Source organism: Leifsonia shinshuensis (genome assembly GCF_013410375.1).
GTDB classification, from domain to species: domain Bacteria; phylum Actinomycetota; class Actinomycetes; order Actinomycetales; family Microbacteriaceae; genus Leifsonia; species Leifsonia shinshuensis.
In genome coordinates this window covers 393,724-448,361 of record NZ_JACCFL010000001.1, presented here as the reverse complement: position 1 = coordinate 448,361, position 54,638 = coordinate 393,724, and the positions used below count along the sequence as shown (strand labels likewise).

60 protein-coding genes and 1 pseudogene (2 of these 61 only partly in view) are annotated in these 54,638 nt (G+C 71.5%); 23 read left to right on the top strand and 38 right to left on the bottom strand.

Going from position 1 to position 54,638, the window contains the following annotated elements:
• Nucleotides 1-2,461, bottom strand: the 5' portion of a protein-coding gene (locus tag HNR13_RS02215) for a hypothetical protein (protein ID WP_179604237.1). It extends 377 nt beyond the left edge of the window; only the first 2,461 of its 2,838 coding nucleotides appear in the window; it begins with the start codon at nt 2,459-2,461; the stop codon falls past the left edge of the window.
• A 116-nt stretch (nt 2,462-2,577) separates the two neighbouring features.
• On the opposite strand from HNR13_RS02215, the gene HNR13_RS02210 reads away from it, so the two are divergent.
• A complete protein-coding gene (locus tag HNR13_RS02210; protein ID WP_179604236.1) occupies nt 2,578-2,805 on the top strand; it encodes a hypothetical protein in 228 nt (75 codons plus the stop codon).
• Nucleotides 2,806-2,820: 15 nt separating this feature from the next.
• Here HNR13_RS02210 and HNR13_RS02205 read toward each other — a convergent pair whose 3' ends face one another.
• Together HNR13_RS02205 and HNR13_RS02200 are read right to left on the bottom strand one after the other, a co-directional pair.
• Nucleotides 2,821-3,009, bottom strand: a complete 189-nt coding sequence (locus tag HNR13_RS02205; RefSeq protein WP_179604235.1) for a hypothetical protein — start codon at nt 3,007-3,009, stop codon at nt 2,821-2,823.
• A gap of 46 nt (nt 3,010-3,055) precedes the next feature.
• Nucleotides 3,056-3,682: a TMEM175 family protein gene (locus HNR13_RS02200; RefSeq protein ID WP_179604234.1), complete on the bottom strand. Its 627-nt coding sequence runs from the start codon at nt 3,680-3,682 to the stop codon at nt 3,056-3,058.
• A gap of 9 nt (nt 3,683-3,691) precedes the next feature.
• Between HNR13_RS02200 and HNR13_RS21400 the strand changes: the two are divergent.
• Nucleotides 3,692-4,240, top strand: a pseudogene (locus tag HNR13_RS21400) (NUDIX hydrolase); the annotation flags it as partial.
• 14 nt (nt 4,241-4,254) lie between these two features.
• On the opposite strand, the gene HNR13_RS02195 reads toward HNR13_RS21400, so the two are convergent.
• From HNR13_RS02195 to HNR13_RS02185, 3 genes are read right to left on the bottom strand one after another with little or no spacing between them, the layout of a single operon-like run.
• The gene (locus HNR13_RS02195) at nt 4,255-4,830 is read right to left on the bottom strand and encodes a cysteine hydrolase family protein (RefSeq protein ID WP_343063416.1); all 576 of its coding nucleotides are present in this window, start codon (nt 4,828-4,830) and stop codon (nt 4,255-4,257) included.
• A gap of 9 nt (nt 4,831-4,839) precedes the next feature.
• Complete coding sequence (locus tag HNR13_RS02190) at nt 4,840-5,241, bottom strand: DUF6855 family protein (RefSeq protein WP_179604233.1); 402 nt, start codon at nt 5,239-5,241, stop codon at nt 4,840-4,842.
• 53 nt (nt 5,242-5,294) lie between these two features.
• Entirely contained in the window at nt 5,295-6,323 is a 1,029-nt protein-coding gene (locus HNR13_RS02185; RefSeq protein WP_179604232.1) for a serine hydrolase domain-containing protein, read from the bottom strand.
• A 169-nt stretch (nt 6,324-6,492) separates the two neighbouring features.
• On the opposite strand from HNR13_RS02185, the gene HNR13_RS02180 reads away from it, so the two are divergent.
• The 7 genes from HNR13_RS02180 to HNR13_RS02150 all read left to right on the top strand — a co-directional run bounded on the left by HNR13_RS02180 (nt 6,493) and on the right by HNR13_RS02150 (nt 14,425).
• Entirely contained in the window at nt 6,493-7,788 is a 1,296-nt protein-coding gene (locus HNR13_RS02180) for an ABC transporter substrate-binding protein (RefSeq protein WP_179604231.1), read from the top strand.
• Nucleotides 7,789-7,798: 10 nt separating this feature from the next.
• Nucleotides 7,799-8,779, top strand: a complete 981-nt coding sequence (locus tag HNR13_RS02175; RefSeq protein ID WP_343063415.1) for a carbohydrate ABC transporter permease — start codon at nt 7,799-7,801, stop codon at nt 8,777-8,779.
• A complete protein-coding gene (locus tag HNR13_RS02170) occupies nt 8,776-9,645 on the top strand; it encodes a carbohydrate ABC transporter permease (RefSeq protein WP_179604230.1) in 870 nt (289 codons plus the stop codon). Before HNR13_RS02175 ends, HNR13_RS02170 begins: the two co-directional genes overlap by 4 nt.
• Before the next feature lie 8 nt (nt 9,646-9,653).
• A complete protein-coding gene (locus tag HNR13_RS21960; RefSeq protein ID WP_179604229.1) occupies nt 9,654-11,279 on the top strand; it encodes an MGH1-like glycoside hydrolase domain-containing protein in 1,626 nt (541 codons plus the stop codon).
• 97 nt (nt 11,280-11,376) lie between these two features.
• Nucleotides 11,377-12,684 (top strand): ABC transporter substrate-binding protein, encoded by a 1,308-nt coding sequence (locus HNR13_RS02160; protein WP_179604228.1) that lies wholly within the window; start codon nt 11,377-11,379, stop codon nt 12,682-12,684.
• A gap of 2 nt (nt 12,685-12,686) precedes the next feature.
• A complete protein-coding gene (locus HNR13_RS02155; RefSeq protein ID WP_179604227.1) occupies nt 12,687-13,607 on the top strand; it encodes a carbohydrate ABC transporter permease in 921 nt (306 codons plus the stop codon).
• Nucleotides 13,604-14,425: a carbohydrate ABC transporter permease gene (locus HNR13_RS02150; protein ID WP_343063414.1), complete on the top strand. Its 822-nt coding sequence runs from the start codon at nt 13,604-13,606 to the stop codon at nt 14,423-14,425. The genes HNR13_RS02155 and HNR13_RS02150 overlap by 4 nt, the downstream gene beginning before the upstream one ends.
• Before the next feature lie 3 nt (nt 14,426-14,428).
• Here the strand turns inward: HNR13_RS02150 and HNR13_RS02145 are convergent, their stop codons facing one another.
• A complete protein-coding gene (locus HNR13_RS02145) occupies nt 14,429-15,661 on the bottom strand; it encodes an endo-1,4-beta-xylanase (protein WP_179604226.1) in 1,233 nt (410 codons plus the stop codon).
• A 133-nt stretch (nt 15,662-15,794) separates the two neighbouring features.
• Complete coding sequence (locus HNR13_RS02140; protein ID WP_179604225.1) at nt 15,795-16,454, bottom strand: GntR family transcriptional regulator; 660 nt, start codon at nt 16,452-16,454, stop codon at nt 15,795-15,797.
• 151 nt (nt 16,455-16,605) lie between these two features.
• Between HNR13_RS02140 and HNR13_RS02135 the strand changes: the two genes are divergently transcribed.
• Genes HNR13_RS02135 through HNR13_RS02115 form a run of 5 tightly spaced genes read left to right on the top strand, consistent with a single transcriptional unit; the run spans nt 16,606 to nt 23,555 of the window.
• A complete protein-coding gene (locus HNR13_RS02135) occupies nt 16,606-18,648 on the top strand; it encodes a beta-galactosidase (protein ID WP_179604224.1) in 2,043 nt (680 codons plus the stop codon).
• Nucleotides 18,645-20,021 (top strand): aminomethyl-transferring glycine dehydrogenase subunit GcvPA, encoded by a 1,377-nt coding sequence (gene gcvPA / locus HNR13_RS02130; protein WP_179604223.1) that lies wholly within the window; start codon nt 18,645-18,647, stop codon nt 20,019-20,021. The genes HNR13_RS02135 and gcvPA overlap by 4 nt, the downstream gene beginning before the upstream one ends.
• Nucleotides 20,018-21,631 carry an aminomethyl-transferring glycine dehydrogenase subunit GcvPB gene (gene gcvPB / locus HNR13_RS02125; protein ID WP_179604222.1) on the top strand — a complete coding sequence of 538 codons (1,614 nt, stop codon included), beginning with the start codon at nt 20,018-20,020 and terminating at the stop codon, nt 21,629-21,631. Before gcvPA ends, gcvPB begins: the two co-directional genes overlap by 4 nt.
• The gene (locus HNR13_RS02120) at nt 21,628-22,806 is read left to right on the top strand and encodes an NAD(+)/NADH kinase (RefSeq protein ID WP_179604221.1); all 1,179 of its coding nucleotides are present in this window, start codon (nt 21,628-21,630) and stop codon (nt 22,804-22,806) included. The genes gcvPB and HNR13_RS02120 overlap by 4 nt, the downstream gene beginning before the upstream one ends.
• Nucleotides 22,797-23,555, top strand: coding sequence for an SDR family NAD(P)-dependent oxidoreductase (locus HNR13_RS02115; RefSeq protein WP_179604220.1), 759 nt, complete (start codon nt 22,797-22,799; stop codon nt 23,553-23,555). Before HNR13_RS02120 ends, HNR13_RS02115 begins: the two co-directional genes overlap by 10 nt.
• Nucleotides 23,556-23,626: 71 nt before the next feature.
• On the opposite strand, the gene csrA is transcribed toward HNR13_RS02115, so the two are convergent.
• From csrA to fliO, 8 genes are all read right to left on the bottom strand, one after another.
• Nucleotides 23,627-23,860 (bottom strand): carbon storage regulator CsrA, encoded by a 234-nt coding sequence (gene csrA, locus HNR13_RS02110; RefSeq protein WP_179604219.1) that lies wholly within the window; start codon nt 23,858-23,860, stop codon nt 23,627-23,629.
• Between the two features lie 69 nt (nt 23,861-23,929).
• Complete coding sequence (locus tag HNR13_RS02105) at nt 23,930-24,715, bottom strand: hypothetical protein (RefSeq protein WP_179604218.1); 786 nt, start codon at nt 24,713-24,715, stop codon at nt 23,930-23,932.
• Entirely contained in the window at nt 24,693-26,741 is a 2,049-nt protein-coding gene (gene flhA / locus HNR13_RS02100; RefSeq protein ID WP_179604217.1) for a flagellar biosynthesis protein FlhA, read from the bottom strand. The genes HNR13_RS02105 and flhA overlap by 23 nt, the downstream gene beginning before the upstream one ends.
• The gene (locus tag HNR13_RS02095) at nt 26,738-27,865 is read right to left on the bottom strand and encodes an EscU/YscU/HrcU family type III secretion system export apparatus switch protein (RefSeq protein ID WP_179604216.1); all 1,128 of its coding nucleotides are present in this window, start codon (nt 27,863-27,865) and stop codon (nt 26,738-26,740) included. Before HNR13_RS02095 ends, flhA begins: the two co-directional genes overlap by 4 nt.
• The gene (locus HNR13_RS02090; protein ID WP_179604215.1) at nt 27,862-28,623 is read right to left on the bottom strand and encodes a flagellar biosynthetic protein FliR; all 762 of its coding nucleotides are present in this window, start codon (nt 28,621-28,623) and stop codon (nt 27,862-27,864) included. The genes HNR13_RS02095 and HNR13_RS02090 overlap by 4 nt, the downstream gene beginning before the upstream one ends.
• Nucleotides 28,623-28,898, bottom strand: coding sequence for a flagellar biosynthetic protein FliQ (locus tag HNR13_RS02085; RefSeq protein WP_179604214.1), 276 nt, complete (start codon nt 28,896-28,898; stop codon nt 28,623-28,625). Before HNR13_RS02085 ends, HNR13_RS02090 begins: the two co-directional genes overlap by 1 nt.
• The gene (gene fliP, locus HNR13_RS02080; protein WP_382313827.1) at nt 28,895-29,746 is read right to left on the bottom strand and encodes a flagellar type III secretion system pore protein FliP; all 852 of its coding nucleotides are present in this window, start codon (nt 29,744-29,746) and stop codon (nt 28,895-28,897) included. The genes HNR13_RS02085 and fliP overlap by 4 nt, the downstream gene beginning before the upstream one ends.
• 29 nt (nt 29,747-29,775) lie before the next feature.
• Complete coding sequence (gene fliO, locus HNR13_RS02075) at nt 29,776-30,288, bottom strand: flagellar biosynthetic protein FliO (RefSeq protein ID WP_179604213.1); 513 nt, start codon at nt 30,286-30,288, stop codon at nt 29,776-29,778.
• 137 nt (nt 30,289-30,425) lie between these two features.
• On the opposite strand from fliO, the gene HNR13_RS02070 reads away from it, so the two are divergent.
• Nucleotides 30,426-31,175 (top strand): formylglycine-generating enzyme family protein, encoded by a 750-nt coding sequence (locus HNR13_RS02070; protein WP_343063413.1) that lies wholly within the window; start codon nt 30,426-30,428, stop codon nt 31,173-31,175.
• 32 nt (nt 31,176-31,207) lie between these two features.
• Here HNR13_RS02070 and fliN read toward each other — a convergent pair whose 3' ends face one another.
• Both fliN and HNR13_RS02060 read right to left on the bottom strand, forming a co-directional pair.
• Nucleotides 31,208-31,924, bottom strand: a complete 717-nt coding sequence (gene fliN / locus HNR13_RS02065; protein WP_179604211.1) for a flagellar motor switch protein FliN — start codon at nt 31,922-31,924, stop codon at nt 31,208-31,210.
• Between the two features lie 3 nt (nt 31,925-31,927).
• A complete protein-coding gene (locus HNR13_RS02060; RefSeq protein WP_179604210.1) occupies nt 31,928-32,803 on the bottom strand; it encodes a FliM/FliN family flagellar motor switch protein in 876 nt (291 codons plus the stop codon).
• Between the two features lie 158 nt (nt 32,804-32,961).
• Here HNR13_RS02060 and HNR13_RS02055 point away from each other — a divergent pair, with 158 nt between their 5' ends.
• Genes HNR13_RS02055 through HNR13_RS02045 form a run of 3 tightly spaced genes read left to right on the top strand, consistent with a single transcriptional unit; the run spans nt 32,962 to nt 34,881 of the window.
• Complete coding sequence (locus HNR13_RS02055; protein WP_179604209.1) at nt 32,962-33,243, top strand: flagellar FlbD family protein; 282 nt, start codon at nt 32,962-32,964, stop codon at nt 33,241-33,243.
• Between the two features lie 14 nt (nt 33,244-33,257).
• Entirely contained in the window at nt 33,258-34,064 is an 807-nt protein-coding gene (locus HNR13_RS02050; RefSeq protein WP_179604208.1) for a motility protein A, read from the top strand.
• A gap of 1 nt (nt 34,065) precedes the next feature.
• Nucleotides 34,066-34,881, top strand: a complete 816-nt coding sequence (locus HNR13_RS02045; RefSeq protein ID WP_179604207.1) for a flagellar motor protein MotB — start codon at nt 34,066-34,068, stop codon at nt 34,879-34,881.
• A gap of 9 nt (nt 34,882-34,890) precedes the next feature.
• Here HNR13_RS02045 and HNR13_RS02040 read toward each other — a convergent pair whose 3' ends face one another.
• Nucleotides 34,891-35,640, bottom strand: a complete 750-nt coding sequence (locus tag HNR13_RS02040; protein ID WP_179604206.1) for an ABC transporter permease — start codon at nt 35,638-35,640, stop codon at nt 34,891-34,893.
• Nucleotides 35,641-35,823: 183 nt separating this feature from the next.
• Here HNR13_RS02040 and HNR13_RS21800 point away from each other — a divergent pair, with 183 nt between their 5' ends.
• A complete protein-coding gene (locus tag HNR13_RS21800) occupies nt 35,824-35,949 on the top strand; it encodes a hypothetical protein (protein ID WP_281369268.1) in 126 nt (41 codons plus the stop codon).
• A 25-nt stretch (nt 35,950-35,974) separates the two neighbouring features.
• On the opposite strand, the gene HNR13_RS02035 is transcribed toward HNR13_RS21800, so the two are convergent.
• On the bottom strand, nt 35,975-36,400 hold the full coding sequence (locus tag HNR13_RS02035) for an ATP-binding protein (protein ID WP_179604205.1): 426 nt from the start codon (nt 36,398-36,400) through the stop codon (nt 35,975-35,977).
• A 434-nt stretch (nt 36,401-36,834) separates the two neighbouring features.
• On the opposite strand from HNR13_RS02035, the gene HNR13_RS02030 reads away from it, so the two are divergent.
• On the top strand, nt 36,835-37,446 hold the full coding sequence (locus HNR13_RS02030) for a hypothetical protein (RefSeq protein ID WP_179604204.1): 612 nt from the start codon (nt 36,835-36,837) through the stop codon (nt 37,444-37,446).
• A complete protein-coding gene (locus HNR13_RS02025; RefSeq protein ID WP_343063412.1) occupies nt 37,416-38,072 on the top strand; it encodes an RNA polymerase sigma factor in 657 nt (218 codons plus the stop codon). Before HNR13_RS02030 ends, HNR13_RS02025 begins: the two co-directional genes overlap by 31 nt.
• Nucleotides 38,073-38,154: 82 nt before the next feature.
• Here the strand turns inward: HNR13_RS02025 and HNR13_RS02020 are convergent, their stop codons facing one another.
• The 18 genes from HNR13_RS02020 to HNR13_RS21385 all read right to left on the bottom strand — a co-directional run bounded on the left by HNR13_RS02020 (nt 38,155) and on the right by HNR13_RS21385 (nt 52,660).
• Nucleotides 38,155-39,327, bottom strand: coding sequence for a flagellar hook protein FlgE (locus HNR13_RS02020; protein ID WP_179604203.1), 1,173 nt, complete (start codon nt 39,325-39,327; stop codon nt 38,155-38,157).
• Nucleotides 39,328-39,364: 37 nt separating this feature from the next.
• Nucleotides 39,365-39,802 carry a flagellar hook capping FlgD N-terminal domain-containing protein gene (locus HNR13_RS02015; protein ID WP_179604202.1) on the bottom strand — a complete coding sequence of 146 codons (438 nt, stop codon included), beginning with the start codon at nt 39,800-39,802 and terminating at the stop codon, nt 39,365-39,367.
• 16 nt (nt 39,803-39,818) lie between these two features.
• Nucleotides 39,819-41,336: a flagellar hook-length control protein FliK gene (locus HNR13_RS21955; RefSeq protein WP_179604201.1), complete on the bottom strand. Its 1,518-nt coding sequence runs from the start codon at nt 41,334-41,336 to the stop codon at nt 39,819-39,821.
• A complete protein-coding gene (locus HNR13_RS02005) occupies nt 41,333-42,127 on the bottom strand; it encodes a C40 family peptidase (RefSeq protein ID WP_179604200.1) in 795 nt (264 codons plus the stop codon). Before HNR13_RS02005 ends, HNR13_RS21955 begins: the two co-directional genes overlap by 4 nt.
• Entirely contained in the window at nt 42,124-42,570 is a 447-nt protein-coding gene (locus HNR13_RS02000; protein ID WP_179604199.1) for a hypothetical protein, read from the bottom strand. Before HNR13_RS02000 ends, HNR13_RS02005 begins: the two co-directional genes overlap by 4 nt.
• Nucleotides 42,570-43,898, bottom strand: coding sequence for a FliI/YscN family ATPase (locus HNR13_RS01995; protein WP_179604198.1), 1,329 nt, complete (start codon nt 43,896-43,898; stop codon nt 42,570-42,572). The genes HNR13_RS02000 and HNR13_RS01995 overlap by 1 nt, the downstream gene beginning before the upstream one ends.
• Nucleotides 43,895-44,494: a FliH/SctL family protein gene (locus tag HNR13_RS01990; protein WP_179604197.1), complete on the bottom strand. Its 600-nt coding sequence runs from the start codon at nt 44,492-44,494 to the stop codon at nt 43,895-43,897. The genes HNR13_RS01995 and HNR13_RS01990 overlap by 4 nt, the downstream gene beginning before the upstream one ends.
• The gene (fliG, locus tag HNR13_RS01985) at nt 44,484-45,503 is read right to left on the bottom strand and encodes a flagellar motor switch protein FliG (protein WP_179604196.1); all 1,020 of its coding nucleotides are present in this window, start codon (nt 45,501-45,503) and stop codon (nt 44,484-44,486) included. The genes HNR13_RS01990 and fliG overlap by 11 nt, the downstream gene beginning before the upstream one ends.
• Nucleotides 45,500-47,098 (bottom strand): flagellar basal-body MS-ring/collar protein FliF, encoded by a 1,599-nt coding sequence (gene fliF, locus HNR13_RS01980; RefSeq protein WP_179604195.1) that lies wholly within the window; start codon nt 47,096-47,098, stop codon nt 45,500-45,502. Before fliF ends, fliG begins: the two co-directional genes overlap by 4 nt.
• Nucleotides 47,098-47,412 (bottom strand): flagellar hook-basal body complex protein FliE, encoded by a 315-nt coding sequence (fliE, locus tag HNR13_RS01975; RefSeq protein WP_179604194.1) that lies wholly within the window; start codon nt 47,410-47,412, stop codon nt 47,098-47,100. Before fliE ends, fliF begins: the two co-directional genes overlap by 1 nt.
• On the bottom strand, nt 47,412-47,804 hold the full coding sequence (locus HNR13_RS01970; protein ID WP_179604193.1) for a flagellar basal body rod protein FlgC: 393 nt from the start codon (nt 47,802-47,804) through the stop codon (nt 47,412-47,414). The genes fliE and HNR13_RS01970 overlap by 1 nt, the downstream gene beginning before the upstream one ends.
• A gap of 37 nt (nt 47,805-47,841) precedes the next feature.
• Nucleotides 47,842-48,183: a flagellar basal body rod protein FlgB gene (gene flgB / locus HNR13_RS01965; RefSeq protein ID WP_179604192.1), complete on the bottom strand. Its 342-nt coding sequence runs from the start codon at nt 48,181-48,183 to the stop codon at nt 47,842-47,844.
• Between the two features lie 521 nt (nt 48,184-48,704).
• A complete protein-coding gene (locus tag HNR13_RS01960; RefSeq protein WP_343063410.1) occupies nt 48,705-48,992 on the bottom strand; it encodes a hypothetical protein in 288 nt (95 codons plus the stop codon).
• Nucleotides 48,973-49,440 (bottom strand): flagellar export chaperone FliS, encoded by a 468-nt coding sequence (gene fliS / locus HNR13_RS01955; protein WP_246312698.1) that lies wholly within the window; start codon nt 49,438-49,440, stop codon nt 48,973-48,975. Before fliS ends, HNR13_RS01960 begins: the two co-directional genes overlap by 20 nt.
• A gap of 5 nt (nt 49,441-49,445) precedes the next feature.
• On the bottom strand, nt 49,446-50,849 hold the full coding sequence (gene fliD, locus HNR13_RS01950) for a flagellar filament capping protein FliD (RefSeq protein ID WP_179604190.1): 1,404 nt from the start codon (nt 50,847-50,849) through the stop codon (nt 49,446-49,448).
• 118 nt (nt 50,850-50,967) lie between these two features.
• Nucleotides 50,968-51,813, bottom strand: a complete 846-nt coding sequence (locus tag HNR13_RS01945; RefSeq protein WP_218881145.1) for a flagellin N-terminal helical domain-containing protein — start codon at nt 51,811-51,813, stop codon at nt 50,968-50,970.
• 95 nt (nt 51,814-51,908) lie between these two features.
• Nucleotides 51,909-52,424 (bottom strand): sigma-70 family RNA polymerase sigma factor, encoded by a 516-nt coding sequence (locus tag HNR13_RS01940; RefSeq protein ID WP_246312860.1) that lies wholly within the window; start codon nt 52,422-52,424, stop codon nt 51,909-51,911.
• Nucleotides 52,316-52,660, bottom strand: coding sequence for a sigma-70 family RNA polymerase sigma factor (locus HNR13_RS21385; RefSeq protein ID WP_343063409.1), 345 nt, complete (start codon nt 52,658-52,660; stop codon nt 52,316-52,318). The genes HNR13_RS01940 and HNR13_RS21385 overlap by 109 nt, the downstream gene beginning before the upstream one ends.
• Before the next feature lie 381 nt (nt 52,661-53,041).
• Here HNR13_RS21385 and flgN point away from each other — a divergent pair, with 381 nt between their 5' ends.
• Nucleotides 53,042-53,536 carry a flagellar export chaperone FlgN gene (flgN, locus tag HNR13_RS01935; protein WP_179604189.1) on the top strand — a complete coding sequence of 165 codons (495 nt, stop codon included), beginning with the start codon at nt 53,042-53,044 and terminating at the stop codon, nt 53,534-53,536.
• A 5-nt stretch (nt 53,537-53,541) separates the two neighbouring features.
• A protein-coding gene (flgK, locus tag HNR13_RS01930) for a flagellar hook-associated protein FlgK (protein ID WP_179604188.1) crosses the window boundary here: on the top strand, nt 53,542-54,638 show its 5' portion. The gene runs 328 nt beyond the window's last position; 1,097 of the gene's 1,425 nt are visible here — the first part of the coding sequence; it begins with the start codon at nt 53,542-53,544; its stop codon lies beyond the right edge, outside the window.

The window sequence follows — 54,638 nt, the reverse complement described above, 5'->3', positions numbered from 1 at the left end:
GGAAGAACCGGCCGAAGTACGCGCGCAGCTGCGTTCCGTACGTGAGCAGCCCGACGTTCTTGAGCCCGTCCGTGGTGTCGGCGCCCAGCGTGAAGATCGTCGAGACCGCGAGGACAGCGCCGAGGCTGTGCGCGCTGAACACGACCTTCCTGCGCTGCCACGTGGTCAGCGCCCGGAGCTCGTCGCGGGCGCGCTGCTCCGCGGTGCGCCGGTCCTGCACGCTGCCGGCGTCCTTCGCGATGTCGGCCTCCAGCCAGGCGACGATGCGGTCGCGGAGCTCCGGGATGACGCGCTCGGCGTAGCAGGGCGGCCCGAACGGATGCCCGGCTCGCGGGAGGAAGCACATCAGGTCCCACATCACGCCGATCGGCCGCTCCTTGGTGGTGAGCGCGTTCTCGGCGATGGTCACGACCGCGGCGACGGAGATCAGCCCGAGCGCCGGGAGCGCCAGGTCCAGCAGCGCCGGCCGGAGCGGCTGCGGCAGGGCGATCGCCACGACGATGCCGAGCGCCAGCAGGGCCGCCAGGAGCCCGAGGACGGGCTCGCCGCGGTGGAAGAGCGCGGCCGACCGGCGGGCGTTGAGCATCCGGAAGTCCAGCTTGCCCGCGGACTTCACCTGCGGCACCCGGCCGTCGCGGTAGCTGCGCAGCGGCTCGCGGAGCGCGCGGCCCCCGACGGTCTCCGGCGTGGTCAGGCGCGGCGTCGTGCGCATCCGCAGCAGGGCGACGACGAGCACGAACAGCAGGAGGACGACCGCGAGGACGGGGACCGTCCCGCCGAAGTTGCGGTACGCTACCGGCGTGGTCAGGCCACCGGGCGCCAGCGGGCAGACCGGCGTCGGGCCGCCGGTGGAGGCGAGCGCGCACTGCGTCCCGAGGACGAGGAGCGTCGAGAGCAGCATGGCGCCGCCCAGCGAGAGCAGCATGATCACCCCGGGCCCGGTCCCCCGCCAGCCCTCGTAGGCGAAGCTGCGCCGCCTCGCCATCGGCCGGAAGACGACGAGCACGGCGAGCAGCACGGCGCACAGGGCGGCGAGACCGTACGCCGCCGCGGTGAGCGGGGCGAGCCGGAGATCCTTCGGCGTCGAGACGACGGCCACCAGCAGCGACACCCCGCCCACGGCGACCACGAGGATCGAGAGCCAGCGCGGCACGCCGCGCCGCCAGCCCAGTGCGGACAGCGCGATCGCGAGCAGGACGCCGAGGATGATCGAAGGCGCGATCACGAGCCCGAGGAACGAGGGGGCCCGCTCCTCGGCCGCCGTGCCGTCCGGCAGCGCGACGGCGACCCCGACCGCGACGTACACGACGATCGCGGCCAGCAGCACCCAGCCGGCCACGGCCTCCCGCTTCCGCAGCTCGAGCCGGATCAGGGCGTGCCGGCGGGCGGTCCTGGCGGCGGGCTCGACGTCGCGCATCGCCCGCTCGGCCCGCCCGCGAACAGTGGTGTCGACGTTGCGGACGACGAGGGCGACCACGGCGATCAGCCCCGCCGCCGCGAGAACGGCCCCCAGCGTCAGCCACCACTTCGCCAGCAGCGGCGTGTGCGCCGGGTCGAGGCACTGCGGCGGGAGGTCGACGCCGGCGGGCGCGCACGACCAGAAGACGCCGTCCCAGCCGAGCAGCAGCGCCATGAGGAAGAACGCCGCAGCCGTGTGCAACAGCTCGCTGGGCAGCTTCACCCGGGTGATCCCCCAGAACCCGTCGGTCGCGAGCGGCCGGCGCGGGGTCGCGCCCTGCTCGTCCGTCACGCCGCTGAGGTCGCTCGCGGTGCGGATCTTCGCGACCGTCCCGAAGATCCCGGCCTCGTAGCGGGTGCGCGCCTGATGCGACACGAAGAAGAGGAGGAGCACGCCGGCGATCGGCACGAGGGAGAGCAGGGCGACCCGGATGCCGCGGTGGTCGAGCCCCGGCGTGGTGAAGAACGCGGTCACCCAGCCGGGCAGCGCCGGGCACAGCGCCGGACGCGCCAGGCACTGCGTCCCGATCAGGTCCAGGCTCACCGACGCCAGCGCGCAGACGTAGAGGAGGGTCAGCCCGAGCGCGAAGACCCGCAGCGAGGCGGCGCCGCGGCCGGCGTTCCACTCGCCGGTGCGCGGCTGGTCGGGGATCGTCCGCGTCCAGTAGGCCGTGTTGCACAGTCCGAACGGCAGGATGAGCAGCCAGGCCAGCTGCACGAAGAACTGGCCGACCACGACGAGCGCGCCGCCGCCGTAGCGCGCGAGCATCCCCCAGGAGTACCCCTCGCGGCGGATCACCGTCGGCGGCGTCGCCGGGTCGGTCGGGTCGACGGGGTCGACGGTCGGGACGTAGAAGCCGCCGTTCTCGTCGGCCTGATCCGGGCGCACGTCGCCCGGCGCGACGCCGAGCATCTCCGCCGGCGGCGTGTTCTTGATGCCGTGGATCCTCAGCTCGAGGACCGACGGACCGCGCTGAGCGAAGATCGAGGGCGACCGCGCCATGGCCGAAGGGTAGCGGGGGGCGTACCGGAGCGTCTACAGGGACCGGGTGCGCAGCGCGTGGAGGACCGCCCCCTCCACTCTGGTCGTGGGGCGCGCGAAAGCGTACTCTCCTGGCTATGAGCAACCCTGAAGAGCCCACCGGCGCCGCCCGCGAGAACCTCGAGGGCGGCTACACCGAGTCCGACGACGAGGGACCGCACGAGCGCACGGTCCACGGCCAGTACACCGAGACCGAGGAGAACCCCGGCCCCGAGCCCGACGTCGAGGGCACGTACACCGACGTCGAGGAGCCCGCGGAGGCGCCGGAAGGCGAGTACACCGAGGGCGACTACCGCGAGCCCTGAGCCCGGCTCAGCCGGTCAGGCGTAGCGCCTACGGGCCTTCTCGGCCTGCTTCTTCGCGTTCTTGCGCGCCTTCTTGACGTCCGGGTTGTTCCAGAACGCGGTCACCGACTCGACGATCTGGTCGTAGCGCTCCCGGCCGGCGCGGGAGCCCAGGATGTAGGCCGCGGCGATGACGAGGAGCACGAAAAAGGTCTTGGGTCGCATGCCGCGACGATAGCCCCCGGCCGGGCCGCTGGGAAGGGCCGTCCGGTCAGACGCCCGCACGCTCGCGCGGGCGGAGCATCCGGGCCAGCAGCAGGTACACCGGCCGCGACAGGAAGAGGATGAACAGCCAGAACATCCCGATGTCGGGGAGGACGATCGCGAGCACCATCGCCACCGCGAGCAGGATGATGAACGTCCAGCCGCGGAGCGGATCGGACTGCGCCCGGCCCTCGTCCGACAGCAGGCCGGGAGTCCGGACGATCAGGAGCTCCATGAACTGCATTGCCAGCGCGGTCAGGAGCAGGTCGCCGAGGTAGAGCGCGTGGACGTCCGGCCGGCCGTTCGGACTGTCGGACAGCACGTTGGCGGTGAACGGCATGAACACGATGCAGGCCAGCCACAGCATGTTGAGCCAGAGCAGGCCGCTCGTGTAACCCTCGATCCAGCCGAAGACCTGGTGGTGGACCATCCACAGCCGCGCGATGACGACGAACGAGATGGCGAACGCGAGCAGCTGCCAGAAGTTGTGCTGGAAGTAGTGGGCGATGCCCTCCTTCGCGACTTCGGAGCTCGCGTCGACGAGGGGCAGGATCAGCAGCGTGATCGCGATCGCCACCACCGCGTCCGAGAAGTTGACCAACCGGTCGAATCCCCGCGTCCGAACCTCCGCCATACGCACATCATGCCCGAGTACGCGAAAAATCGGCCGGAAACCGTCGAGTCCGTCGATAATCTGCGTACTCGGCTGTGGGGGATCGGTCAGACTGAGGGGATGCCGCACCTCAACACCGGACCGGGCGAGTACGACCTCACGACCAGCGCGCTGATCCTGCGAGAGCTCGACGGGCGCACCCATCTGCTGGTGCACCGCCACCGCAAGCGCGGGCTGCTGATGCAGCCGGGAGGCCACGTCGAGCGCACCGAGGATCCGTGGGCGGCGATCGCGCACGAGCTCCGCGAGGAGTCCGGCTACGACCTCGACCAGCTCCTGCTGCTGCAGCCGGCCCATCGCATCGAGCGGGCGGAGGGCATCGCCGTGCTGCCGGCGCCGCTGTGCGTGGACGTGCACCCGATCACCGACGACCACGCGCACACCGACATCGTCTACGCGTTCGTCGCGACCACCGACCCCGCCGGGACGCCGGGGGAGGACGAGTCGCAGGAGCTGCACTGGCTGCCCGTCGACGAGCTCGACGGGCCGGACGCCCCGGACGACCTCGCGCCCGGGCTCGCCGAGGTCGTCCGCTACGCCAGCGACGCGATGAAGTCGTCGATGCTGGTGACGGTCGCGCCGCCGCGGGCGAACACCTTCGCGGTGAGCACCTGGTGGACCTCCGGGTCGGAGTCCCAGCAGCCGTCCTCCAGCACGACGAGCCGGTAGTCCCGGTCGGCGGCGTCGCGCACGGTCGAGAGGACGACTTCGCCGGTCGAGACGCCGGCGAGCACGAGGGTGTCGACGCCGCGGGCGTCGAGCTGCTCCTGCAGGTCGGTAGTGCCGAACGCGCCGACGCGCTTCTTGCGGACGACGATCTCGCCATCGGCGGGCGCGATTCGCGGGTCGATCTGCGTCTCGGGGCGGTCGGGGTCGAGGCGCTCGCCGGCCCGGGCGAAGCGCGAACGGGCCGGGATCGTCGCGGCCTCCTCCGCGCTGATGGCGACGCGCACGTAGCCGACGGTCATGCCCGCGGCGCGCGCGGCGTCCCGCGCGCGAACCAGCCCGGCCAGGAAGGCGTCCGAGTCGGGCAGGCGCCCGAGGATGCCCGGCTGCAGGTCCATGAGCAGGAGGGCGGTCGTTGCGGGGTTCAGCGCGAGATCGTTCACATGGTTAAACTACTTCGCCCGCGCCCGGTTGTTGCGCGCGTCGTGCGTGAGCTCGATCAGCCCGAGCTGCTCCAGCAGCGGCGGGAGGTACATCCCGAACCGGCCGCGGTAGCCCTTGCGCAGCCCGTACCAACCGCCCACCGGGTTCACCGGGTCGCGGCCCCAGGCCTCGATCGTCCCGGCCACGACCGGCTTGTTCTCGTCCGCCGCGCCCAGCGGCACCCAGTCGCCCTGCTCGCGCAGCCACTGCGCGAGGTCGTCGATCGCGCTCGCCCGGTAGCTCAGCCGCGTGGAGCCGACCTGGCAGACCAGCGCGGGCGGGTCGGCCTCGTCGTCCCGGTACATCGTGTACTCCGACGTGCCCGGCGCCGTGGTCAGGCGCCACGGATCGTCCTTCGTCCCTGCGCTCATCGCTCCTCCTCTGGTCGTGCGGCTCGGCCCCCGTGCCAGAAGTCTGGACCCGCTCAGCCGCAGGCCACCAGTACCGCGTCGCTGACATCGCTGAGGTGACGGAGCGCGCGGCGGCGCTCGTCGGCGGTGTTGGTCAGGTAGGCGACGACGATGTCGCGCACCGGGTCGGCCCAGACGTTGCAGATGCTGCTGCCGTTGTGCCCGAACGTGCGCGCATCGGCCCGGGAGCCGGTCGGCCGGGCGAGCCCGATCGGACCGCCCAGCTGGAAGCCGTGCGCCCAGCGCACCGGGTGGCCCATGATCCGGTCCGGCTCGCCGTCGCTCGAGACGGCCCGGGCTGCGGCGATCGTCTCGGGGCGGAGGACGCCCTCGCCTCCGGCGAGGAGCAGCTGGTAGAACTCGGCCAGCTCCCGGCCGTTGGTGCTCACCGCGGCGGCCGGCACCGGCACCGCGCGCGTGCTCGGGCGATTGAACAGGAGGGTCCTGGCGCGCTCGGGAGCGCTCAGCGCCCGCAGCGGGACGGCCCGGCCGGCCTCCCCGGCCGGGAGGCCGAGGGTCGTCTCGGTCAGCCCGGCCGGGCGCAGCAGGTTCTCGGCGATGAACCGCTCGGCCGGCATCCCGCTGACCCGGCGGACCAGCTCGCCGAGGATGAAGCCGTAGCTCAGCACGTGGTAGCCGACCACCTCGCCCGCGGGCCAGCGCGGCCGTGCGTCCTCGGCCGCGGCGACGGACCGGCGCGGGTCGGTCATGCGCACGGTGTCGCCGAGCAGGCTGCCCGTCGAGTACGGGACGCCCGCGCGGTGCGAGAGCACGTGCCGGACGGTGATGTCGGACTTGCCGCCGCGCGCGTAGGCGGGCCAGTGCGCGGCGACGGGATCGTCGAGGCGCAGCATCCCGCGCTCGGCGAGCAGGTGCACCGCGAGCGCCACGAACGGCTTGCTCACCGAGAACGTGTAGAACAGTGCGTCGGGGTCGCAGCCGGCGCGTCGGTCGAGCACGACCTCCCCGCCGTGGATGACGGTGAGCCACGACGCGCCCCCGCGGGCGTCCACCAGGTCGAGGACGCGGCGGAAGTCGGGCATGACCGCATCATCGCGTGCGGCAGGAACGCATGCAAGGCGTGAATCCGCGGTTTCACCCGGCACTTGCATTCGTCTTCTGCCTACTGTATACAGAATACAGATCACCCAAGCACTACCCCAAAGCATCACGCACTACCCACAGCAGAGACTCTCAAGGAACGAGGTACTCATGTCTCGCGTCGACTCAACGGTGAGAAGGGCGCTGGCCATCACGGCGGCCGCCGCATTGGCACTCGGGCTCGCCGCCTGCTCCGGCAACGGCGGCTCCGGAACCAAGACCGTCGTCTGGTCCACCTGGGGAACTCCCGAGGAACTCACCCGGTACAAGGACTTCGACACCCAGTTCATGAAGCAGCACCCCGACATCAAGGTCGTGCTGCAGCCGGTCGCCGACTACGGCGACTACCACACCAAGCTGCTCGCCCAGCTGGCCTCCGGCACCGCCCCGGACGTCTTCTACATCGGCGACGACAAGATCGGGCAGTTCGTCAACTCCAAGGCGCTGCTGCCGCTCACCTCGCTGATGAACTCGTCGGCGAGCAAGACCAAGCCGGCCGACTTCGCGCAGGGCCTGTTCGGCGCCACGAAGAAGGGCGACGAGCTCTACGCGGCGCCGAACGACTCCAACCCGGACGCCCTCTGGTACGACAAGGCCGCCCTCAAGAAGGCCGGCGTGACCGAGGACCCGGCGAAGCTCGCGGCCGAGGGCAAGTGGACGACCGCCGCCTTCCTCGACATGAACGAGAAGCTGCACACGGCCGGGCTGACCGGATCGATGTTCTGGAACTACTGGTCCACCCACTACGGCTGGATCTCCTCCCAGGGCGGCAAGGCCTTCGACGCGAGCGGGAAGTTCGTCGCGAACACCGACCCGACCAGCGTCAAGGCGATGGACGTGCTGGCCAAGAACTTCCAGGACGGCACCTTCGTCGTCGCCGACACCCTGCCGACCGGCGCGGGAGCGGACTCCGTGTTCGTCACGCACAAGGCCGGCTTCTTCGTCCAGGGCCGCTACACGATCGGCACCGTCAAGGCCGCCGGCGACCCGGAGAACTACGACGTCGCCCCGTGGCCGACGCCCTCCGGCAAGGCCGCCCCGACCGGCGTCGCGGTCAGCTACCTGGCGATCAACGCCAAGACGAAGAACCAGGACGCCGCATTCACGTTCTGGACGAACTTCCTGTCGGCCGAAGGCCAGACCTTCCGCCTGAAGGGCGGCGGCAACGCTGTCCCGTCCATCAAGGGCGCCGACTCGGTCGTCCTCGACGGCTACCCGGCCCACGCGCAGACCCTGCTCGACATGCGCGACATCGGGTTCGAGGACCCGACCACCGAGGCCTCCGTGCCCGGCCTCTCCAGCGACATCAGCGACAAGATGCTGGCGCTGTACCAGGGCAAGGAGTCCACGCAGGCCACGCTCGACGACGTCGCGAAGATGATCGCCGACAAGACCGGCGGCAAGTGAGGCGACGGCCGTGAGCGCAGTGGGTCAGCAGGCCGTGGCCGAAGCAGCAGTCCTCGCCGAGGCCGGCGCCGTCCCCGCGACGCCGGGCGGGCTCCGCAAGGAGTCCGCCTGGCGGCGCCGCGACCGGCGCTGGGGCTACGTCTTCGTCGGCCCGCAGCTGCTCGGGATGGCGCTCTTCGTCGTCGTGCCGTTCGTGGCGAGCATGGTGCTCGCCTTCGCGCACTGGGACGGGCTCAATGACCTCAGCTGGGTCGGCTTCGACAACTTCAAAACGGAGCTCACCGACCCGCTGTTCGGGCGCGCCATCCTCAACACCCTCCTGATCGCGCTCATCACCGTGCCGATCGGCCTCGGCCTCGCGGTCGTCCTCGCCGTCGCGCTGGAGCGCCTCAAGACCCGGACGCTCTACCTCATCCTGTTCTTCGCGCCGGTCGTCACCTCCTCCGTGGCGGTCGCGATGATCTGGCAGCAGCTCTTCCGCAAGGACGGCGTGATCAGCGGATTCATCGCCTCCGTCTTCCACATCGCGCCGCCGGACTGGCTGGGCGACCCGCACCTGGCGCTGCTCGCGGTCTGCATCGTGACCATCTGGTCGTCGGTCGGACTCAACGTCATCATCTTCCTGGCCGGACTCCAGAACATCTCGCCCGCGGTCATCGAGGCCGCCCGGCTCGACGGCGCAGGGGCGCTCACCCTGTTCTTCCGGGTGCGGCTGCCGCTGCTGTCGCCGATCATCTTCTTCTCGACGGTCATCGCGTTCATCAGCTCGCTGCAGACCTTCGACACCGTCTTCATCCTCACGGCGAACGCCGGTCCCGACAACGCGACCCGGACGATCGTCTACCACATCTACGACCTGGGCTTCGGGAAGTTCCAGTTCGGCCCCGCGAGCGCGGCGTCCATCATCCTGCTGGTCATCACGCTGATCATCACGGGCATCCAGTTCACCGCGCAGAAGAAGTTCGTCCACTACGAGGATGGTGCAGCATGACCGCCGCAGAGCTCCGGACGCCGCGCACCGGCCGCGGCGCCGCCCGCGCCCGCAAGGCCGTCCTCCACCTCGTGCTGCTCGCCGGCGGGATCGCGATGGTGTTCCCGTTCCTGTGGATGCTGATCACGTCGTTCAAGTCGCTGCCGCAGCTGCTCAACGACCCGCTGAGCTTCTGGCCGCAGCCGTTCACGCTGCAGAACTACGTGGACGCCTGGAACGACGTGCCGTTCGGCACCGCCTACTGGAACACGATCTACATCGCCGTGCTCGTCGTCGCCGGCACGCTCGTGACCGCCGCGATGGCCGGGTACGCCTTCGCACGCATCCCCTTCCGCGGCAGCCGGGTGCTGTTCGTCGTCTTCCTGGCGACGCAGATGATCCCGATGCAGGTGACCCTGATCCCGTTCTACTTCCTGATGGCGAAACTCGGCTGGGTGGACTCGCACCTCGCCCTGATCGTGCCGGCCGCGCTCGCCAATCCGTTCGCGGTGTTCCTGATGCGCCAGTTCGTGCTGTCGCTGCCGAAGGAGCTCGAGGAGGCCGCGATCGTCGACGGCGCCGGCCGCTGGCGGATCTTCTGGAGCATCATCCTCCCCAATCTCCGGCCGGGACTCGGCGCGCTGGCGATCATCGTGGCGCTCAGCACCTGGAACAACTTCCTGCTGCCGCTGGTGATCCTCAACACGCAGGACCTGTTCACGGTTCCGCTGCTGCTGCAGAGCTTCCGCGGCCAGTTCGGCTCGGTGAACTACGGCCTCATCATGGCGGCCTCCGCGATCGCGACGATCCCGATGCTGATCGCGTTCGTGATCGGCCAGCGCCGCATCCTCAACAGCATGGCGGCGTCCGGGCTGGGCGGACGGTGAGCGGGCTCGTGGCCGATCCGCGAGCCGTCGGCGACCGCGTGGCGCCTTTCCTCGACCTGGTGTCGGCGCCGTTCACGCTGCCGGGGTCGCGGATCCTGGTGTTCCGGGAGGGGGACGCCCTCACGATCCGGCTCGCGGAGTACGAGCGCGACCTGGACGACTGCGTGCTGGTGCGGACGCTCCGGGTCCTCGACGGCGACGGGCGCGCGACTCCGGTCTCGTCCGTGCGTCCCGACCGCATCGGGTTCGGCGGCGTCACGCTCACCTTCGACGGGCCGTCCGCGGTGAGCGTCGGCGGCGACGGAGCCTGGACCGTGGAGGTCGAGCTCCCGTCGGGCGACGCGCCCCTCCTGCTCTCCTCGGCCGACGGCGCCGTGCGGATCGCCGCGGACGGCATCTCCCGCGACGGCGTCCACCACGACGCCCTCGCGACGACGGCGCGGGTCTGGGACGACTGGCTCGCCCGCACGCCGCAGGTCCGCGACGACCTGGCCGACATGACCGCGTTCTGCTGGTGGGTGCTCGGGGCGAACATCGTCTCGCTGCCGGGCCGCGGCGCCCGCGCGGTCGTGCCCTCGAAGATCGGCTACGTCGGGCTCTGGCAGTGGGACGCTTACTTCATCGCGTCCGGTCTGCGGCACGGCGGCCCCGACCTGGCGCGGGAGCAACTGGAGCTGGCCTTCGGCTTCCCGGGCGCCGACGGGCAGCTCCCCGATGTCGTGCACGACGAGGGCATCCTCGCGTCGAGCGACGACCTCCCGCCGGCCGACCGCGAGAACCTGCGCCGCGCGGGCTCGGCGATCGCCGACCCGAGCGCGCCCATCCCGCTCACGAAGCCGCCGCTCGCCGCGTGGGCGCTGCGCCGGCTCGAAGGCTACGTGGACGACCCGGCGTTCTTCGACACGGCCTGGGCGGTCGTCGCCCGCAGCCAGGACTGGTGGTTCGCCCGCTCCGACCTCGACGGCGACGGCATGCCGGAGTACGGCCACCCGTATTCGTCGGGCCTGGACGACAGCCCGGTCTTCGACGCCGAGCTGCCGGTGGCGTCGCCCGACCTCGCGGCCTACCTGATCCTGCAGGACGACCTGCTCGCGGCGCGGGCGCGCGCGGTCGGCGATGCGGACGCCGCCTCACGTCACGCCGAGCGGGCCGCCCGGACGCTCTCGCTGCTGGAGTCGATGTGGGACGAGTCGGCGGGATACTTCCGCTCGTACGGCGCCGGCTCCCCGATCGACGCCGAGACGGCCGTGTCACTGCTGCCGCTGCTCACCGGTCGCCTGCCGGGGACGTACGTGGCCGGCATCCTCGCCGCACTGGACGACCCGGCCCGGTTCGCGACCACCTGGACCGTGCCGACCGTGGCACGCCGGGAGGCCTCCTACTCGGACGAGCGGATGTGGCGCGGCCCAGTCTGGGTCAACGTCAACGCCCTCCTGGCGGAGGGGCTGGCGGTGTCCGGGCACGCCGAACGCGCGCGGGCGCTCGTCGAGGAGACGCTGCGGCTCGTCATGCACGGCGGCGGCCCGCACGAGTACTACAACCCGTCGACCGGCGCCAAGGCGCCGCGGGCGACCACCGCGTTCGGCTGGTCGGCGGCGCTCTTCGTGGATCTGGCGGTGCAAGTCAGCGGCTGAGCGCCAAGGCGCTGCCCGGCGACGCGGTCCCGTGCTCCTCCCGTTCCATCCGTTCCATTTCTCGTTCCAACACACGTTCCGACGACAAAGGAGTCCCATGAAACGCCTGCGCACCCTCGTCCCGCTGGCCGCCGCCATCCTCGCCCTCACCGGCTGTGCGATGGCCGGCTCCCCCGCCTCCGGTCCCGCGAAGCTCGACCCGAACGCCACGCCGTCCGGCACGATCACCGTCTGGTCCTGGGACGCCGCGGCGACCGCGCTCAAGCGGCTCGCGGGCGAGTACCAGCACAAGCACCCCGGCACGACGGTGAAGGTGGTCGACGTCGGCTACGACAACGCCTACGACAAGCTCTCGGTCGGCCTCCAGGCGGGCACCGGCCTGCCGGACGTCGTGACGATGGAGACCGACCACACCCCGGGCTACCTCACCCAGTTCCCGAAGGGCTTCATCGATCTCACCCCGGTGATCGGCGGCAAGAAGGCCGACTTCGACCCGTCCAAGTGGGCGGCGGCCACCGACGCCTCCGGCGCGATCAAGGCCGCGCCCTGGGACTCCGGCACGGTCGGCCTCTTCTACCGCTCCGACTACCTGCAGCAGGCCGGCGTCGACCCCGCCTCGCTCGGCACCTGGGACGACCTGGTCGGCGCGGGCGAGAAGATCAAGACGGCGACCGGCCACACGCTGGTGACCGCTGACGTCGCGACCGGCGGCCTCTTCCAGATGCTCCTCCAGCAGCAGGGCTCCGGCCTGTTCGACGCGAAGGGCCGCATCACGGTCTCCGGGCCGAAGGCGGTCGCCGCGCTCACCCTGGAGAAGGAGCTCAACGACAAGGGCCTCCTGAAGAACGTCAAGGGCTGGGACGCGCGCGTCACGAGCGCCAAGAACGGCGACTCCGCGGTCACCCCGGAGGCGGTCTGGTGGACCGCCACGCTCACCGGCGAGGCGCCGGAGCTGAGCGGGAAGTACGGCGTCACCGAGCTGCCCGCGTTCGCGAGCGGCGGCGCTCGCACCTCCAACAACGGCGGCTCCAGCCTCGCGGTGCCCGCGCAGGCGAAGAACCCGCAGCTGGCGGCCTCGTTCGTCTCGTTCGCCCTCGCCGACAGCGGCAACCAGGTGTCGATGATGAAGAAGGACGGGCTCTTCCCCGCGTACCTGCCCGCGCTCAAGGACGCCTTCTTCTCGCAGCCCGACCCGTACTTCGGCGGCCAGAAGGTCTATGCGCTGTTCGCCGAGCAGACCGCGAAGATCCCGCCGATCGCGTACACCTCCGACACCGCGAAGGCGACCGACATCGTCGGCGCCGCCGTCGCCGCGTCCGTGCTGGGCGGCAAGGATCCGGCCGCGGCGCTGAAGGACGCTGCGCAGCAGATCGCCACGGCCACCGGCCGCACGATCGCGGGCTGAGCATGGTCGCCGTCGACACGGTCGCCCGGGGTCGCACGGCACGGTCCGCCGGGTCACGGTCGCTGGGGCGCAGGCTCCAGCGACCGGGCGCCTGGTTTGCCCTGCCCGCCGCGGTCCTGTTCGCCGTCTTCTTCGCGTACCCGCTCGTGATCTCGCTGTGGCAGAGCTTCTTCAGCACGCAGGGCGGCGAACTGCGCTGGGTCGGCCTCGACCAGTACGTCCGGCTGTTCCGCGACCCGCTCGTCGCCACGAGCCTCGGGAACGCGTTCCTCATCCTGCTCGTGCAGGTGCCGCTGATGATCGGCATCGCCCTCGGGCTTGCGTACGTGCTCAACCAGACCTGGCTCCGGTTCCGCTCCGGCTTCCGGCTGCTCTACTTCCTGCCGGCCGTGACCACGCTCGTCGCGTACTCGGTGGTGTTCCGGGTGCTGCTCACCACCGACGGCGGCGCCGTCAACCAGCTGCTCGGGCTGTTCGGCGTCGCGCCGGTGGACTGGCTGGACAGCGAGCTCTGGGCGCGTGTGGCGCTCATCGCCTCGATCACCTGGCGGTGGACCGGCTACAACATGGTCATCCTGCTCGCCGGCCTGCAGAGCATCCCGGCCGAGCAGTACGAGGCGGCGCGCATGGACGGCGCCGGACGCTGGACGACCTTCGCCCGGGTGGTCGTGCCGCAGCTGCGCCCGGCGATCGTGTTCACCACGGTGACCTCGACCATCGGCGCGCTCCAGCTGTTCGACGAGAACGTCATCCTCACCGGCGGAGGGCCGAACAACGCGACCCTCACGCCCGTGCTCTACCTGTACAAGGTCGGCTTCCAGCAGTTCGACCCCGGCTACGCGTCGGCGATCGCCTGGCTGCTCGTGCTCATCACCGGTGTCATCTCGATCATCCAGTTCCGTCTTCTGAGGGAGAAGAAGTGATCCGCGCGCTGCGCCACGTCCCCGTCTACGTCCTGCTCGCCGCCGGCGCCGTCCTCAGCGTCGTGCCGTTCCTCTGGATGCTGACGGCCTCCACGCACACGACCGCCGACCTGTTCGCGCGGCCGCTGCCGATCCTCCCGGGCAGCCAGCTCTGGGCGAACCTGGCCCGGCTGCAGGAGCAGACGGGATTCGGTCAGGTGATGCTGAACAGCCTCCTGATCGCGGTGATCTACACCGTGTTCAGCTCGGCGGTGAGCGTCCTCGCCGGCTACGGGCTGGCCAAGTTCCGGTTCCGCGGCCGCGGCCTGCTGCTCGCCGTCGTGCTCGGGACCATGATGATCCCGATGCAGGTGCTGCTCGTTCCGCTCTTCCAGATGATGGCGAGCCTCGGCTGGATCGACACCTACCAGGCGGTCATCCTGCCGTTCCTCGCGAACGCGTTCGGGATCTTCCTGATGCGCCAGGCGTTCCTCGACTTCCCCGACACGATCGTGGAGGCGGCCCGCATCGACGGCGCCGGCGAACTGCGCACGTTCTACCGCGTCGTCCTCCCGATCGCGCGGCCGCAGTTGGCGGCGCTCGTGATCTACACGTTCGTCAGTCAGTGGAACGCGTTCATCTGGCCGCTGCTGATGCTCAACACGGAGGACAAGTACACGATCCCGGTCGCCCTCAACACGATGATCGGGCTGTCCCGTGTCGACTACTCGGGCCTGATGCTGGGCTCGTTGCTCGCCACCCTGCCGCTGCTGGTGATCTTCCTGCTGTTCCAGCGGCAGTTCGTATCCGGGCTGCTGGGCGGAGCGGTGAAGGGCTGAGGATCAGGATGCCGCCGGGGTGACGACGACGGCGGACTCCTCGCCGCGCCCGACCTCGAACGCCGCCCTCGCGGCGTCGGCGTCCGCCGCGACCGCGTAGCCACCCGCGACGCCCTCGACCCGGATCCGGCCGGCGTGGTCGGTTCGCACTCGCGTCGGCCACGTCCACCACTCGTCCCGGATCAGCCGGTCCAGCACGTCGTAGCCCGGCTTCGGCGAGCCGTCGGCCCGGACCAGCCCGGAGGGCGCGCCCAGCCAGGCGCCGGCGTCCGAGAAGCCCCAGTAGGTGATCGACTCGACCGCGGGATGGCCGAAGAGCGAGCGGTAGTGGCGTTCCAGGTCATCGGCCTGGCGGGCCTCCCCCTCGGGCGTCGTGGGCCACTCCTCGATCCGGTAGTCGTTGAGGTCCTCGATCTCGGGCGGCATCAGGTGGCCGGAGACGAACGTCGTCTCGGTGAGCTGCAGCGGGAGGCCGAACCGGGCGAAGCGGTCGACGATCGACAGGATCTCCTCCTCGCCGCGGTACCCCTGGTGCATGTGGGTCTGGAGGCCGATCGCGTCGATGCCCACTCCGCCGGCCAGCGCCTCCTCGATCACCTTCTCGTAGTCCGCCGAGAGGTCGAAGTCGTTGATGACGAGGGTCGCGTCGGGGTTCGCGGCATGCGCCTCCTCGAACGCCAGCCGGATCAGGTGCTGGCGGCCGCGGGCCGCGGCGAGCGGGGTGATCGCGTTCGCGCCGTTGGCGAAGACCGGCATGATGACGGTCTCGTTGATCGCGTCCCAGAGCTGGATGACATCGGCGAAGTCCGCGACGACGTCGCGCACACGCGTCCGGAGCAGCCGCTCCACCTCATCGTTCCCGCCGGCCTCCAGCAGCCAATCGGGCTGCACGGTGTGCCAGACCAGCGGATGGCCCTTCACCCGCACGCCCTGCCCGACCAGCCAGGAGGCCGTCTCGTGGAGGCGCGGCGCGCGCGTCCGGCCGCGCTCCGGCTCGAAGACGCCCCAGTAGAACGGGAGGGTCGCCTGGTTGAACAGCCGCAGCCACGGCTCCGCGCCCGCGAAACCATGCTCGACGAAGTCGAAGCCGATGTTGCCGAAGCCGAAGGCGTGCGAGCGCTGCTCGACCGTCACCTCGCGGTCGGCGAGCGGCGAGCCGTCCGGGCCGACGAGCGTGACCACCGTGCTCCCGGTGCGGTGAGCGGGCGCGGACGCGGGACTGCTGACGACCTCCATGCGCCCACGCTACCGGGGCGGCACGTACTCGCGATTCGTCACGAATCGCGAGTTTGACGACGCTAATGCCGCGATTTGTGCCGAATCAACGCTAGGCGCGACCGTGACGAATGTGGGCGCGGATGAACCGGCGTCAGCTCAGCCGCTCCCAGTCGATCCCGGCGTCCGCCAGCAGGCGGCGCATCCCGTTCGTCCAGTTCTCCGCCAGCGCGGCCTTGGCGGCCGGGACGTCGCGCTCCACGAGGTGGCGGGCGATCTGCGCGTGCTCCTCGGCCGAGCGCTCCACGAGCACATCGTCGCCCACCAGAAGGCTCTCGTAGCGGTGGATGGCGCTGCGGACCTGGGCGATCTGCTCCAGGAGCTTCCGGTTCGGGCAGGCGCTCAGCATGAGGTTGTGCCACTCGTCGTCCTTGCGGTTGACGACGGCGTGCTCGGCGAGGTCCTCCGTGAAGGCCGCGGCCAGGGCGGCGAGGCGCTGGCCGAGGGCCGCGAGCTCGTCGACCGGAGACAGGTCGAGCGCCAGGCCCTCCAGCGTGACGATGATCGGGCAGAGGTCCTCGAACTCCTGCGCGCTGAGCGGGACGAAGCGGAAGCCCTTGCCGTTCTCGCTCTCGATCTGGCCCTCGCTCTCGAGGGCGATCAGGGCCTCCCGGAGCGGCGTGCGGGACACGCCGAGCTCGGCGGCGAGCTGCACCTCGTTGATGCTCTCGCCCGGGCGGACGTCCCCGGCGCGCATGCGCGTGAGCAGCTCCTCGCGCACCTGGGAACGCAGGTTCTTGCGCTCGATCGCCATGTGACCCTCCCGGCCGGACTCGTGGTCGCCAGCTTAGGGCTTGACCCGTCGCTTCGATCCCTTTAGCGTTACTGTATACAGAATACAGTCGACACCTCGGCGACACAAGGAATCGACCACAGAAACGTCAGCACGAAGTAAGAGGAGACCGATGACGATCCCCGCGCCCCGGAGCATCCGGCTCGACGCGCTCGCCTACGGCGGCGACTACAACCCCGACCAGTGGACGGAAGACGTCTGGGCCGAGGACGTCCGTCTGATGGTGGAGGCCGGCGTCAACATCGTCACCCTCCCGGTGTTCTCCTGGCCACTGCTGGAGCCGGAGCCCGGCCGCTGGGACTTCGCGGGTCTCGACACGATCATCGACCTGCTCTGGGCGAACGGCATCGCCGTCGACCTCGCCACCGCCACCGCGACGCCCCCGGCCTGGCTCGTCCGCGAGCACCCGGAGGTACTGCCCTGGAACGCCGACGGCGTCCGGCTGGAGTTCGGGTCGCGGCAGTCGTACTGCCCGAGCTCTCCCGTGTTCCGCGCGGCCGCCCTCCGCCTCACCCGCGCGCTCGCCGAGCGCTACGGCGACCACCCGGCCCTCGCGCTCTGGCACGTCTCGAACGAGTACGGCGACCACGTCGCGCGCTGCTGGTGCCCGGAGTCGGCGCGGCACTTCCGCCGCTGGCTCCAGGCCCGCTACGGCGACATCGCCGGCCTCAACGAGGCCTGGGGCACGAGCTGCTGGGGCCAGCACTACCTCGACTTCGAGCAGATCGAGCCGCCGCGCACCGCGACCGGGCCGATCAACCCGGCGCAGGTCGTCGACTTCGAGCGGTTCTCCTCCGACGCCCTCCTCGAGCTGTTCCAGTCCGAGGTCGACGTGCTGCGGGAGGTCACGCCCGACATCGCGGTGACCACCAACTTCATGAGCCTGTTCCGCGAGCTGGACTACTGGGACTTCGCCGACGCCGAGGACCTGGTCACCGACGACGCCTATCCCGACCCCGCCGACCCGCACGCGCACGTCGGCGCCGCGCTCAACTACGGGCTGATGCGCAGCCTGAAGGACGGCCGGCCCTGGCTGCTGCTGGAGCAGGCGCCGAGCGCGGTGAGCTGGCGGGACGTCAACGTGCCCAAGGCGCCGGGCCAGCTGCGGCTCGGCAGCCTCCAGGCAGTCGCGCACGGGTCGGACGGCGTGATGTTCTTCCAGTGGCGGCAGGCGAAGTTCGGGCCGGAAAAGTTCCATTCGGCCATGCTCGGCCACCGCGGCGAGCGCAGCCGCAGCTACCGGGAGTCGAAGGCGCTCGGCGCGGAGCTGAAGAAGCTGGAGCCCGTCCGCGGCACGCGCGTGCGCTCCACGGTCGCCCTCGTCGCCGACTGGGACGCATGGTGGGGCGTGACCCAGACCGAGTCGATGCCGTCGCAGCGGCTGAACTGGCTGACCGAGGCGCGCGCCTGGCACGCCGCCGCGTTCGCCCTCGGGCAGCCGGTGGACGTCGCGCGGGCGGGCGGCCCGTTCGGATCGCACCGGGTCGTGCTCATCCCCAACCTGTACGCGGCGACCGCCGAGCAGGCGGAGGCGCTGACGGCGTTCGTCGCCGCGGGCGGCCACCTGGTGGTCGGGCCGTTCTCCGGCGTCGTCGACCACCGCGAGCAGGTGCACGACGGCGGAGCGCCCGGACCGCTGCGCGAACTCCTCGGCGTGGAGGTGGACGAGTGGTGGCCGCTCGCCGACGGCGCCCAGCGCACGGTCGAGCTCGGCGGGGTCGTCCACTCGACCCGCGTGTGGGGCGAGTGGATCGAGGCCGCTCCCGGCACGGACGTCCGCGCCCGCTTCGCCGACGGCGACCTCGCCGGCCTCCCCGCCCTCACCCGCCGCGCGCACGGCGACGGCGCCGCCTGGTACCTCGCGGCCGGGCTGGACGACGCCGGGATGCGCGCCGTCCTCTCGGACGTGTTCGCCGCCGCCGGCGTCGAGGCCCGCGAGCCCGACACCTCCCTCGAGCTCGTCACCCGCACCGACGGGACCACCGACTTCACCTTCGTGCTCAACCACGGCCGGGAGGCGCGGACCGCTCCGCGCATCCCGGGCGGCGTCGACCTGCTCACCGGCGCGGCCGCCGGCGACGGTCTGCCGCTCGACGCGTTCGGCGTCGCCGTGATCCAGCACCCGACCCGCACCGACAGCGAGAGGCAAGCATGACCCACCCCTTCGTCCATCCGTACGTGCCGAACACGGCGCCCGAGTCGCGGCAGGCCATGCTCGACGCGGTCGGCGCGGCCTCCGTGGAGGAGTTCTACGCCGACGTCCCCGCCGACCTGCGGCTCGGCCGCGACCTCGACCTCCCGGAGCCGCTGATCGCGGAGCAGGACCTCGTCCGCCACGTCGGCGGCCTGCTGCGCCGCAATCGCGCGGTGGAGCCCGGCCGCCTGTTCCTCGGCGCGGGCACCTACAACCACGCGGTGCCCGCCGTCGTCGACGAGGTCATCAACCGGAGCGAGTTCCTCACCGCGTACGCCGGCGAGCCGTACGAGGACCACGGCCGATTCCAGGCGCTGTTCCAGTACCAGTCGCTGATGGGCGAGCTGCTGAACCTCGACGTCGTGAACGTACCCACCTATGACGGTTACCAGGCGGCGGCGACCGCGCTCGCGATGGCGACGCGGATCACCGGCCGCCGCGGCATCGTGCTGGTCAGCGACGCGCACCCGGACAAGCTGTCGAAGGTGCGGGACTACCTGCTCCCGGTCGCGGACCTGACGATCGTCCCGACCGTCGACGGCGTGGCCGACGTTGCCGCTGCCGCTGCGCTGATCGGCGTGGACACCGCGGCCGTCTGGGTCGAGACGCCCAGCTTCCACGGCGCGCTGGAGACGGCGGTCCGAGAGCTCGCCGACGCCGCGCACGCGGCCGGTGCGGTGCTGGTCGCGGGGACCGACCCGATCGGGCTGGGCGTCCTCGCCTCCCCGGCCGACCACGGCGCGGACATCGTCCACGGGGACATCCAGTCGCTCGGCCTGCACCCGTGGTTCGGCGGCGCGCACGGCGGCTTCATCGCCGTCCGCGACGACACCCGGTTCGTGATGGAGATGCCGTCGCGACTCTTCGGGTTGGAGTCCACCGACGTGCCCGGCGAGTACGGCTTCGGCGATGTCGCCTACGACCGCACCTCCTTCGCCGTGCGCGAAGAGGGCAAGGAGTGGGTCGGCACCGCCGCGGCGCTGTGGGGCATCGCCGCCGGCGTGTACCTCGCGCTGATGGGGCCGCAGGGCATGGCCGAGCTCGGCGACACCCTCATGTCGCGAACGGCATATGCCCGCCAGGCGCTCACCGCGCTGCCCGGCGTGGAGGCGGCGGACGGCGCCATCCACTTCCGCGAGTTCGTGCTCGACCTGAGCGCCGCCTCCCTCACCGCGCCGGAGCTCGTGGCCGCGCTGCGCGCCCGCGGCTTCGAGCCCGGCCTCGCATTGGATGACATGCGCCTCCTGGTATGCGTCACCGAGCAGAACACCCAGACCGACATCGACGACCTCGCCGCCGCGTTCGGCGCCGCCCTGAAGGAGAACGCACGATGACGCTCCCCGTCGCCCCCAAGCCCGCTCTGCGGCGCTTCCACCAGGCCCGCTGGGACGAGCCGATCGTCTTCGAGCTGCACACGCCCGGCGAGCGCGGCGTGATCCCGTCGCGCACCGAAGACGGCGTGCGCGCCGCCGTGGGCGACGTGGTCGCCGAGCTGCCGGCCTCGCTGCGCCGCGGCTCCGCGCCCGCGCTCCCCGAACTCGGCCAGCTGCGGGTGCTCAAGCACTACCTCCGGCTCAGCCAGGAGAACCTCGGCGCCGACCTCAACGTCGACGTGGGCCAGGGCACCTGCACCATGAAGTACGCGCCGAAGGTCAACGAGGCGATCATCCGCACCCCCGACCTGACCGAGCTGCACCCGCTGCAGGACCCCGAGACCGCGCAGGGCGTGCTGGAGATCGTCTGGCGCACCGAGCGGATGCTCGCGGAGATCTCCGGGATGAGCCGCGTCTCGCTCCAGACGAGCGGCGGCTCGGAGGCGATCTGGGCGAACATCTCGATGATCCGCGCTTACCACGCCTCGCGCGGCGAGTCGGAGCAGCGTGACGAGGTGATCACCACGATCTTCTCGCACCCGTCCAACGCCGCCGCCGCGAAGATGGCCGGCTACAAGGTCATCACGATCTTCCCGGACGCCGACGGCTACCCCGACGTGGAGGCGCTGCGCGCGGCCCTCTCCGAGCGCACGGCCGCGATCATGGTCACCAACCCCGAGGACACCGGCATCTACAACCCGCGGATTCGCGAGTGGGTGGAGCTGGCGCACTCGGTCGGCGCGCTGGCCTCGTACGACCAGGCCAACGCGAACGGCATCCTCGGCATCACCCGCGCCCGCGACGCCGGCTTCGACGTGTGCCACTTCAACCTGCACAAGACGTTCGGCACGCCGCACGGCTGCGGCGGTCCCGGCTCCGGCGCCAACGCGGTGTCCGAGGCGCTGGCGCCGTTCCTGCCCGGCCCCGTAGTCGAGAAGGTCGGCGACCGGTACGTCCTCGACACGGACCGCCCGCAGTCGATCGGCTCGGTCGCGCCCTTCTACGGCGTCATCCCGAACATCGTGCGCACCTACGCCTGGCTGCGCGCGCTCGGAGCGCCCGGGCTGCGGGCGGTGGCGGAGACCGCCGTGCTGAACAACAACTACCTGATGAAGCTCGTCCTCGACATCCCCGGCGCCAGCGCTCCGTACGCGACCGGCCGGCGGCGCATCGAGCAGGTGCGCTACTCCTGGCAGGAGCTGTTCGAGGAGACCGGCATCAGCTCGGAGGAGATCGGCATCCGGGCGAGCGACTTCGGGATGCACTACTGGACCAGCCACCACCCGTACGTGGTGCCGCAGCCGTTCACGCTGGAGCCGACCGAGTCGTACTCGAAGGCCGAGCTGGAGGAGTACGCGCGCGTGCTCGCCGAGGTGGCCCGGGAGGCGCGGGAGACCCCGGAGGTCGTCCGCACCGCCCCGCACAACCAGACCGTGCACCACACGCACCACGACGACCTGGACGACCCGGAGCGCTGGGCCGTGACCTGGCGCGCGTACCGGCGCAAGCACTTCGGCGAGGGCGCGGCCGTCGAGTCGTCGGCGGTCGAGCGGGAAGCAGCGGTCGTGTGACGATCGGTCTCATCGTGAACCCGGTCGCCGGCCTCGGCGGCCCGACCGGGCTCGCCGGCAGCGACGGCGTCGCGGTGCAGCAGGAGGCGCTGCGCCGCGGCGGCCGTCGCCGTGCGGGCGACCGGGCGGTGGAGGCGCTGCGGGTGCTCGCGGCGGCGTGGCCGGACGCTGCGGTGCCGACCGCGGCGGGCCCGCTGGGGGAGGACGCGGTGCGGGAGGCCGGGCTCATGCCACAGGTGGCATATGTGCCGGCGGCAGCACCATCCCCCGTCACGACCCCGGACGACACCGCCCGCGCCGCCGCCGCCCTCGCCGCGGCCGGGGCCACCCTGATCCTGTTCGCCGGCGGCGACGGCACCGCCCGGGACGTCGCCCGCGGGCTGCCGCACTCCCCCGCCCTCCCCCTCCTCGGCATCCCCGCCGGCGTGAAGATGTACTCCGCCTGCTTCGCCGTCGGCCCCGCCGCGGCGGGCGCCGTCGCCGCGGACTGGCTCCGGTCTCCGCTCACCACCGCCGAGGCCGAGGTGCTCGACCTCGACGAAGAACTCCTGCGCGCCGGTCGCCCCGACCCGCGCCTGTTCGCGCTGGTCCCGGTCCCCGTCGCCGCGGGACGCACGCAGGCGCGCAAGGCCGCCACACCCGCGAGCGCCCGGGAGGCGGTCCGCCGCGCCGCGGCCGGCGCCGTCGACCGGATGCGTCCCGGCGTCCGCTACCTGATCGGCCCAGGCGGCACCACCGCCGAGCTGGGGCGCCTCCTCGGACTGGACACGTCGCCGCTCGGCGTGGACGTCGTCACCATCGACGCCGACCGGAACAGCCGTCTCCTCGCCCGCGACGTCACCGAGCAGCAGGCCTTCGAGGCCGTCCGGGATCACGACGCCCAGGCGATCGTCACCGTCATCGGCGGCCAGGGCTTCCTGCTCGGCCGCGGCAACCAGCAGCTGTCGGCGCGCGTCGTCGCGGCGCTGGGCGCCTCTCCGCTGCTCGTGGTCGCCACGGAGCAGAAGCTCATCGACCTCGCCGGACGGCCGCTCCTGGTCGACACCGGCGACCCGGCTCTCGACCTGCGGCTGGCCGGTCACGTCCGCGTGACCACCGGACCCGGCAGCGCGAGCCTCTACCCTGTCAGTGCCGCGTCAGCGGCCCCCACCGAAGGAGTACCCGAATGCGTCTAGCCGGCAAGTCCGCCATCGTCACCGGAGGAGCGGGCGGCATCGGCCGCGCGACCTCCCTCGCCTTCGCGGCGGAGGGCGCCCGCGTCGCCGTCGTCGACCTGCAGCAGGAGGCGGCGGAGGCCGTCGCCGCCGAGATCCGCGCGGCGGGGGGCGAGGCGATCGCGCTCGGCGCCGATGTCTCCGCCGAGGCCGACGTGGAGCGCGTGGTCGCCGCCGTCGTCGAGGCCTTCGGGGGCGTGGACGTCTCGTTCAACAACGCGGGCATCATCCGCCGCACCACCGCGGTCGAGACGACCGTCGAGGAGTGGGACCGCGTCTTCGGCGTCAACGTCCGCGGCGTCTTCCTGATGTGCAAGCACGTCGTCCCGGTGATGGCCGCGGCGGTCAAAGGCTCGATCATCAACACCGGCAGCGGCTGGGGCCTGAAGGGCGGCGGCCAGGCGATCTCCTACTGCGCTTCCAAGGGCGCGGTCGTGAACATGACCCGCGCGCTCGCGATCGACCACGGCCCGCAGGGCATCCGCGTCAACTCGATCAACCCGGGCGACGTGAACACCGGGATGCTGCGCGACGAGGCCCGCCAGCTCGGCCAGGAGACCGGCTCGTTCCTCGCGGAGGCCGCCGAGCGGCCGCTGCGCCGCATGGGCGAGCCCGCCGAGATCGCCGCAGCCGTGGTCTGGCTGGCCAGCGACGAGTCGTCCTACGTCACCGGAACCGCGCTCGTCGCCGACGGCGGAGGAATCGCCTGACCCAGCCATCCGTTCCGGAGAAGTGCACGCTCACCACCGGCGTGTCGCGTGCATTTCTCCGGAGTCGACGGTCAGAGGCCGAGGGACTTCTTGATCAGGGTCTCGGGGTCGTCGTCGGCGGTGGCGGCGGCGGCCTCCTGGTTGGCCTCGCTGACGGCCTTCACGACCTCGTCGCGCTGGATGCGGATGCCGCGCGGGGCGTCGATGCCGATGCGCACGCCGTCGCCGCGGACGTCCAGGATGGTGACGACGATGTCGTCCCCGATGAGCACGCGCTCACCGGCCTTCCTCGTCAATACCAGCATTGGACCAGCCTATCGGGGAGCGGTCCGGCCGGGCACTCCCGCGCGGGTCAGCCGGCCGAGCCACCCAGCTCAACCCGCCGGAGGGGTGTCGAGCCAGAGCAGCGGGAGGCCGAGCGCGCCGACCGCCCAGGGCGTCGCGGTGAGAGCGCCGTTGCGGGCCGCGAGGCCGTCGACGGCGAGCACCGCGTCCACCGCGCGCACCCAGACGGCGGTGTCGTCGAGCTTCCGGCTGGCGTCGACGGCGGCCCACACTTGGTCAGGGGCGATGGAGGCCAGGGCCGCGGCGAGCGCGGGCACCGCGTCGACCCGCGGCAGCTCGACCACGCCGACGATCGGGCGCTCCTGCCGGACGCCCTCGGCACGGGCGGCGAGCGCCTCGCGCCGGTCGCCGACCGGGAGCACCTCGGCGTCCACGGAGGCCGCCAGCACGCGTGCGGCGTCGGCCGCGTCGGAACCGAGCCCGACGACCAGCGTCAGGTCGCCTTTGCCGCGCAGCCGGGCGGGCGCGGCCCGGCGCAGCACACCATCCCTCGCCGTCTCCGGCGGCGTGGCGTGCGCACCCTCGCCACCGGGTGCAGCGTCGAAGGGCACATGAGCACCCTCAACGGCCTCCGGCAGCGCCGATGACGCGCCTTCCGACGGGTCGGCGGAAGGCGACGGAGTGGGCACCGCAACCGCCCCCGGGTCCGGCTCGTCCAGCCCCAGCCGCAGCCCGCTCAGATCCGGCGCGTCCACCGCGCGCACCAGGTCGTCCAGGATGGCCGCGAACGCCTGCGACGACGTCGACACCGCGGGCAGCACCTCCGCCTCCAGGTCGTCCCCGCCCAGCCACTCAGGCCGCGATCGACTCCGCACCCCTCACCACCCCGACCGTCTCGATCGCGGCGGGGACCGCGGTGACCTCCTGGTAGCTCAGCACCGCGAGCCCCGAGAGCTGACCGGCGACCAGGCGCCGGATCGCCGGCCGGAGCGCGGGCGCGCACACCAGGACGGCCGATACGTTCGCATCGTCGAGCTGCGAGGCGGTGAGCCGGATCGACGACAGCACCGCCTCCAGCCGGGCCGGGTCGAGCACGATCTGCATGCCGCTCTCCGACGGCCGCAGGCCCTCCAGCATCGACTGCTCGAGCCCGGGGTCGATCATGATGACCCGCAGCGTCCCGTTGTCGACGTGGGGCGCGACCACGGCGGGACCGAGCGCGGCACGCGCGGCCTCCACCAGCCCCTCGGGGTCGTTGGACACCTTCGCCCGCAGCGCCAGCGCCTCGAGGATGCGCGGCAGGTCGTTGATCGGCACCTGCTCGGCCAGCAGGCCCTGCAGCACCCGCTGCACCTCCGCCAGCGACAGCAGGTTCGGGATCAGCTCCTCCACCGCCGGCGCGTTCACCTGCTTGACGCCCTCGGTCAGCTGCCGCACGTCCTCCCGGGTCAGCAGCCGTGCCGCGTTGTTGGTGATGATCGACGACAGGTGCGTGATGAGGACGGACACCCGGTCGATGACCGTCGCGCCGCCGAGCTCCGCGCTGTGCCGCATCTCGGACGGGATCCACTTGGCCGGGAGGCCGAACACCGGCTCCACGGTGGGCGTGCCCGGCAGGTTGTCGAGCGCGTCGCCGAGCGCCAGCACGCGGCCGCCCGGCGCCTGGCCGCGGCCGGACTCCACGCCGGCGATCTTGATGACGTAGGTGGAGGGCGGCAGGTCGGCGCTGTCCCTGGTCCGCACGGGTGGCACGATCAGGCCGAGCTCGAGCGCGATCTTGCGGCGCAGCGCCCGCACCCGGGCGAGCAGGTCGTCCGAGGCGCCGCTCACGATGTCGACCAGGTCCGGCGCCAGGGTGATCTCCAGCGCGTGGATGCGCATGGCGTCGATCAGGTCCTCCGTGGTCTCGGTCTTGGCCGCGTTCTGGACCGCCGCCTGGGCGGCCTTCGCCTTCTTCTCCGCCGCCTGGGAGGTCTTGATCCGCTGCGCCGCCAGCACCAGGAGCCCGCCGACGAGCACGAACGGGATGGGCGGCATCCCGGGGATGAGCGCCATGACGATGGCCGCGCAGCCCGCGATGGTCAGCGCGTTGCGCGACTGGCTGAGCTGGCTGCCCGCGGTCGTGCCCATCTCGGTCTCGGCGTTCGACCGGGTGACGATCATACCGGTGGAGACCGCCATCAGCAGCGCGGGGATCTGCGTGACGAGGCCGTCGCCGATGGTCAGCAGCGTGTAGGAGTTGACCGCGTCGCCGAGCTGCATGCCGCGCTGGATCATGCCGATCGCGATGCCGCCGACCACGTTGATGACGATGATGAGGATGCCGGCGATCGCGTCGCCCTTCACGAACTTGCTCGCGCCGTCCATCGCGCCGTAGAAGTCGGCTTCGGCGGACACCTCGGCGCGGCGGGTGCGGGCCTGCTCCTCGGTGATGAGCCCCGCGTTGAGGTCGGCGTCGATCGCCATCTGCTTGCCCGGCATGGCGTCTAGCGTGAAGCGCGCGCCGACCTCCGCGACGCGCTCGGCGCCCTTCGTCACCACGATGAACTGGATGACGATGAGGATGAGGAACACCACCGCGCCGATGATGATCGAGCCGCCGACCGCGACGTGGCCGAACGCCTGGATCACCTGGCCGGCGTAGCCGTCGCCGAGCACCAGCCGGGTCGACGCGACGTTCAGGCCGAGCCGGAACAGCGTCGCGACGAGCAGCAGCGACGGGAACACCGAGAAGTCCAACGGCTTCTTGACGAACATCGTGGTCAGCAGGATGACCAGCGCAAGCATGATGTTGACGATGATGAGCGTGTCGAGGAGCCAGGCGGGCACCGGCACCACGAGCAGCATGATGATGCCGACGACGCCGATCGGCACCGCGACCTTGCTCGCTGTGGACTTCATCGGAGACCTCCTGCGGTTGCGGGCGTGGCGAAGTGCGCGGGGACGGGCGACGGATCCGGCAGCGTGTGGACGCCGGCGGCGGCGCCGCGCGCCTTGAGGGACATGACGAACGCCAGGACGCGCGCGACGGCGTTGTAGAGCTCGACGGGGATCTCGTCGCCGAGCTTGCACGCGGAGTGCAGGGCGCGCGCGAGCGGGATGTCCTTGACCACGGGCACGCGCTCCTCCTCGGCCTTCTCGCGGATCTTCAGCGCGATCGCGCCGGCGCCGGTCGCGACGACGCGCGGGGCGGACTTGCCGGGCTCGTATTTGATCGCGACGGCGATGTGGGTCGGGTTGACCAGCACGACGTCCGCGCCGCCGATCGCGGCGATCATGCGGTTGCGGCTCATCGCGAGCTGGCGGGAGCGCCGCTGCGACCGGATCAGCGGATCGCCGTCGGAGTTCTTGTGCTCGTCGCGCACCTCGCGCTTGGTCATCCGGGTGTGCTTGCGGTTGCGGCGCATCACGACCAGCACGTCCAGGCCCGCGAGCACGAGGCCCGCGCCGATCGCGGCCTGCAGGAGGCCGGCGGCGCCCGAGCCGGCGGCCGACAGCAGCGACGAGAGCGGCAGCATCCCGGACGTCAGCAGCACCGGCATCAGCCCCTGCACGACGAGGAAGAGCCCGATCCCGACCACCGCTGACTTCAGCAGGGTCTTGGCCGCCTCCCAGAGGGCGCGCATCCCGAACACGCGGGCGACGCCGCTGAGGATGTTGAACTGCTCGAACTTGGCCGTCGGCCGCTTGAAGTGGATGCCGCCCTGCACCGCGGCGGCCCCGATCACGGCAATGGCGCCGACCGCGAGCATCGGCGCGATCGTGTCCATGACGCTGCCGAGCCCCTGACCCATCGCGGCGAGGGCCTTCGCCGGGTCCGGGCTCTCGATCACCGAGCGCACGGTGAAGAGCTGGTCGACCGCCGCGTCGCTGCCCTTCTGGAGGGTCAGCGGCAGCATGATCGCGGCGGCGCCGACGCCGACCCAGGCGGTGAGGTCGGTGGACTTGGAGAGGCGGCCCTTGGAGCGGGCCTCCTTCATCCGTTTGTCCGTCGCCTGTTCGGTGCGTTCCTGCGCGTCGCTCACCTCGTCACCCCCAGCATGGTCTTGACGGCGGTGTCGGTGATCGAGGAGACCACCCCGGGGAGCGTGACGAACACGACGGCGGACAGCACCACCGTGAGCATGATCTTGAGCGGGAAGCCGAGGGCGAAGGCGTTGAGCGCCGGCGCCACGCGGGTGAGCAGGCCGAGCGCCATGTCGGCCATGAACAGCACGATGATGAGCGGCCCGGCGATCTGCAGCGCGGACAGGAACATCTGGGTGACGCCGGAGACCATCGCCTTCGCCGGGTCGGCGAGGTCGATCCCCGCGGCGAGCGGCACGGCGTCGAAGGTGCGCACCAGGCCGCCGATGATGAGCTGGTAGCCGCCGGTCGCGAACAGCAGCGCGAGCGCGGTCAGCTGGAACATCCGGGTGAACTGGGCGCCGTTGATCATCGACTGCGGGTCGAACGCCTGCGCGAGCTGGAAGCCGCCGAACAGGTCGATCAGGCTGCCTGCCGACTGGATCGCGGCGAACACGACGAACACCAGGAAGCCGAGCGTCGCGCCGACGGCGAGCTCGCGCACCATGTCGAGCAGGAAGGCGCCGAGGTCGCCCGAGTGGTAGCCGGCGCCGACCCGGGGTGCGACCGCGACCGCCAGGCCGATCGCGAGCATCCCCTTCACCTGGGCCGGGAAGCCGTTGTAGGAGAACGGCGGCGCGATCACGAGGAACGCGACCATCCGCAGCGACGCCAGCGCGACCGCCTCGATGAGGGCCAGGTCGATGGGGATGGACATCAGCCGCCGCCGAGCAGGGTCGGGATCTTCTCGAACAGCACGTGCGTGAAGGAGATCAGCTCGGAGATCATCCACTGCCCGCAGATGATGAGCGCGATGGCGACGGCGGCCGCCTTCGGCACGAAAGAGAGGGTCACCTCCTGGATCTGGGTGATCGACTGGACCAGCGAGATCGCGAACCCGACGACCAGCGCGGTGACCACGATCGGCGCGGCCAGCTTCGCGGTGATGAGGAGGCCCTGCATGGCGATGTCGAGGACCGCGTTCGCGTTCATCCGCCGCCCCGGTAGCTCGTGATGAGGCTCGTGATGATGAGCCCCCAGCCGTCGACCAGCACGAACAGCAGGATCTTGAACGGCAGCGAGATCATCACCGGCGGGAGCATCATCATGCCCATCGACATCAGCGCCGCCGACACCACCATGTCGATCACCAGGAAGGGCACGAAGATGACGAAGCCGATGATGAACGCGGCGCGCAGCTCGGAGATCATGAAGGCCGGGATCAGCGTGAGCATCGGCACGGACGCCGCGCTCGCCGGGTTCGGCCGGCCCGCCGCGCGCGTCATGAGCGCGATGTCCTCCTCGCGGGTGTGCGCGGTCATGAAGTGCCGCAGCGGCGCCTCGGCGGCGTGCAGGGCGGCGGTGAAGTCGATGTGCCCGGCCAGGTAGGGCTGCACGGCGGTGGTGTTGATGTCCGCCAGCACCGGGCTCATGATGAACAGGCTGAGGAACAGGGAGAGGCCGGCCAGGACCTGGTTGGGCGGGATGGACGGCAGCGCGAGCGCGTTCCGGGTGATCGCCAGGACGACGAAGATCTTGGTGAACGACGACATCATCAGCAGCAGCGCGGGCGCGACCGAGAGCACGGTGATCCCGACGAGGGTCAGGATGGCCGTGCTCGGCGTCCCGTTCGGGCCGTTGATGTCGAGGGTGATGCCGCCACCTCCGCCGCTGCCCGGGCCCGCGGGCCCGCTCGGCGTCGGGACGGGCGTCGGGACGGCGTGCGCGGAGGCCGCGGAGAGCAGGACGAAGGCCGCCGCGATCAGGGTGACCAGCACCGTCGCCACGGCGAGGCGCGGCAGGAGGGCGCCGGCCCGACCGAGGTTCGGCGACCGGAACAGAGGTGCGCGCAGCCCGGCGCGCGTCGCCGTCACTTCTTGGGCCGCACCGCCAAGCCCGCCTGCCGCCACGTCGCGGGTGACAGGATCGAGCCTTTGAGTGCCTCGTCGAAGACCGAGGCGCGTCCCTGCGCCGTGAGGAAGTCGGCATCCTGCCTGGTGTCCGTGGAGCCCGTCGCCATCGCGGTCGCCGTCTCCGGCGCCGCCGTCGCGGCCGAGGGCACGTCCTTGGCGAACGTCCTGCGCACCGGGATCAGAGGGGTCACCTCTGCGTCCGCCTCCTGCGGACGGGCTCCGGAGTGCAGCACGCTCACCTGTCGCTCGGTGACGCCGAGGACGAACCGGTTGCCGTCCACATCCACGACGACGACCGAGGCCTTCGGCCCGACCCCCTGGCGCCCGACGACCGACACGGCGTTCCCTCGCCGGGTGCGGCCGCCGCGGACCCCGCGTCCCTTGGTGACGCGGCGCTGCACGAACCACAGCAGCCCGACGATCACGCCGAGGACGACGAGCACCCGAAGTGCGACGAACAGGGTCTCCACGGACGCCACTATCGGCCGGGCGGGGCGGCCCGTTAGCAACTGCCGAGTACGCAGATTCTCTGCGTACTCGACGGTTGCCACCGTAATTCGGGCGTACTCGACGGTGGCGCGGAGCACGGATGTGGCAGGGTGGGGGCGTGGAGGGTGCGGACATCGAGCTGGCGTACATCCCGCCCGGGGCCGTGCAGCTCCACGACGCACGGCTGAAGCGGCGCTGGACGGTCGAGCTGGAGTCCTTCGAGCTCGGCGTCTACCCGGTGACGGAGGAGCAGGTCGCCGAACTGATCGGCGAGCCCGCCGCGCACCCGCGCCGGCCGGCCACCGGGATCAGCTGGCTGCGCGCGATCCGGTTCTGCAACGCCGCGTCGGAGTGGGAGGGACTCGACCCGGCGTACTCCGTCGACGGCGAGGAGGTCACCTGGCACGTCGACTCCGACGGCTACCGCCTCCCCACCGAGGCGGAGTGGGAGTACGCCTGCCGCGCGGGCTCCACCGGCCCGCACTACGGCCCGTTGGCGGAGATCACCTGGACCAGCGCGGACGGCCTCGGGGCGCCGCACGACGTGGGCGGGCGGCTGCCCAATCTGAACGGCCTGTTCGACACGCTCGGGAACGTGTGGGAGTGGTGCTGGGACTACCTCGACCCCGCGCGCTACGACGACTACCGGGTGTTCCGCGGCGGCGGGTTCGCCGACGACGCCTGGAGCGTGCGGGCGTCCGTGCGGCGCGGCGGGTCCCCGCGGACGCAGCACGAGGACCTGGGTTTCCGGGTCGCGCGCGGCCGCTTCGACGCCGAGGGCGCAGCTCAGGGCTGGTCGGCGGAGGCCGACCGCGAGCGCGCGGCGCTGGAGTTCCCGCTCCCGCCCGGCTGGACCCCGCGGCGCTGAGTCGCGACGCCGCTGAGTCGCGATGCCGCGCGTCAGTCCAGGTCTTCGGCGGCGTCGAGGATCTTGGTGATGCGGACCGCGTAGTCCTGGTCGATCACGACGATCTCCCCGTGCGCGATCAGCCGGCCGTTGAGGAGCACGTCGGCGGGCGAGCCGGCCGAGCGGTCGAGCTCGATCACCGCGCCGGGCTCCATCGCGAGCACGTCCCGCACCGCCATCCTGGTGCGGCCGATCTCGACGGTGAGCGCCATCTCCACGTTGCTGATGCGCGCCAGCTTGCCGGCGATCGCCCCGCTCGTCGCGCGCTCCGGGATGCCGGCGCGGCCGCGCACCGCGAACCAGCCCGCCACGCCGCCGGGGCCGGACAGCTCGAACACGGTCGTGGCGGCGTCGCCGAAGAGCTCGGCCGCCTCCTCCATGCGGGCGTCGTCCAGCACGCCGGCGCCGAAGGTGTCGCTCGCCGCCTCGAGCGCCGGCTGCAGCACGTCCTGGAGCGCCACGACCGGCGCGCCCTCCGCGCCCTCGTCGACGAGCGACGGGGCCTCCAGCAGCACGACGCCGAGGTCCACGGAGGTGGCGCCGACGAAGGTCGCGACGACCGCGTTCGCGGTGAGGCCGGCGAATCCGTCCGCGGTGTGCAGCAGAGCGGTCAGCGGCGCCCCGGTGGGGAGCACGCCGGCGAGCGCCTCCGCGGCGGTCTGGGCCTGCGCGAGCGAGAGGGCGGTTCCGGATGCGATGGTCGGGCTCATGGGTCAGTCCTCTGTCTTGACGATGACGCACGCGAGCCGGGACCCGCTGGATCCCAGTGCGGCGCCGGCCACGGGGTGTCCCCCCACGGCGAGGTCGAACGGTCGGTGTTGCGGATGCGGCAGCGGCAGCAGGTCGCCGACGGCGAGCCCGAGCACGACGCTCGGCTTCACGACGGCGGGCGTCAGCCGCAGGGAGACGTCGACGGGCACCCGCGCGAGCTGGGCGTCCACCAGCTCGCGGGCGTTCTCGGCGCTCGAGGTCGGATTGGTCTCGCCCAGCTGCGCGAGCAGCACCGAGGCCGGAAGCGCCAGCGTCGCCGGCGCCGCGGACTCGCCCACCCGGAGCTGGAACCCGGCGACGATCATCAGCTCGGTCGTCGCCGCAGCCTGCGCGAACTGGGAGTTGTACTGGATGGCGTCCACCGAGATCGGCGTGACCAGGAGGCTGCCGAGCGAGTAGCGGAGGTCTTCCAGCGCGTCGTCCATGAGCTTGCGCACGAGGGCGTGCTCGATCTGGGTGAACGTCCGCTCCTCGGCGACGGGCACTCCCGAGCCGCCGAGCATGGCGTTCACCCACGACAGCGCGGCGACGGTCGGGAACTGGATGACGCCCTTCGGCGCCTGCCCCTCCAGCTCGCACAGCACCATCGCGGTCGTCGCGGGCAGCGAGGCCGCGTACTCGTCGTAGGTCTGCATCGCGACGCTCTCGCAGGTGACCTGGGACAGCACGCGCACCTTCGCGGTCAGCTGCGTCGCCCACTGCCGCGCGAACGTCTCGAACGCCAGCTCCAGCACGCGCGAGTGCTCGCGGGCGAGCGTGGTCGGCCGCCGGAAGTCGTACACCGGGAGATCCGGTGCGGGGGCCTGCAGGGTGGTCACGAGAGGGACTATCGGCCGGCGTCGGGGAAGCGTTAGGGATCGGGTCCGAGCACGGCGAATCCGCACCGATCCCTGCCGGTCCCCCTAACGACCGACCGGAGCGCGCCGATAGTGCCCCTGTGACGGCTCACCCGGAGCCGAGACCAGGATTCGCAGCCATGATCGTCGTCACCCGATTGAACGACAGCCAGTTCGCGGTCAACCCCGACCTCATCGAACGCATCCACGCGAGTCCGGACACCACGCTCGTGATGGTCGACGGTGCCAAGTTCATCGTCACCGAGTCGATGGCCGAGGTCATCGAGAAGATCGCCGCGTACCGTGCCAGGGTCATCGCGCTCGCGCACGACCTCCCCGCCTCGGGCCCCCGGCCCGTCCCCGCGCCTGTTCCCGACCAGGCCGCCGCCCCCGCCGTCCCGCTCCGGGCCAGGAAGAAGTAACGAGGAGACTCACCATGGATCCGGCAACGATCATCGGGATCGTCCTGGCCTTCGGCGCCGTCGTGGCGATGGTCACCATCGAGGGCGCCCACCTGACCTCATTGGTGCTGCCCGCGCCGATGGTTCTCGTCTTCGGCGCGACCATCGCCGTCGGCATCGCCAGCGGCACGCTCAAGGACTTCCTCACCGCGGTCAAGGCGCTCCCGCGCGCGTTCCGCGGCAAGATCGAGCCGCCGCAGAAGGTCATCGACCAGGTCGTCGGGCTCGCCGAGAAGGCGCGAGCCAACGGCCTGCTGGCGATGGAGCAGGAGGCCGACGGCATCGACGACCCGTTCCTCAAGCGCGCACTGCAGAACATCGCGGACGGCACCGACGGCGACGAGCTGCGCGTCCTGCTGGAGGACGAGATCGCGACGCGCTCGAAGTCCGACCGCGTCGCCGCGAAGTTCTTCTCCACCATGGGCGGCTACGCCCCGACCATCGGCATCATCGGCACGGTCGTGTCGCTGACCCACGTGCTGGAGAACCTGTCGAAGCCGGCCGAGCTGGGTCCGATGATCGCCAGCGCGTTCGTCGCGACGCTGTGGGGCCTGCTCTCGGCGAACTTCCTGTGGCTGCCGATCGGCAACCGGCTGCGCCGGCTCTCCGAGCTCGACGTCGACCGGATGACGCTGCTCATGGAGGGCGTGCTCGCCGTCCAGGCCGGCAGCCAGCCGCGCCTCCTCGGCGAGCGCCTGCGCGCGATGGTGCCGGGCGGCGACGGCGCGAAGCCCGCTAAGGCGCCCAAGGCCGTCCCCGCCCCGGAGAAGGAAGCGGCCTGACGTGTCCGCCCGCCGTCGCAAGCACGAGCCAGAGGAGGAGCACGAGAACGAGGAGCGCTGGATGGCCTCCTACATGGACATGGTCACCGTGCTCATGTGCATGTTCATCGTGCTGTTCGCGATGTCGACGGTGGACGCCAAGAAGTTCGAGCAGCTGAAGAACTCGCTCGCCACCGGCTTCGGCCAGGTGAAGACGGAGAAGGTCGACACGGCGACCGGCGTCGTGGTCCCCCCGGCGCACGTGAAGGACAACGGCTCGACGACCGACTTCGCGCTGGCCCAGCAGGAGGCGCAGAACCTGCAGAAGCTGAAGGACCGCATCCAGGCTAGCCTGACGCGGGACGGTCTGCAGAACGCGGTCCAGATGAAGATCGACGCGCGCGGGCTCACGATCGGCCTGGTCGGCAGCTCGACGTTCTTCGATTCGAACAAGGCGGACCTGAGCGCGACCGCCGTCCACGTCCTGGACGACATCGGCCCGGTGCTGGCGCCGGAGCAGTACCAGGTGTCGATCGAGGGCCACGCCGACTTCCGCCAGCCCGGCGCTCCCTTCCCGACGAACTGGGAGCTCTCCGCCGGGCGCGCGACGAGCGTGCTCCGGCGGCTGGTGGAGGCGGACGGCTTCCCCGCCGAGCGGATCGCCGCGGTCTCGTACGGCTCGGCCCGCCCGCTCGCGAACGCCACCGGCGCGACCGCGGAGGATCTGGCGGTCAACCGCCGCGTGGACGTGGTGGTGCTGTCCAGCCAGCCGGACCGGATCCGCGCGCTCATCCCGCAGGCGCTTCAGGCGACGACCGCGCCGGCCGCGGCCGGCTGAGCGCCCGCGCTACCGGAGCCGCGCGGGCCGCACCCGCACCGGCGCGAGCCAGGCGGCGACGATCACCGCGGTGATTGAGCCGGCGCACATGATCGCCGCGAGCACGACGACCTGGAACCGCCCGGCCTCCAGCGGCGAGACCCCGCCGAAGATGGCCCCGACGAACGCACCGGGCAGCGTGACGAGCCCGGTCGTCTTGGTCTGGTCGACCGAGGGGATGAGCGCGGAGTAGACCGCCGTGCGCGCCTGCTCGATCGTCGACTGCCGCGGGGAGGCGCCGAGCGCGAGCCAGCCCTCCACCTCGTCCCAGTGGTCGTCGACGGCCTCGGTGAACCTCCGCCCGGAGAGCGTGGCGATGCTCATCGAGTTGCCGATCACGATGCCGCCGATGGCGAGCGCGTACCGCGCGGTGAAGTCGATCGCCCCGGTGCTGAACACGATCGTGAAGGTCACGACGACGCCGGCCGCCATCGCGACGGCCATCATGGTCCCGTGGTCGACAGACCACCCGATCCGCCGCGTCGCGGTGCCGGCGGCGACGCCGAACATCACCAGGAGCGCGAGCGCCACCCACCACGGACTCGTGATGACCCCGGAGAGCACGACGCTGATGACGGCGAGCTGCGCAGCCCCGCGCAGGATGGCGAGCAGCGGCGCCCACCGATGCGGGACCCGGTACGCGCCGAGGACGGCCGTCGCCAGCAGCGCGAGAAGCGCGACCCCGAGGAGAGTGGGCGCGAGCTCGCGGACGATGGGCATCCTGAGATGCTACGCGGGGTGGGTGGGGTGAGGTTCGCGGGCGAGGCGAGGTCGGTGCGAGAAGTGCCGGAAATGTAGCGCGAGAACTGCCGGAAATGTAGCGCGAGAACTGCCGGAAATGTAGCGCGAGATCTTCCGGAAACGTAGCGCGAGAAGTGCCGGAAGTGTAGGGATGCCCGGCACTTGCTCTGGCTGAAGCAGCAGCTCGGCGATCAGCTCGCCGACATGATCATCGTCAACACCGGTTCGGCGGCCTACCGCCGGCAGGACGGCGTCGCTATCGTACCGCTCGCGCTCCTCGGCCCCTGAACGGCCGAGGAGTCGCCGCAGCGCCCTAGGAGCGGACGCCTGCACCTCCCAGCGCGCCGTCGAGAATGCGCCCTGCGACCTGCTCGGGCGAGCGACCCACCGTCGACACGAGTCTCGTCCTGCGCGTCAGCCACTCGGCGGTCTCGAAGTCGGCGAGGCGCCGGAGCCGCCACTCGGCGGCCGAGCTCTCGACCGTGTCGGCGCGGATCCGCTCCTCGAGCTCCGCGCGGCCCGCGACCAGCGTGACGGCCTCGACCCCGACGCCGCCGCGTGCGAGGCCGTCGACGATCTCGTCCCAGTACTCCTCGACGAGGACGGTCTGGGGCACGACGATCGTGCCGCCCACCGCATCGTGGATCGACAGCAGGGCGGCGACCACGAGCGCGCGCCAGGCCGGCCAGTCCTGGAAGTCGTCGACCGGCAGCTTCCGACGGAGGGGCGCCTCGAGCATCGCGCCGATCTACTCGGTGTCGAACACAGAGAAGTCCGGACGCGCCTCCAGCAGGGCGCGGACGGTGGTCGTCTTGCCCCCACCGAACGGCCCGTTCACCCACACGATCACGGTCCGACGCTAGCGGACGCCGCGAGAGCTTAACGCTTCTGGCGGGAACCATGGGGTGTCTCTACAGTCGCCGCGCCGTTCGGGTGTCTCACCCGCCGAGGACCGCGGTCGTCGCAAAGCCGTCCATCACTGTCTCGATAGATGAGGAGCCCGTCGCCGCCAGCCGAGGAACTGCGGCGGCTTCGCGGATGACGAAGTAGGCATCTCAACGGCTGCACCCGGGAGGACTCCGGATGGTCGAGGTGTCGCGTTCGAATATTTCTTGACGCTGATGCAACACTTTCACCGCGGCCGGCCATGAGCTAAGTGAACAGGGAGGCAATGTGGATGACCAGGAACTCGATCGCCGGCTCGCTCTCGGAGATCCGGCGAGATCCAACCCGGCGTCGCTGGACGTCGTGATCGACGAAGTGTTTGCCCAGCCGACGACCGCTCGACGCGTCCGCCGCAAGCGAGTCATCATAGGTGTCACTGCTGGCGTGATCGTGTTGGGTGGCGCCTTGGCGGCGTTCACCGACCTGGACACGTACCTGCTGTCCGTCCCGCCTTTCGAGACACTCGACGAAGGGACGGTCAGGACCGCTGAGGGCCTTTCGTACATTCCGGTGGGTCCAACCGATCATGGCGAGCAGTGCAAGATCTGGGTGGACTTCGGCGGGCTCACTCCAGAACAAACAACAGCGGTGAACAGCTACTGGTCACATGCCGACCCTGCAGAGTTCGCGGCACGGGTGAACGCGCGCATCCAGGCTTTTCCTGCCAGCGACGCGACCGAAGGAGACGCGAAGCAGGCACAACTACTCGACGACTTCGGACGCATAGTTCCCGGACTCACCTGGGGCACTCCCCCTCCGGGCCATCCTTGGGCGGCCGGAGAACCGCACCTGACGTCCTTCAGCACGGTGTGCTCCGACGATATGAAGGCATCCCAGTGAGTGCAGCCCTGACCTCAGCAGCGTCCGGGAAAGCGGCACAGGCGCGGGCGGAGGAGGTAATCAGACGGGAAGCGCCCGCCCTCGTGGCGTACTTCGAACGCCGAACCCCGCCTTCAGACGCACCCGATCTGCTGGGTGAGACACTGCTTGTGGCGTGGCGCCGGGCTGCTTCCCTGCCAGCCGACGACCAGGCTGCACGGATGTGGCTGTTCGGAGTGGCTCGCCGCGTACTCTCGACCTACCATCGCGGCAACATTCGACGCCATGCTCTCGCCGAGCGGCTGCGCATGGAACGCGAGGCAGCTCCCGCCGCCTCGCCACACGACAGTGAACTCTCCCTCGCGCTGGCAGAACTTGCTCCCATCGACTCGGAAATCATCCGGCTCCTACATTGGGACGGGTTCACATTGCTGGAGATCGCTCAACACCTCGGTCGCCCGGCCGGAACGATCCGTAGCCGTTACAGCAGAGCTCGAACTGCTCTGCGGGCTCGGCTCGAGGAGGGAACGCCCTCGTCGGGCAGCGATCGATTCTCTGAGGTTGCCCCGCTCACATCAGGCGAGTCGAACGACGCTGAAGGAACAGCGGGTCTGCGCCACTCTGGCAGCGTCTCCAGCGGGACGTAGGCAAGACAGAAGGGCTTCCGGCGTTCACCGAAAGCCCCCTGTTGAATAGCCAGCCTAAGAGACAGTTAAGAGTCCCGACCTTTCAGCGCTTCAGGTTCGTCAACTCCTGCAGCACCTCGTCCGATGTGGTGATGATGCGGGCGTTCGCCTGGAAGCCGCGCTGGGCGACGATCAGGTTGGTGAACTCCTGCGACAGGTCCACGTTCGACATCTCCAGGGAGCCGCCCTGGAGGGAGCCGAGGCCGTCCTGGCCGGGGGCGCCGAGCTGGGCCGCGCCGGAGTTGACGGTCGCCCGGTACTCCGAGCCGCCCGCCTTCTCCAGGCCGCCGGGGTTGACGAAGGTGGCCAGGGCGATGCGGCCGACGGCCTGCTTGTCGCCGTTCGAGAACAGGCCGATGATCGTGCCGTCCTTGGAGAGCGAGAACGACTGGAGCGTGCCGGCCGCGCTGCCGTTCTGGTCCTTGAACGCCACCGTCGTGAGGCCCGCGTAGCCGGTCACCGTGGACAGGTCCACGTTCACCCCGCCGACCGCGAGGGTGCCGCCGCCGGTCAGCACGCCGTTGGTGAAGGCGAGCGTGCCGTTGGCCGTGGCCCCGTTGGCGTCGGCGCCGGCGACGTCCCAGCCGGCGGCGGTCTTGGTGAAGGTGAGCGTCAGCTTCCGCGCGGCGCCGGTGGCGTCGTACACCGACACGTCGCGCACGAGCGAGTCGCCGGTCGCGGCGTCCGACGGGAGATTGCCGTTGACCGTGCCGGCCGTGGTCGCGGTGGCCGGGGTGACCGCCTTCAGCGGGATGGTGACGTCGCTGAGCGCGCCGCCCTGCTGGATGACGCCGTTGACCGCGTTCCAGCCCTGCAGGATCGCCCCGCCCGGGCCGACCAGCCGGCCGAGGGCGTCCGGGTCGAACGAGCCGGCGCGCGTGTAGACCGTCTCGCCGCCGGACTTGGTGACGAAGAAGCCGTCGCCGTTGATCATCATGTCGGTCGAGCGGCCGGTCGCCTGCGCGGCGCCCTGGGTGAAGTTGGTGGAGATCCCGGCGACCAGCACGCCGAGGCCGATCTGGGCCGGGTTGGTGCCGCCGGCCTGCGCGCCGGGGCCGGTGGCGCCCTGCACGAGCTGGGAAAGGGTGTCCTGGAACTGCACGGCCGAGCCCTTGAAGGCGGTCGTGTTGACGTTGGCGATGTTGTTGCCGGTGACGTCGAGCATGGTCTGGTGCGAGCGGAGGCCGGAGATTCCGGAGTAGAGGGAGCGGAGCATGATGCTGCCTTTCTGTGAGAAGTCGTCGGTGGCGGGGTCAGGCGGTCGTCGCCGGGGTGACCACGCCGAGGATGGAGTCGAGGTTGATCTTCTGGTCGCCGACGCTGACGATCGGGACCGGCCCGGCGTACGAGACGGAGGACGCGAGACCGGTCTGGGTGTCGCCGTTCTTGTCGAGGTAGCTGACGGTGTGCCCGATCAGGGCGGCGGCGGAGGTGCGCATCTGCAGCGCGAAGCTCTCCTGGTTGGTGGAGTCCAGGCTCGTGAGCTTCTCCATCATGGCGAGCTGCGTGGTCTGCGAGATCATCTGGTTGGTGTCCATCGGCGAGCTCGGGTCCTGGTTGCGCAGCTGCGTGACTAGCAGCTGCATGAACGCCTCGCTGTCGAGCGACTGCTTGGGCGTCCTGGTCGGCGGCGTGGAGTAGATGCCGCTGGTGGACGTTGAGTCGGTTCCGGTGACGGGGTCGACGGCCACGGTGGCTCCTTTCGGTCTAGACGATGAGGTCGATCGAGTGGGCGGACCCGTCGGGAGCGGGGCGGATGCGGTCGGCGGCGGTCTCCGGACCGTCGCCGCGGGAGGAGGACGAGCGTCCGTCCGGCGCCCGTCGCCCGTCGGACGCGGCGCGCCCATCCGGGGTCTGGCCGCCGGGCTGTCCCGCCTGGCCCGGCTGGTGCTGCGGGGCGGGCTGGTTCTGCGACGAGAGGTCGAGCGTGCCGGTCAGGCCGGTGCTGCCCAGGTCCCGCCGGAGGTCGGGGAGGATCGCGCGCAGCGCGTCGCGGCCGGCGTCCGTCGGGGCGAACAACTCGACCCGCACACCCTCCGCGCCGACGTGCGCGCGGACGGTGACCGGCCCCAGGTTGTCCGGGGTGACGTGGACGGTCATGACGTGCTCGCCCCGGCCGGCGGCCGCGAGGGTGAACACCGGGCGCGCCAGCTGCGTGTTGAGGGTCTGCGCGTTCGGGGTCTGCGAGGTGGAGGCCGCGGTGGCGGAGGCGGGAACGCTGGAGGCGGTGATGGTCGGCGCCACCGGGGCCGGCGGGACGGCCGAGGCGACTGTGGCCGGCGCGGACGTCGGCACGGGGTCGGCTGCGGCTGCTTCCGGTGCGGTCTGGCCCGTTCCCGGCCTGTCTTGCGCGCCGGCGGCGAAGCCCGCGGCGACGACCGGTCGCGCGGTCGCGGCGGCGGCGGTTTCCGCTGCGGGCGCCGAGGCCGCGGGCAGCGCCGGCGCCTCCTGGAGAGCGGCGGGACGAGCGGGGCGGCCCGGCTGCGGGGCGGCAGCGGGCTCGACGGCGACGGCGGCGCTGTCGGTCGCCGCCTGCGCTGCGGGGGCGCCCGCGGACGCCGGCGCGATCACGACCGGGACCGCTGCCGCCGGCGCAGCTTCAGGCGCCGGAGACGCGGCGGGAGCGGCCGGAGCGCTGGCGAGGGACGCCGGTGCGGCCGCCTTCGGAGTGAGCGGCACGGCCTGCGGACCGGCCGGGACCACCGGCGCCGAGACCGCGCTCGGCACGGTCGCCGCCGCCGTCGCGACAGGAGGAAGCGGTGCCGACCCCGTGCCGGACGGCGACGGGCTCGCGGCCGTCGGCGCGGCCGTGCTGGACGCGACAGCGCCCGCACCCGCGGCGGCGGGCGCGTTCAGCGCGGTCTGCGCGGCGGCGGCGAGCGCCTGGGCGGGATCGGAGGCGACGACCGGTGCGGCGTCGGCCGACGGCCCCGTTGCGGAGGCCGTGGCCGCAGTGGCGTCGACGGCCTTCTCGTCCGGTCGTCCCGTGCTCCCCGCATCGGTCCGCTGCCCGGTCTCGCGGTGCACGCGGTCGCCGCTGCCCGCGTTCGGCCTCCGGGCGTGCGCACCGTTGTCGCGGGCGGCCGGTGCGGAGTCGGCGTGCGCGTTCGACGCGCCGGTGAGGAACGCCTCGAACGCTTCTCCTCCCCCGGCCTTCGCGCGCGTCCCGCCCGCGGGCTGCGCGGGCGCGGACACGGCCGGCGCCGTCACGGTCCCCGGGGTCACTGCAAGCCTCCCTGCAGGAGCGAGGCGAACATCGCGCGCAGCATGTCCGCCTGCGACGACGCGGCCGACGTCCCGCCGGAGGAGGCCAGGCCAGAGAGCCCGGACAGGCCAGAGAGTCCGGCCAGGCCAGAGAGCCCGGACAGGCCAGAGAGCCCGGACAGACCCGACACCCCCGACATCCCCGCCAACGCCGCCGACAGCGCCGACGCCGACGTGCCTGCGGGCGCCGCGGTCGCCTGCGGCACGATCCGCCGGATCGTCACGATGTCGGAGTCCTTCATCCAGTTGTCGACCAGGCTGACGTTGCGGCCCTCGCTCGGCGCGTGGATGACCTTGCCGTTCCCGGCGTAGATGACGATGTGCTCGCCGCCGTTGGTCACGATCAGGTCGCCCGGCTGGGCCTGCGCGAGCGACGGCACCTCGGTGCCCATCTTCCCCTGGCCGGAAACGAGGCGCGGGAGGTCGATCCCGAGGTCCTTGTAGACGCGCTGCACGAGCCCGGAGCAGTCCAGCCCGGAGGAGCTGGTGCCGCCGAACACGTACGGGACGCCGAGGTACTTCTTCGCGTCGGCGACGACGTCCGCGCCGGTCACCGTCCCGGTGGAGCCGGTCGAACCGACCCCTGTGCTGCCGAGCGCGCCGGCGAGCGCGTTCGCGAAGTCCGCGGACGTCGTGTTCGACGTGGCCGCGGCGGTCGCGGTGGAGGCCGGCGCCGTCGTCCCGACGCCGTCGAGCTGTGCGATGGTCGCCTGGATCTGGGCGATCCGGCCGATCGCGTCCGTGACGGTCATGCTTCGTCCCTTCCCTCTGCGGCGGATCGCTCGCGCAGCCACGCGCCGGTCGCGATCTCGTCGATCGCCGCCTGCTCCGCCCCGAGCTCGCCCGCGACGACCTCCGCCTGGTGCCGCGCCTCGAGCTTCTCGAGCCCGACCGCGCGCTTCTTCGCCTCGGTGAACGCCTGCTGCGCCTCGGCGGCCTCCGCGTCGGCGCGCTCGGTCAGCACGGCCAGGTCGGCGAGCATGCTGCGCGAGGAGGCGCGGGCCGCGGCGAGCGCGAACATCGTCCCCGCGTCCGTGGCCTCCGCCGGCACGGCGTGCAGGGCGGCGATCGCGCGCACCTGGCGGTCCTGCACGTCGCGGCGCAGCGCGTTGGCCGCGGCGAGGTCGCTTGCGGCGTGGTCCTTCTCGATCTGCCGGAGCCTCAGCAGTCCGGCCAGCGGGAACGTCCGTGCCATCACACCACCCCTGTCCCGGCGGCGGGCATTGCCGCCACCAGCTCGCCCAGTCGCGCCCAGCCGTCCGCGAACGCGGAGGGCTCGCCGATCCCCTGTCGCAGGAACCGGTTGATCGCGTCCTCGTTGGCCACGGCCGCGTCCACCCGCGGGTTGGTGCCCGGCTTGTACGCGCCGACGTCCAGCAGGTCCTGCGCGGCCACCTTGGCGGCGAGGATGCCGCGCAGCGCCGTCGCGGTGGCCCGCTGCTCCGGCGTGGTCACCCGGGAGGCCAGCCGCGAGATCGAGCCGAGCACGTCGACGGACGGGAAGTGGCCGACGACGGACAGCCTCCGGTCGAGGACGACGTGCCCGTCCAGGATGCTGCGCGCCGCGTCGGCGATCGGCTCGTTGTGGTCGTCGCCGTCCACGAGCACCGTGTAGAGGCCGGTGATCGAGCCGGTCTCCCCGGTCCCCGCCCGCTCCAGCAGCTGCGCGAGCAGCGAGAAGGTCGACGGCGGGTAGCCGCGGGTCGCCGGCGGCTCGCCCGCCGAGAGGCCGATCTCGCGCTGCGCCATCGCGACGCGGGTGAGCGAGTCCATCATGAGCACGACGTCGCGGCCCTGGTCGCGGAACGACTCCGCGATGCGGGTGGCGGCGAACGCGGCGCGGAGACGCATCACGGCCGGCTCGTCGGAAGTCGCGACGACGACGACCGAGCGTGCCAGGCCGGCCGGCCCGAGGTCGTCCTCGAGGAACTCGCGGACCTCGCGCCCGCGCTCCCCCACCAGCGCGATGACCGAGACGGCCGCGTCGGTCCCCCGCGCGATCATCGACAGCAGCGAGGACTTGCCGACGCCCGAACCCGCGAACAGGCCGAGGCGCTGGCCGCGGCCGACCGTGACGAGGGTGTCGAGCACCCGCACGCCGAGGCCGAGCGGGCTGTGGATGCGCGCGCGCCGCATGGCGTCCGGCGCGCGGTTGTCGAGCGTGACGAAGCCGTCCGGCGCGATCGGGCCGCGGCCGTCGACCGGGCGGCCGAGAGCGTCGACGACCCGGCCGAGCATCCCGTCACCGGTGGGGACGAGCAGCGGGCTGCGGACCGCGCGCACCGGGGCGCCGGCCGCGATCCCGGTCAGGCGCCCGTAGGGCATGACCTTCGCACCTCCGGAGGTCGTGGCCACGACCTCCGCGTGCACGCCGTCCCCCTCGCCGATCACGACGAGGTCGCCGATCGCCGCGCGGACCCCCTCGATCTCGGCGCCCAGCCCGACCACCGCGGTCACCCGGCCGACACGCTCGACCGCGGCGGCGCGCACCGCACTCCCCCAGCTCGCCAGCGCCGCGGTCATCGCAGCGCCTCCTTCGCCCGGTCGAGCGCGGAGCGGATCCGCGCGTCGAGCCAGCCGGCCGGCAGCTCCGCGATGGCGTCGCCGGGGGCCAACGACGGATCGGGCACCGTCGTCACCCCTCCGAGCGCACCGTGCGTCGTCGCGAGCAGGGCCAGGTCGCCGGGGTTCAGCCGGATCGCCGCCACCTCGCCGGCCGGAGCCTCGGCGAACACGCGGCCGACGGCCGCCCGAGCCGCCGCCAGCCGGTCGGCGAGCACGGTGCCCACCACCGCCTCCGCCAGCTCGAACGCCGCGGCGACCAGCGCACCCTCCACGTCGGCGAGCACCGGGACCGTCGCTTCGCGCAGCTCCACCGTCGCCCCCTGCAGCGCGCGCGTCAGCACCGCGACGCGGTCGGCGGCCTCGGCGGCCTCCGCGGCGCGGACCGCCTCGGCGTCGGCCAGCCAGCCGGCCTGCTCCTCGGCCGCCTGCCGCCGTCCGTCGGCGTACCCCGCCGCGAACCCGCGCGCCCGGGCGGCATCCGCCACGGCGTGCTGGGTCTCCGTCTCCGCGAGCACGGGGACGGTCAGCGGAGCGAACGCGACGTCATTCGACATACGCGTCCTCGTCCCCGCGCTGCACGGTGATGGTGCCGGCGGCCTCCAGGTCGCGGATGGCGCGGACGATCGACGCGCGGGCGTCCTCCACCTGCGACAGGCGCACCGGGCCGAGGATGCGGATCTCGTCCTCGAGGATCTCGCGGTTGCGCTCGGACAGGTTCTGGGTGATGACCGCGGTGACGGCCTCCGTCGCGCCCTTCGTCGCGACCGCGAGCACCGCGGCGTCGACGCCGCGCAGCACCTGCTGCACGTCGCGCGGGTCGAGCCGCACGATGTCGTCGAAGGTGAGCATCCGGGAGCGGACCTCCTCGGCGAGCGCCGGGTCCCGCTGCTCCAGGGCCTCCAGCAGCGCCTTCTCGGTGGCCGCGTCCGCGCGGTTGATGATGTCCACCAGCGGCTGCACTCCCCCGACCGAGTCGGAGGCCGTGCGCGCCGAGACCACGGCGCTCGCGCGCTGCTTGAGGGTGTCGGCGACGACCCGCACGGCGTCGGGGCTCGGGGAGCCCATCGTCGCGATCGCGTGCGCGACCTCGGTGCGCGCGTCGTCGTCCAGCCCGGCGAGCACGCGGGAGGCGTGGTCGGCCCGCAGGTGCGCGAGCACGAGCGCGCTGGTCTGCGGCAACTCCCCCGCGAGCAGCATTTGGACCTGAGCCGGCTCGACCGCGTCGAGGAACTCGAACTGCTTGCCCGCCATCGACGACGCGACCCGGTTCATCACGCCGGTCGCCCGCTCGGCGCCGAACGAGGCCTCCAGCAGGCCGACGGCGATGTCGCGGCCGCCGCGCGTGCTCACGCCGCCGCGGGCGGTCAAGTCGTGGAACTCGCTGAGCGCCTTCTCGGCGACGGAGGGGTCGACCCGGCGCAGCCGGAGGATCTCCGCGGTGATCTCGTCAGCCTCCTCGTCGGAGAACTGCTTCATCACCTGGGCGGCGCGGTGCTGATCCATGTTCATCAGCACGACGGCGACCTTCTGGGGGCCGGTCAGCGGGGTCTTCGTGTCGTTCATACGCCGGCCCGGTCCTCCATCAGGCTGCGCAGGAACTCAGCGGTCTTCTGCGGGTCGCGCTCGGCGAGGGCCTCGATCTCCTGGCGGCGGCGCTCGGCCTCGAGCTCGGGCGCGGTCGGGTCCGGCAGCGGGTCGAGTTGCATCGGGACCGTCGGCGGCGCCGGGTCGAGCGCGACCGGGAACGGCGAGGCCTCCATCGCCAGCGACTCGGCGCGCTCGGCCTCCAGCTCGGCGTCCTCGGCGGCGCGCTTCCTGCTGCGGCGGAACAGCGCGAACGCGATGATCGCGGCCGCGACGATGGCGGCGCCGATAATGGAGCTGCGGATGATGCCGGTGAGCTGGTCGGCGGCGGCGGCGTCCTTGGCCTCCTGGATCGCCTTGGCCGCCTCGGTCGCTCCGGTCTTGCTGAACGGCACCAGCTGGACGCTGACCGAGTCGCCGCGCGCGGTATTGATGCCGGCTGCGGCGTTCACCATGTTGCGGAGCTCGTTCGCGCTGACATTGCTCACGGCGTCCGAGTTCACCGCGACCGAGACGGTCTGCCGGGTGACGGCGCCGGCCGGGATGGTGCGCTGCTCCGTGACCTTGTCGACCGCGTTGTCCTTGGTGCTGGACTCGGAGTTGAAAGTTCCGTTGCCGCTGCTGCCGTTCGGGACCGCGATGTTGTCGGGGCCGAGCACCCCGGCCGCCGAGCCGCCGGAGCCGGTGTAGGTCTCCTTCTGGGTGGTCTCGCTGGTCGCGGGCGCGTTGGTCGGCGTCGTGTACTGCTCGGTGGTGCGCTGCGCCGACTCGTTGCTGACGTCGGCCGCGACGGCGACGGTGGCGTTCCCGGCGCCGACGACCTTGTCGAGCATGTCCTGCACAGCGGTCTTCACGCGCGACTCGTAGTCGTTGGCCTGCTTGTCCGCTCCCCCGGTCGCACCGGCGCCGACCGTGCTGAGGACGTTTCCATTGGCGTCGACGACCGAGACGTCGGTCGGCTGCATGCCGGTGACCGCGGCGCTGGTGAGGTGCACGATCGCCTGGACCTGATCGGAGCTCAGGGTGACGCCGGCCTGCGGCTCGATGAAGACGGACGCGGTCGGGTCCTGCTTCTGCGAGGTGAACACCGTGTCTGCAGGGATGGCGAGGCGGACGGACGCCGTCTTGACGCCCTTCATGGCGGAGATCGTGTTGGCCAGCTCGCCCTCCATCGCCCGCTTGTAGGTGACGGACTGCTGGAACTCCGAGGAGGTGACGCCCATCTTGTCGAGCAGCGAGTAGCCGTTGGTGGTGGAGGTCGGCAGGCCCGCCGACGCCGCCTTCAGGCGCTCGTCGTAGACCTTCTCCTGGGGCACCAGGATGGTCCCACCCCCGTCGGTGAGCTGGTACGGGACGCCGTCGGTGCGCAGCTGGTCGACGATCGCCGAGGCGTCGGCGGCCTGCAGCCCGGAGAACAGCGGGGTGTACGAGGGCTGCGACGCCCACATCGCCAGGCCGGCCGCGCCGAGCCCGATCACGGCAACGCCGATGACGGCGATGACCCGCTGGGCCACGCTGAACCCGCGGATCGTGTCGCCGAGCCGCCGGAAGAAGCTCGTCACCTGCTGGGGCATCAGGCCTGCATCCTCATGATCTCGTTGAAGGCGTCGACGGCCTTGTTGCGGACGCCCGCGACCAGCTCGAGCGTGACCTGGGCACGGGTGGAGGCGATGGTCGCGTTGTGGATGTCGTCCAGGTTGCCGGTGACGGCCTTGATGGCGAGCGAGTCGCTGGTGCCCTGGAGCTGCTGGAGGTTGTCGACGGCGCCGGTGAGGGCGTCGCCGAACGAGGCGCCGCCGCTTCCCGACACGGAGTTCGCGGAGGTGGTGCCGGCGATGCCGGAGGTCGCGCCGATCGATCCGATCGCGCCGATCGCGCCGACGGGCATCAGTTCCTCCCGATCTGGAGGGCGGCCTGGTAGCTCTCCTTGGCGCGGTCCACCACGGCGGCGTTCGCCTGGTACCCGCGCTGCGCCATGATGAGCGCGCCCATCTGCTCGGAGAGGTCGATGTCCGGGTAGCGCACGTAGCCCTTGGCGTCGGCGACGGGGTTGTCCGGCTCGTAGACCAGCCGGCCGACCGCGCTGCCGTAGGCGGCGCCCGCGACGTAGGCCCCGGAGACGCCCTCCCCCTCCTGCGCGACGATGTAGCGGGCCTGGAAGGCCGCGCCGCTCGTGGGCTTCGCCGTGTTGATGTTGGCCATGTTGTCCGAGATCGCGTCCAGCCACTTGCGGTGCAGGGTCAATCCGGTGCCGGCGATGCCGATGGCGTCGAATGTCATCGTGTGTCCTTTCGGTCCTCTGGTCGGACGGCGCCGGTCAGCTCGTCTTCAGCGCGGCGCGGACCGCGGAGAACTCGTTGCCGGCGGCCTGGGAGGCGAACTGGTACATGAGCACCGTGTCGACGTTGGAGAGCGTCTCGGTGTCGAGGTTGACGTTGTTGCCGTCGAGCCGGGTGGGCTCCAGGGAGCGCGCGGTCGTCGCGGAGACGTGGCCGTCGCCCCGGGCGACCGAGGCGGCGAGGGCGTCCTCGAAGGAGACGCGCTCTGCGGTGTAGCCGGGGGTGTTGACGTTGGCGATGTTGTTCGCGATCGCGCGCTGGCGCGCCGACAGGCCATTGAGGGCGCTCGTCAGGGCGGCCGTGGTCACGGATTCGAGCACGCTGCACTCCATCGGTGGTCGAAGGGGCGGCCCGTCCGTGGCCAGTCGTCGAGCGATCCGTGCTCGTAGGCCTCTATCGGCCGCGGTCCCGGAAGCGTTACGGCCGTCGCACCCCCTCTTCGCGGGGCACCTCGACAGGGTGAACGAGGGTCGTCCGCGCGGTGTCGTAGCGGTTCGGCCGGCCTGTGGATGAGTCTGTGCAGGTGAGGTGAAGTCACAGATTTATCCACACCCCTATTCGGGGTGTGAATTACACCGTTGTGGTTTAGAACATAGCTTCGATTGAGCGTGAAAATGCGATAAATGCCTGGTCAGAAGGCATTTTCTTTTCCTGTGAATTCTGAGATTCCACACATGCCGCGCGTGTCCTCCACACGTTATCGGCACTCATCCACGGCTTTTCCCCAGAGTTATCCACAGGTAGAGAAGCTGGGGAGGACGAATCGCCGCAGACCAGGCTGTCGACCCCCGTGGGTTGAACGGTCGCTGAACGCCCGCGACACGCCCGGGAGGGCGGATCGTCAGCCGATGAGGTCGAAGTAGACGGGGTGCGGACCGAGCTCCGTGCGGGGAACGGAGCTGACCGCGGCGAGGTGCTTGGCGGTGGTCTGACGCACGTCCTCGAGGTAGCGGATGGTGTGCAGCTGCGCCTCCAGCAGGCGCGCGGCGCGCTCCTGGAGCTCCTCGGGGATCGGCCCGAGCCCGGCCGGGGTGCGCCAGGGGACCGGCTCGACCTTGGCGAGGGCGCGGTGCAGCTCGTGCTCCATGCGCTCCAGCGCCTCGGCCCAGTCAGGCGACGCCGAGGTCACGACCGGTCTCCGCAGCGGGGTCGCCCGCGCCGAACGGCGAGGCGGGGACGATGGACGGCGCCGTCGAGGCGGGCAACGACGCGGCGGCCTCATGCCAGGCCGCCTGGAGCGGCTCGACGAGCTCGATCGCCTCGCGGACCTTGTCGGCGTCGTGCTCGATGGTGCCGGCGACGATGAGGTCGGCCAGGTAGCCGTACAGCTGGAGCAGGCTCTCGGCGCCGTCCCAGAGGTCGACCTTCAGGCTCGACGCGAGCTCGGCGACGATCTGGTCGGCGTGCCGCAGGTTCTCCCACGCGGTCGGCCACGCCTCGGCGCGCAGTGCCTCCTCGGCGCGGGTGAGGTCGAGGACCAGGCGGTCGTAGAGCATCGTGAGCAGGCGCGCCGGGCTGGCGGACAGCACGCTGTCCCGGTTGTAGGCCGACAGCTTCGCGGCGGCGGTGTTGAGCATACCCATCAGTGACCCGACGACGAGGACGACGAGCTTGCGGAGAGGGAGGCGAGCTGCCCGCTCAGCCACGACGACTGGGACTGGAGCTGCTGCAACTGGACTTCGAGGTTCGCATAGGTCTTCTGGAGTGTGGCTTTGCGGTCGGCGAGACGCGTGTCCCAGTCGGCGATCTGCGTGTTGAGGCTCTTGACCGTCGCCTGCTCGCCCTGGATCTTCGTCGTGATGGTGCCGGTGTACTTGTCGCTGGCGACGGTCGCGGCGTCGGAGACGCGCTGGGCGATGGTCGCGAGCGCCGACTTCACGCCGTCGGGGTTGTTCGCCAGAGCGGTGGTGAAGGCGGTCTTGTCGAACGTCACCTGCCCGTCGCTGGTGATGCTGATGCCGTAGGTGCTGGGGGAGATCCCGTTGATCGGCGCGATCACCGCGTCCATGAGCTTCTGGTTCGCATCGCGGACGGTCGAGTCGCCGGTGAACGGGCCCGCGGTGACCGTGGTCCCGCCCGCCGTGTCGGTGCCGGTCGAGACGGCCTGCTTCTGCGCGATGAAGGAGAAGGCGTCGTTCAGGCTGGTCACCAGCGCGTTCGCCGCGTTCGAGATCGAGGTGTCGTCGCGGGCGACCGTGAGCGTCACCGGGGTGGTGGAGGCGGCGCTGACGGTCAGCGAGACGCCGGGGAGCACCGTGGTGAACGTGTTGCTGGAGCTGGTCACGGCCTGCGCCGCGGCCGAGCCCGCCCAGAGCGTGACCTGCGCGTCCTGGGCCTGCCGAACCTGCGCGGCGCCGGGGTCGCTGAGGAGGTTGGTGGCGGTGCCTGCTGTCACGGCGGCCGGCGTGCCGCGGTAGACGGTGAAGGCGGCTGCCGCTCCGGTCTTCGCCGAGCTGAGCTGCAGGCGGTAGAGCGGCTGGCCGGTCGCCGGGTCGGTGCCGGCGGCGACCTGGGTGGCGCTGACGCCCACTCCCGCCTTGTTGATCGCCGACGCGACGTCGGCGAGCGAGTTGCTGGCGGCCGTGACCTGCGTCGTCGTGCCGTCCGAGCCCACGAAGGTGAGCGTCGGGGGATTGTCCGGCCACTGCGAGAGCGGGCCGGTGACGATGACCTGCGACTGCGCGAGGCGGTCGACGGTGAAGTCGATGGTGCCGTCCACTGCGCCCGTGCCCGCCGTCGCGGTGACGGAGGTGGAGCTGGTGGAGGCGGTGTGGAGGTCGGTGCCGGTCGGCTTCGCGAGGGCGGCCGCCGAGGTGGCGAGCGCCGCGATCTTGCTGTTCAGCGTCTGCATCGCCGTGATGTAGGTGGTGGAGTCCGCGACCTTGTTCTTGAGCAGGGTCTGCGGGACGGCCTCCGCCTGCATCAGCTGGCTGATCAGCTGGGTGGTGTTGAGTCCGCTGACCAGACCGTCGACGGCCATGCTCATGTGCTGCTCTCCCTCCTACTGCGGTGCTGCGCTGGTGCTGGTGCTGGTTCTGGTTGTGGCGGCGGCCGGGACGCCCTTTGGGGATGGCGTCCCGGCCGCCGGGTCTGACGCGCTCGGCTTAGCCGAGGAGCTTCAGGACGCCCGCGCCCGACTGGTTCGCCTGAGCGAGCATGGCGGTGCCGGCCTGCGACAGGATGTTGGAGCGGGTGTACTTCACCATCTCCGACGCCATGTCGGTGTCCGTGATGCGGGACTGGGCAGCCGACAGGTTCTCCTGCGAGACGTTGAGGCTGCGGATGGCGCTCTCGAAGCGGTTCTGGACCGCACCGATGTTGGCACGGGCCGTCGAGACGGCGGTGATCTGCGTGTCGAGCGTCGCGATCGAGGCCAGCGCGTTGGCGGCGGTGTCGAACTGCAGCCCGGCCGCCGCGGTGGCGACCGTGGTGACGTTCGCGCCGGAGAGGTCGACCTGGATCTGGTCGTTCGCCGCCACCGAGCCCGCGCCGACCTGGAAGGTCAGCTTGCCGGTGCCGGCGCCCGCAGAGCCGTCGAGCAGGTTGATCCCGTTGAAGTTCGAGCTGCCCGCGATACGGGTGAGCTCGCTCGTCAGCTGGGTGACCTCCGTCTTGATCGCGTTGCGCGAGTCCACGTTGTTCGAGTCGTTGCCGGCCTGAACAGCAAGGTCGCGCATGCGCTGCAGGATCGTGTGGACCTCGGTGAGCGAACCTTCAGCGGTCTGCACGACGCTGATGCCGTCCTGAGCGTTGCGGGCGGCGACGGTCAGACCGCCGACCTGCGACTTCAGGCCCTCCGAGATGGCCAGGCCCGCCGCGTCGTCCGCCGCACGGTTGATGCGGAGGCCGCTGGACAGCTTCTCGAGCGACTTCGAGAGGTCGCTCTGAGTGTTGTTCAGGTTGCGGTAGGCGTTGAGCGCCGAGATGTTGGTGTTGATCTGCATACCCATGATGTTTCCTCCATGACTGGGCTAGTGGTCCGCGGTCCATCCATGTCCCGCAGTGGGTTCTATCGGCCGGCGCGCGCCCCCCGTTAGGAACGGATTCAGGAGGCGCGGGCCGAGGTCGGGGTGGGGGTGTGCGGGTGCAGGTGCGCGACCGCGTGCTGGGCGAGCCGGGCGAGGTAGGCGCTGCGCCGGGCCTGCGAGGTCTTCGCCTCGATCACGGCGGGGTCGCCCTCGTCGGCGTAGTGCGTGGCCATGCCCTCGCGCATGAGCCGGATGGCCTCCGACCGCTGCTGCGACACCGCCGAGTGCGTGATGCCGAGCTCCTCGGCGATCTCGGTCACCGTGCGGTCGTCGAAGTAGATGGCCTCCACGATCGAGCGCATCCGGTCGGGGAGCGCGGCGACGGCGGCGCGGACGTAGGCGGTGCGCTCGCCGGCCAGCAGGGTGTCCTCCGGGCCGGCGGACTCGGACACGAGCACCGACTCGACGGTCTCGTCGAGGGTGGTCACCGAGCGATCTCCTCGACGGCCGGCGTGCGGCCGAGCGCGGCGGTCAGGCTCTCCTGCACCGCGAGCGTCGCCTTGATCCGCTTGCGGGCGGAGCGCGTGGCCCAGTCGCCCGCGCGCAGCTCGTCGGCGAGCGCGCCGACGATCCGGGTGCGCGCGTACGCGCCGAACGGGACGCCGGTGCTCGCGTCGTACGCGTCGGCGGCGGTCACGAGGGCGACGGCGCCGGCCGAGGCCAGGTCGTCGCGGGACAGGTGGGTGGCACGGGAGCACAGGTCGGATACCAGGTAGCCGACCAGCGGCAGGTTGTCGACGACGAGCGTGTTTCGTTCGCTGCGGTTCACGCTGTTGGACCCCTCTTCATCGGACGGATACGCCGCGGCGCCCCGGTGGGGACGGGGCGGTGCGGGTACTCGGGCGGTGCTGGATGCTCGGACTTACTTCGGGTGCCGAACAGAGTGCTAGGGGTCTTTCGTCTTTCACAGTAACGATCAGCCTCCTCTCAGGTCGCGAGGCGGTTGCCCCCACTACGGGGCAGTCCTACCCCCAGTACGGGGAACAGCGGGAAGTGGGGTGCATCCGGTACGGCCTGAGCGATTTCATAGCCGAACCCGCCTAACATCGGGGCGACCGGTGCCGATGGTCCCCCATGAGGCGGACACCCGTTCCGCCACGGACCGAGGGAACCAGTGCGCACAACGACTCACGAGGACGTCAGGAGCGACATGGCCGCGAGCGAACTCTCCGCTCAGCTCTGGAAGGAGCGCGAGCTGCTGGAGCTTCTGCTGTTCAAGCTGGAGGAGGAGCAGCTGCTGCTCATCGCCGGCAAGTCGCGCTGGATCTCGCACGCGACGCACGAGGTGGAGCAGGTGATGGAGCGGATGCGCGACGTCGCTCTCGCCCGCACCATCGAGGTGTCGGCCGTCGCGGAGGCGTGGGGCCTCCCGGCGGAGGCGACCCTGCGCGAGCTCGTGGCGGGCGCCCCGGACGGCATCTGGTCCGACATCTTCGCATCGCACCTGACCGCGATGACCGAGCTCACCGGTCAGATCGCGGAGGTGCGGGACACCAACGAGCGGCTGCTGCGGGAGGCCGCACGTTCGACGCAGGAGACCTTGAGCGGGCTGACCGGCGCCGGAACGGAGACCGGGCTCTACGGCGCGGCGGGCGAGAGCCGGTCGGGCGACTCCGGCGCACGGCTGTTCGACACGGAGGCCTGAGCGGGATGAGCACTTTCAGCGGGCTGAACACCGCCTACACCGGACTCGTCGCGGCGAAGGCCGGCCTCGACGTCGTCGGCCAGAACCTGGTGAACGCCAACACGGCCGGCTACACGCGCCAGCGCCTGACCACCTCCGGAGTGCCCGCCCTGAACTCGGCCGGCCTCTTCACCGGCGGCGTCCGGCCCGGCCAGGGCGTCAGCGTGGACGGCATCAAGCGCCTGGACGACGCCGCCCTCGACGCGCGGGTCCGCAGCACGACGGCCCTCTCCGGCTACTCCTCGACGCGCGCCCAGGCGCTCACCACGCTGGAGGACTCGCTCAACGAGCCCGGGACCAACGGCCTGTCCGCCCAGCTGCAGAAGTTCTGGTCCGCGTGGGGCGACGTGGCGAACCAGGCCGGCGAGCAGGCGCCCGCCGGCGTGCTGCTCGGCCAGGCCGGCAGCCTCGTAGGCCAGATCGCCTCCGGCTACCGGGCCGTCGACGCCCAGTGGAGCTCGCTGCGGCAGAGCGCGAACGGGATGGTGAACGACGTCAACCAGGCCGCGAACGAGGTCGCCGACCTCAACGGCCGGATCCGCCAGGCGGTCGCCTCCGGGTCGTCGGCCAACGAGCTGATGGACCGCCGCGATGTGCTGACGACGCAACTCGCGAACCTCGCCGGGGGAGTGGTGCGCGCGAACGACGACGGCACCGTGGACGTCCTGGTCGGCGGCAACGCCCTGGTCAGCGGCACGACCGCTAACGCCGTCCAGCTCGCCGGCGCGCAGCGGATGACGGACGCCGGCGCCGACCCCGTGCGGCTGGAATGGGCGCACCGGCCCGGCTCGGCCATCGCGCTCGAAGGCGGCCAGATCGCGGGCGCCGTGTCCACGCTCGCGCCCGCGGACGCCAACGGCACCGGGGGAGTCCTCGCCGAGGCGGCGGCGAGCTACAACGCCTTCGCCGTCACGCTCGCCCAGCGGGTCAACGCCGTGCACAGCACCGGCTCCACCCCGTCGGGGACGACCGGTCTCGACTTCTTCGCCATCGACGCCTCCCAGCCGGCGGCGCTCGGGCTCTCGGTCATCCCGACGGACGTGTCGCAGATCGCGACGGGGAA

Excerpts from the sequence above, each read along its gene's own strand:
- HNR13_RS02210 (WP_179604236.1), top strand. The coding sequence starts at position 2,578 with ATGAGCAACCCTGAAGAGCCCACCGGCGCCGCCCGCGAGAACCTCGAG.
- HNR13_RS02205 (WP_179604235.1), bottom strand. The coding sequence starts at position 3,009 with ATGCGACCCAAGACCTTTTTCGTGCTCCTCGTCATCGCCGCGGCCTAC.
- HNR13_RS02200 (WP_179604234.1), bottom strand. The coding sequence starts at position 3,682 with ATGGCGGAGGTTCGGACGCGGGGATTCGACCGGTTGGTCAACTTCTCG.
- HNR13_RS02190 (WP_179604233.1), bottom strand. The coding sequence starts at position 5,241 with ATGAGCGCAGGGACGAAGGACGATCCGTGGCGCCTGACCACGGCGCCG.
- HNR13_RS02185 (WP_179604232.1), bottom strand. The coding sequence starts at position 6,323 with ATGCCCGACTTCCGCCGCGTCCTCGACCTGGTGGACGCCCGCGGGGGC.
- HNR13_RS02180 (WP_179604231.1), top strand. The coding sequence starts at position 6,493 with ATGTCTCGCGTCGACTCAACGGTGAGAAGGGCGCTGGCCATCACGGCG.
- HNR13_RS02170 (WP_179604230.1), top strand. The coding sequence starts at position 8,776 with ATGACCGCCGCAGAGCTCCGGACGCCGCGCACCGGCCGCGGCGCCGCC.
- HNR13_RS02160 (WP_179604228.1), top strand. The coding sequence starts at position 11,377 with ATGAAACGCCTGCGCACCCTCGTCCCGCTGGCCGCCGCCATCCTCGCC.
- HNR13_RS02155 (WP_179604227.1), top strand. The coding sequence starts at position 12,687 with ATGGTCGCCGTCGACACGGTCGCCCGGGGTCGCACGGCACGGTCCGCC.
- HNR13_RS02145 (WP_179604226.1), bottom strand. The coding sequence starts at position 15,661 with ATGGAGGTCGTCAGCAGTCCCGCGTCCGCGCCCGCTCACCGCACCGGG.
- HNR13_RS02140 (WP_179604225.1), bottom strand. The coding sequence starts at position 16,454 with ATGGCGATCGAGCGCAAGAACCTGCGTTCCCAGGTGCGCGAGGAGCTG.
- HNR13_RS02135 (WP_179604224.1), top strand. The coding sequence starts at position 16,606 with ATGACGATCCCCGCGCCCCGGAGCATCCGGCTCGACGCGCTCGCCTAC.
- gcvPA (WP_179604223.1), top strand. The coding sequence starts at position 18,645 with ATGACCCACCCCTTCGTCCATCCGTACGTGCCGAACACGGCGCCCGAG.
- gcvPB (WP_179604222.1), top strand. The coding sequence starts at position 20,018 with ATGACGCTCCCCGTCGCCCCCAAGCCCGCTCTGCGGCGCTTCCACCAG.
- HNR13_RS02115 (WP_179604220.1), top strand. The coding sequence starts at position 22,797 with ATGCGTCTAGCCGGCAAGTCCGCCATCGTCACCGGAGGAGCGGGCGGC.
- csrA (WP_179604219.1), bottom strand. The coding sequence starts at position 23,860 with ATGCTGGTATTGACGAGGAAGGCCGGTGAGCGCGTGCTCATCGGGGAC.
- flhA (WP_179604217.1), bottom strand. The coding sequence starts at position 26,741 with ATGAAGTCCACAGCGAGCAAGGTCGCGGTGCCGATCGGCGTCGTCGGC.
- HNR13_RS02090 (WP_179604215.1), bottom strand. The coding sequence starts at position 28,623 with ATGTCCATCCCCATCGACCTGGCCCTCATCGAGGCGGTCGCGCTGGCG.
- HNR13_RS02085 (WP_179604214.1), bottom strand. The coding sequence starts at position 28,898 with ATGAACGCGAACGCGGTCCTCGACATCGCCATGCAGGGCCTCCTCATC.
- fliN (WP_179604211.1), bottom strand. The coding sequence starts at position 31,924 with ATGAGCCCGACCATCGCATCCGGAACCGCCCTCTCGCTCGCGCAGGCC.
- HNR13_RS02055 (WP_179604209.1), top strand. The coding sequence starts at position 32,962 with ATGATCGTCGTCACCCGATTGAACGACAGCCAGTTCGCGGTCAACCCC.
- HNR13_RS02050 (WP_179604208.1), top strand. The coding sequence starts at position 33,258 with ATGGATCCGGCAACGATCATCGGGATCGTCCTGGCCTTCGGCGCCGTC.
- HNR13_RS02040 (WP_179604206.1), bottom strand. The coding sequence starts at position 35,640 with ATGCCCATCGTCCGCGAGCTCGCGCCCACTCTCCTCGGGGTCGCGCTT.
- HNR13_RS02035 (WP_179604205.1), bottom strand. The coding sequence starts at position 36,400 with ATGCTCGAGGCGCCCCTCCGTCGGAAGCTGCCGGTCGACGACTTCCAG.
- HNR13_RS02020 (WP_179604203.1), bottom strand. The coding sequence starts at position 39,327 with ATGCTCCGCTCCCTCTACTCCGGAATCTCCGGCCTCCGCTCGCACCAG.
- HNR13_RS02005 (WP_179604200.1), bottom strand. The coding sequence starts at position 42,127 with ATGACCGTCACGGACGCGATCGGCCGGATCGCCCAGATCCAGGCGACC.
- HNR13_RS02000 (WP_179604199.1), bottom strand. The coding sequence starts at position 42,570 with ATGGCACGGACGTTCCCGCTGGCCGGACTGCTGAGGCTCCGGCAGATC.
- HNR13_RS01995 (WP_179604198.1), bottom strand. The coding sequence starts at position 43,898 with ATGACCGCGGCGCTGGCGAGCTGGGGGAGTGCGGTGCGCGCCGCCGCG.
- HNR13_RS01990 (WP_179604197.1), bottom strand. The coding sequence starts at position 44,494 with ATGTCGAATGACGTCGCGTTCGCTCCGCTGACCGTCCCCGTGCTCGCG.
- fliG (WP_179604196.1), bottom strand. The coding sequence starts at position 45,503 with ATGAACGACACGAAGACCCCGCTGACCGGCCCCCAGAAGGTCGCCGTC.
- fliF (WP_179604195.1), bottom strand. The coding sequence starts at position 47,098 with ATGCCCCAGCAGGTGACGAGCTTCTTCCGGCGGCTCGGCGACACGATC.
- fliE (WP_179604194.1), bottom strand. The coding sequence starts at position 47,412 with ATGCCCGTCGGCGCGATCGGCGCGATCGGATCGATCGGCGCGACCTCC.
- HNR13_RS01970 (WP_179604193.1), bottom strand. The coding sequence starts at position 47,804 with ATGACATTCGACGCCATCGGCATCGCCGGCACCGGATTGACCCTGCAC.
- fliS (WP_246312698.1), bottom strand. The coding sequence starts at position 49,440 with ATGCTCAACACCGCCGCCGCGAAGCTGTCGGCCTACAACCGGGACAGC.
- fliD (WP_179604190.1), bottom strand. The coding sequence starts at position 50,849 with ATGAGCATGGCCGTCGACGGTCTGGTCAGCGGACTCAACACCACCCAG.
- HNR13_RS01945 (WP_218881145.1), bottom strand. The coding sequence starts at position 51,813 with ATGGGTATGCAGATCAACACCAACATCTCGGCGCTCAACGCCTACCGC.
- flgN (WP_179604189.1), top strand. The coding sequence starts at position 53,042 with ATGGCCGCGAGCGAACTCTCCGCTCAGCTCTGGAAGGAGCGCGAGCTG.